The 57,671-nt window shown below is 33.3% G+C and carries 50 protein-coding genes (1 of these 50 only partly in view); 40 read left to right on the forward strand and 10 right to left on the reverse strand.

Features of this window, described 5'->3' with window-relative positions:
* The first annotated feature begins 240 nt into the window (after positions 1-240).
* From GQ596_RS04630 to GQ596_RS04655, 6 genes are all read left to right on the forward strand, one after another.
* Positions 241-756, forward strand: a complete 516-nt coding sequence (locus tag GQ596_RS04630) for a ClbS/DfsB family four-helix bundle protein (protein WP_160400516.1) — start codon at positions 241-243, stop codon at positions 754-756.
* A gap of 404 nt (positions 757-1,160) precedes the next feature.
* Positions 1,161-2,969: an extracellular solute-binding protein gene (locus tag GQ596_RS04635; protein ID WP_160400632.1), complete on the forward strand. Its 1,809-nt coding sequence runs from the start codon at positions 1,161-1,163 to the stop codon at positions 2,967-2,969.
* A gap of 1 nt (position 2,970) precedes the next feature.
* Complete coding sequence (locus GQ596_RS04640; protein WP_160400517.1) at positions 2,971-4,059, forward strand: microcin C ABC transporter permease YejB; 1,089 nt, start codon at positions 2,971-2,973, stop codon at positions 4,057-4,059.
* Complete coding sequence (locus tag GQ596_RS04645) at positions 4,059-5,090, forward strand: ABC transporter permease (RefSeq protein WP_160400518.1); 1,032 nt, start codon at positions 4,059-4,061, stop codon at positions 5,088-5,090. Before GQ596_RS04640 ends, GQ596_RS04645 begins: the two co-directional genes overlap by 1 nt.
* Entirely contained in the window at positions 5,087-6,847 is a 1,761-nt protein-coding gene (yejF, locus tag GQ596_RS04650) for a microcin C ABC transporter ATP-binding protein YejF (RefSeq protein WP_160400519.1), read from the forward strand. Before GQ596_RS04645 ends, yejF begins: the two co-directional genes overlap by 4 nt.
* A gap of 74 nt (positions 6,848-6,921) precedes the next feature.
* Positions 6,922-7,791 carry a hypothetical protein gene (locus GQ596_RS04655; protein WP_160400520.1) on the forward strand — a complete coding sequence of 290 codons (870 nt, stop codon included), beginning with the start codon at positions 6,922-6,924 and terminating at the stop codon, positions 7,789-7,791.
* Between the two features lie 82 nt (positions 7,792-7,873).
* On the opposite strand, the gene frdD is transcribed toward GQ596_RS04655, so the two are convergent.
* Together frdD and GQ596_RS04665 are read right to left on the reverse strand one after the other, a co-directional pair.
* Complete coding sequence (gene frdD, locus GQ596_RS04660) at positions 7,874-8,230, reverse strand: fumarate reductase subunit FrdD (protein WP_160400521.1); 357 nt, start codon at positions 8,228-8,230, stop codon at positions 7,874-7,876.
* A 14-nt stretch (positions 8,231-8,244) separates the two neighbouring features.
* The gene (locus GQ596_RS04665; RefSeq protein ID WP_160400522.1) at positions 8,245-8,640 is read right to left on the reverse strand and encodes a hypothetical protein; all 396 of its coding nucleotides are present in this window, start codon (positions 8,638-8,640) and stop codon (positions 8,245-8,247) included.
* A gap of 346 nt (positions 8,641-8,986) precedes the next feature.
* On the opposite strand from GQ596_RS04665, the gene tmk reads away from it, so the two are divergent.
* Genes tmk through yciH form a run of 7 tightly spaced genes read left to right on the forward strand, consistent with a single transcriptional unit; the run spans position 8,987 to position 15,654 of the window.
* On the forward strand, positions 8,987-9,613 hold the full coding sequence (tmk, locus tag GQ596_RS04670) for a dTMP kinase (RefSeq protein ID WP_160400523.1): 627 nt from the start codon (positions 8,987-8,989) through the stop codon (positions 9,611-9,613).
* Positions 9,614-9,625: 12 nt separating this feature from the next.
* Positions 9,626-10,621, forward strand: a complete 996-nt coding sequence (locus GQ596_RS04675; protein ID WP_160400524.1) for a DNA polymerase III subunit delta' C-terminal domain-containing protein — start codon at positions 9,626-9,628, stop codon at positions 10,619-10,621.
* A gap of 59 nt (positions 10,622-10,680) precedes the next feature.
* Positions 10,681-12,087 carry an MBOAT family protein gene (locus GQ596_RS04680; protein ID WP_370516484.1) on the forward strand — a complete coding sequence of 469 codons (1,407 nt, stop codon included), beginning with the start codon at positions 10,681-10,683 and terminating at the stop codon, positions 12,085-12,087.
* 15 nt (positions 12,088-12,102) lie between these two features.
* Complete coding sequence (locus tag GQ596_RS04685; protein WP_160400526.1) at positions 12,103-13,425, forward strand: SGNH/GDSL hydrolase family protein; 1,323 nt, start codon at positions 12,103-12,105, stop codon at positions 13,423-13,425.
* Entirely contained in the window at positions 13,418-14,593 is a 1,176-nt protein-coding gene (locus GQ596_RS04690; protein WP_160400527.1) for a hypothetical protein, read from the forward strand. Before GQ596_RS04685 ends, GQ596_RS04690 begins: the two co-directional genes overlap by 8 nt.
* 27 nt (positions 14,594-14,620) lie before the next feature.
* Complete coding sequence (gene pyrF / locus GQ596_RS04695) at positions 14,621-15,325, forward strand: orotidine-5'-phosphate decarboxylase (protein ID WP_160400528.1); 705 nt, start codon at positions 14,621-14,623, stop codon at positions 15,323-15,325.
* 5 nt (positions 15,326-15,330) lie between these two features.
* On the forward strand, positions 15,331-15,654 hold the full coding sequence (gene yciH, locus GQ596_RS04700; RefSeq protein WP_160400529.1) for a stress response translation initiation inhibitor YciH: 324 nt from the start codon (positions 15,331-15,333) through the stop codon (positions 15,652-15,654).
* A gap of 60 nt (positions 15,655-15,714) precedes the next feature.
* On the opposite strand, the gene tmaR is transcribed toward yciH, so the two are convergent.
* Complete coding sequence (tmaR, locus tag GQ596_RS04705) at positions 15,715-16,035, reverse strand: PTS system regulator TmaR (RefSeq protein WP_160400530.1); 321 nt, start codon at positions 16,033-16,035, stop codon at positions 15,715-15,717.
* Between the two features lie 275 nt (positions 16,036-16,310).
* Between tmaR and accD the strand changes: the two genes are divergently transcribed.
* The 21 genes from accD to GQ596_RS04810 all read left to right on the forward strand — a co-directional run bounded on the left by accD (position 16,311) and on the right by GQ596_RS04810 (position 42,018).
* Positions 16,311-17,201: an acetyl-CoA carboxylase, carboxyltransferase subunit beta gene (gene accD, locus GQ596_RS04710; RefSeq protein WP_160400531.1), complete on the forward strand. Its 891-nt coding sequence runs from the start codon at positions 16,311-16,313 to the stop codon at positions 17,199-17,201.
* 6 nt (positions 17,202-17,207) lie between these two features.
* The gene (gene folC / locus GQ596_RS04715; RefSeq protein WP_160400532.1) at positions 17,208-18,503 is read left to right on the forward strand and encodes a bifunctional tetrahydrofolate synthase/dihydrofolate synthase; all 1,296 of its coding nucleotides are present in this window, start codon (positions 17,208-17,210) and stop codon (positions 18,501-18,503) included.
* The gene (locus GQ596_RS04720) at positions 18,493-19,071 is read left to right on the forward strand and encodes an SPOR domain-containing protein (RefSeq protein WP_160400533.1); all 579 of its coding nucleotides are present in this window, start codon (positions 18,493-18,495) and stop codon (positions 19,069-19,071) included. The genes folC and GQ596_RS04720 overlap by 11 nt, the downstream gene beginning before the upstream one ends.
* 73 nt (positions 19,072-19,144) lie before the next feature.
* Complete coding sequence (locus GQ596_RS04725; protein ID WP_160400633.1) at positions 19,145-19,630, forward strand: CvpA family protein; 486 nt, start codon at positions 19,145-19,147, stop codon at positions 19,628-19,630.
* An 18-nt stretch (positions 19,631-19,648) separates the two neighbouring features.
* Positions 19,649-21,166 (forward strand): amidophosphoribosyltransferase, encoded by a 1,518-nt coding sequence (purF, locus tag GQ596_RS04730; protein ID WP_160400534.1) that lies wholly within the window; start codon positions 19,649-19,651, stop codon positions 21,164-21,166.
* 357 nt (positions 21,167-21,523) lie between these two features.
* Positions 21,524-24,199, forward strand: a complete 2,676-nt coding sequence (locus GQ596_RS04735; protein ID WP_160400535.1) for an inverse autotransporter beta domain-containing protein — start codon at positions 21,524-21,526, stop codon at positions 24,197-24,199.
* Positions 24,200-24,322: 123 nt separating this feature from the next.
* Entirely contained in the window at positions 24,323-25,393 is a 1,071-nt protein-coding gene (locus tag GQ596_RS04740; RefSeq protein WP_160400536.1) for a hypothetical protein, read from the forward strand.
* 265 nt (positions 25,394-25,658) lie between these two features.
* A complete protein-coding gene (locus GQ596_RS04745) occupies positions 25,659-25,865 on the forward strand; it encodes a YheU family protein (RefSeq protein WP_160400537.1) in 207 nt (68 codons plus the stop codon).
* A gap of 89 nt (positions 25,866-25,954) precedes the next feature.
* On the forward strand, positions 25,955-26,584 hold the full coding sequence (gene crp / locus GQ596_RS04750) for a cAMP-activated global transcriptional regulator CRP (RefSeq protein ID WP_160400538.1): 630 nt from the start codon (positions 25,955-25,957) through the stop codon (positions 26,582-26,584).
* 51 nt (positions 26,585-26,635) lie between these two features.
* Positions 26,636-27,367, forward strand: a complete 732-nt coding sequence (locus tag GQ596_RS04755) for an isoprenyl transferase (RefSeq protein ID WP_160400539.1) — start codon at positions 26,636-26,638, stop codon at positions 27,365-27,367.
* The gene (locus GQ596_RS04760) at positions 27,361-28,203 is read left to right on the forward strand and encodes a phosphatidate cytidylyltransferase (protein WP_160400540.1); all 843 of its coding nucleotides are present in this window, start codon (positions 27,361-27,363) and stop codon (positions 28,201-28,203) included. Before GQ596_RS04755 ends, GQ596_RS04760 begins: the two co-directional genes overlap by 7 nt.
* A 13-nt stretch (positions 28,204-28,216) precedes the next feature.
* Positions 28,217-29,536 (forward strand): RIP metalloprotease RseP, encoded by a 1,320-nt coding sequence (gene rseP / locus GQ596_RS04765; protein WP_160400541.1) that lies wholly within the window; start codon positions 28,217-28,219, stop codon positions 29,534-29,536.
* Positions 29,537-29,561: 25 nt separating this feature from the next.
* Positions 29,562-31,988 (forward strand): outer membrane protein assembly factor BamA, encoded by a 2,427-nt coding sequence (gene bamA / locus GQ596_RS04770; RefSeq protein WP_160400542.1) that lies wholly within the window; start codon positions 29,562-29,564, stop codon positions 31,986-31,988.
* A gap of 38 nt (positions 31,989-32,026) precedes the next feature.
* On the forward strand, positions 32,027-32,515 hold the full coding sequence (locus tag GQ596_RS04775; protein WP_160400543.1) for an OmpH family outer membrane protein: 489 nt from the start codon (positions 32,027-32,029) through the stop codon (positions 32,513-32,515).
* Positions 32,515-33,543: a UDP-3-O-(3-hydroxymyristoyl)glucosamine N-acyltransferase gene (lpxD, locus tag GQ596_RS04780; RefSeq protein ID WP_160400544.1), complete on the forward strand. Its 1,029-nt coding sequence runs from the start codon at positions 32,515-32,517 to the stop codon at positions 33,541-33,543. The genes GQ596_RS04775 and lpxD overlap by 1 nt, the downstream gene beginning before the upstream one ends.
* 106 nt (positions 33,544-33,649) lie before the next feature.
* Positions 33,650-34,951, forward strand: coding sequence for a trigger factor (gene tig, locus GQ596_RS04785; protein WP_160400545.1), 1,302 nt, complete (start codon positions 33,650-33,652; stop codon positions 34,949-34,951).
* A 93-nt stretch (positions 34,952-35,044) separates the two neighbouring features.
* Entirely contained in the window at positions 35,045-35,647 is a 603-nt protein-coding gene (gene clpP / locus GQ596_RS04790; RefSeq protein ID WP_160400546.1) for an ATP-dependent Clp endopeptidase proteolytic subunit ClpP, read from the forward strand.
* An 18-nt stretch (positions 35,648-35,665) separates the two neighbouring features.
* A complete protein-coding gene (clpX, locus tag GQ596_RS04795; RefSeq protein ID WP_160400547.1) occupies positions 35,666-36,931 on the forward strand; it encodes an ATP-dependent protease ATP-binding subunit ClpX in 1,266 nt (421 codons plus the stop codon).
* A gap of 189 nt (positions 36,932-37,120) precedes the next feature.
* Positions 37,121-39,556, forward strand: coding sequence for an endopeptidase La (gene lon / locus GQ596_RS04800; protein ID WP_160400548.1), 2,436 nt, complete (start codon positions 37,121-37,123; stop codon positions 39,554-39,556).
* Between the two features lie 134 nt (positions 39,557-39,690).
* Positions 39,691-41,553, forward strand: coding sequence for a SurA N-terminal domain-containing protein (locus GQ596_RS04805; RefSeq protein WP_160400549.1), 1,863 nt, complete (start codon positions 39,691-39,693; stop codon positions 41,551-41,553).
* A 153-nt stretch (positions 41,554-41,706) separates the two neighbouring features.
* Positions 41,707-42,018 (forward strand): helix-hairpin-helix domain-containing protein, encoded by a 312-nt coding sequence (locus tag GQ596_RS04810; RefSeq protein ID WP_160400550.1) that lies wholly within the window; start codon positions 41,707-41,709, stop codon positions 42,016-42,018.
* A 42-nt stretch (positions 42,019-42,060) separates the two neighbouring features.
* On the opposite strand, the gene priA is transcribed toward GQ596_RS04810, so the two are convergent.
* Entirely contained in the window at positions 42,061-44,229 is a 2,169-nt protein-coding gene (gene priA, locus GQ596_RS04815) for a primosomal protein N' (protein WP_160400551.1), read from the reverse strand.
* 202 nt (positions 44,230-44,431) lie between these two features.
* On the opposite strand from priA, the gene moaC reads away from it, so the two are divergent.
* The 5 genes from moaC (at position 44,432) to GQ596_RS04840 (ending at position 48,391) form a co-directional block, all read left to right on the forward strand.
* Positions 44,432-44,917, forward strand: coding sequence for a cyclic pyranopterin monophosphate synthase MoaC (gene moaC / locus GQ596_RS04820; protein ID WP_160400552.1), 486 nt, complete (start codon positions 44,432-44,434; stop codon positions 44,915-44,917).
* Between the two features lie 10 nt (positions 44,918-44,927).
* A complete protein-coding gene (moaD, locus tag GQ596_RS04825) occupies positions 44,928-45,173 on the forward strand; it encodes a molybdopterin synthase sulfur carrier subunit (RefSeq protein WP_160400553.1) in 246 nt (81 codons plus the stop codon).
* Positions 45,174-45,177: 4 nt separating this feature from the next.
* Entirely contained in the window at positions 45,178-45,621 is a 444-nt protein-coding gene (gene moaE / locus GQ596_RS04830) for a molybdopterin synthase catalytic subunit MoaE (protein WP_160400554.1), read from the forward strand.
* 59 nt (positions 45,622-45,680) lie between these two features.
* Positions 45,681-46,379: a Bax inhibitor-1/YccA family protein gene (locus tag GQ596_RS04835; protein ID WP_160400555.1), complete on the forward strand. Its 699-nt coding sequence runs from the start codon at positions 45,681-45,683 to the stop codon at positions 46,377-46,379.
* Between the two features lie 167 nt (positions 46,380-46,546).
* Positions 46,547-48,391 (forward strand): sulfatase-like hydrolase/transferase, encoded by a 1,845-nt coding sequence (locus GQ596_RS04840; RefSeq protein ID WP_160400556.1) that lies wholly within the window; start codon positions 46,547-46,549, stop codon positions 48,389-48,391.
* A 60-nt stretch (positions 48,392-48,451) separates the two neighbouring features.
* Here GQ596_RS04840 and sppA read toward each other — a convergent pair whose 3' ends face one another.
* The 6 genes from sppA to pcnB all read right to left on the reverse strand — a co-directional run bounded on the left by sppA (position 48,452) and on the right by pcnB (position 57,103).
* Positions 48,452-50,284, reverse strand: coding sequence for a signal peptide peptidase SppA (gene sppA / locus GQ596_RS04845; protein WP_160400557.1), 1,833 nt, complete (start codon positions 50,282-50,284; stop codon positions 48,452-48,454).
* Positions 50,285-50,311: 27 nt separating this feature from the next.
* Positions 50,312-51,130, reverse strand: a complete 819-nt coding sequence (gene apaH, locus GQ596_RS04850) for a bis(5'-nucleosyl)-tetraphosphatase (symmetrical) ApaH (RefSeq protein WP_160400558.1) — start codon at positions 51,128-51,130, stop codon at positions 50,312-50,314.
* A 4-nt stretch (positions 51,131-51,134) separates the two neighbouring features.
* Positions 51,135-51,932 (reverse strand): 16S rRNA (adenine(1518)-N(6)/adenine(1519)-N(6))-dimethyltransferase RsmA, encoded by a 798-nt coding sequence (rsmA, locus tag GQ596_RS04855; protein WP_160400559.1) that lies wholly within the window; start codon positions 51,930-51,932, stop codon positions 51,135-51,137.
* Entirely contained in the window at positions 51,925-53,238 is a 1,314-nt protein-coding gene (gene surA, locus GQ596_RS04860; protein WP_160400560.1) for a peptidylprolyl isomerase SurA, read from the reverse strand. Before surA ends, rsmA begins: the two co-directional genes overlap by 8 nt.
* A 79-nt stretch (positions 53,239-53,317) precedes the next feature.
* A complete protein-coding gene (lptD, locus tag GQ596_RS04865) occupies positions 53,318-55,684 on the reverse strand; it encodes an LPS assembly protein LptD (RefSeq protein WP_160400561.1) in 2,367 nt (788 codons plus the stop codon).
* Between the two features lie 75 nt (positions 55,685-55,759).
* Positions 55,760-57,103, reverse strand: a complete 1,344-nt coding sequence (pcnB, locus tag GQ596_RS04870; protein ID WP_160400634.1) for a polynucleotide adenylyltransferase PcnB — start codon at positions 57,101-57,103, stop codon at positions 55,760-55,762.
* Positions 57,104-57,527: 424 nt separating this feature from the next.
* On the opposite strand from pcnB, the gene oxyR reads away from it, so the two are divergent.
* On the forward strand, positions 57,528-57,671 hold the start of the coding sequence (gene oxyR, locus GQ596_RS04875; protein WP_160400562.1) for a DNA-binding transcriptional regulator OxyR. The gene runs 783 nt beyond the window's last position; only the first 144 of its 927 coding nucleotides appear in the window; its start codon is at positions 57,528-57,530; its stop codon lies off the right edge, out of view.

The raw sequence follows: 57,671 nt of genomic DNA on the forward strand, positions 1-57,671 counted from the left end.
TACATTGATTGAACTGTTTGTCCTAAAAATAGGACATAAAATCAAGGGAATCCCCTAAAATACCATTTCAAAAAACTTCAATAAAATCAATACCTTTTCTGACCGATTTTTGTCAGTGTTTTTTATTAGGCTGATTTTTAAAATCGCAAAGGTTGTTTGCCTTTTTTTATACATGGTTTATAGTATCTTGATTATTTATTGATAAGGGATAATAGGTTACAAAATCTAGGAGGATTCAAAATGGCTTATGTAAGTAAACAGCAGTTATTGGACGAGATAAACAAGACAGCTAAGTTATTTATTGATGAATTTGCGGTGTTGTCTGAATCACAAAAAGACACTTTGGTGGAGGGTGTTGATCGTACGCCTGCTCAGATGATTGCTTATCAATTAGGTTGGCTTAATTTGGTTAAGTCTTGGGATGATGATGAGCTTGCAGGCCAGACGCCTGAATTACCTGCGTCGGGTTATAAATGGAATCGGTTGGGTGATTTATACCAACATTTTTATGAGACTTATCAGGATTTATCATTGCAAGCGCTTATCCATTCATTTAAGCAACAAATTGAAATTTGGAATAAGTGGATCGCGTCATTAAGTGAAGATACGCTCTTTATCAAAGATACTCGCAATTGGACAACGCCGTATCCTGAAGCATGGACTGTTGCGCGCTTTATCCATATCAATTCTGTCGCGCCTTTTAAGTCGTTTAGAACCAAGATTAGAAAGTGGAAGAAGCTAAGCGCATTGGCTTAAAATCAATGTGACTCATTTTTTATCAAATGGGTCTTTTTAGTGAGTAGTCTCATTTTATTTTTATCTTATTAATTAGGTTTTGCTCATTTAGTTGAAGTTTGGCAAAATAGGCAACTTAATTGAGGCTTGTGTTTGCCTTGAATGACTGATTTGTTAATAATCAATAAGAAGTGACATAAATATGCTATTATCAATATGTTATTGTTAAATGGAGCAGGAATGGAATTGGGATGATTGGTCGAATTAAACAACCTATAACAGTATTATTTATCTTGAGTTGCTTAAGCGGTATGGTCGTTTGTTCTGCGCCTGTTTTTGCTGATCCTGTTTTTGCTGATGAAGAACAAACCGTGTCGCCACAGACCGAGCGCCAAATCGAGGAGGAAGTTGATGTTAATCCTCCAATGCCATTACCTGAAAATCAGCAAGTTGAGCTTGTGGGGCCACGCCAGCCACACGAGGTGATTTATCATAAGACGATCTATTCCCTGTCAGGTAAACCCAAGTATCCCGATGATTTTAAGCACCTTGATTATGTCAATCCTAATGCACCTAAAGGTGGCGTAATTAAACTGGCTGAAATTGGTTCTTTTGATAATTTAAATCGCTTTGCTAGCCGTGGCGCACCTGAACGTAATTCTGGGGCGCTGTATGATAGTCTTTTTACTAATACTGAGGATGATATTACCAGTTTTTATCCCCTTATTGCGACGTCAATTACCTATTCTAATCAATATCGCTGGGCGGAAGTGGCAATAAATCCTCGTGCTCGTTTTCAAGATGATAAGCCTATTACTGCTTATGATGTTGAATTTACCTTTCATAAATTTATGACCGAAGGCGTGCCTCAATACCATGTTTATAATAAAGGTGTTACCGTTAAAGCGATAGATAATTACCATGTGCGAGTTGATATCCCTGAGTCGGATCGTGAAAAGCTTCTTTCGTTTGTGGGTAGTATGCAAGTTATTCCCCAACATTTTTGGCAACATCATGATTTTTCAGAGCCATTAAACATCCCGCCAGTGGGTAGTGGTCCTTACTATATTAGTGATTATAAAATGGGGCAATATGTTGTTTATCGACGTAATCCGAATTATTGGGCGCGTGATTTGCCGATTAATAAAGGTCTAGATAATTTTGACGAAAAACGTATTGATTATTATATGGATGATAACGTTTCACTAGAAGCCTTTAAAGCTGGTGAATATGATCTGCGAGCTGAAGATCAACCCAAAAATTGGTTTACTCAATATCAAGGTCGATATTTTGATAATAACCATATTATTAAACAAGAAAGACCGGTTAAAACCGCAACCGATACTAAGTGGCTAGCATTCAATTTACAAAAAGAACTATTTAAAGATATTAGAGTTCGTCAAGCTATCACACTGGCATTTGATTTTGAATGGCTAAATCATGCGTTTTATTATAACAGTTACAAAAGACCTTACAGCTTTTTTGAAAATACTATTTATTCGGCAAAAGGTAAGCCAACAGGGCAAGAATTAAAGTGGCTCAATCTTTATAAGCATATTATTCCTGACGCTGTTTTTGATAATGCTTATTCTATTCCTAAAAGTGATGGGCAAGGTTTTAATCGTGACAATTTATTAAAAGCGGCTGAATTACTAAAACAAGCTGGATGGGAAATTAAAGACGGCAAGTTAATTAATATCGAAACGCAGCAGCCATTTGAATTTGAACTGATCAGTTCTCTTGGTAGCGATATTAAATATGCTATTCCTTTTCAACAAAATTTGGCCCGTTTAGGGATCACCATGAAAATTACCTTGTTAGATTCCTCACAACATTTACGGCGTGTTCGTGAGCATGATTATGATATGGTTGCACGTGATTATTATGCCGTAAATTATCCCAATTCTAATTTATTGATGTTTTGGGGAAGCGAATACCTTAACTCATCGTGGAATGCTTCGGGGTTACATAATAAAGCTATCGATGGCATTATCGCTGAAATTATTAAGAATGTGGATAATCAAGAAGAACTTGTCCCATTAGGACGTGCACTTGATCGTATTTTAACGCAAGAATATCCAATGATTCCAATGTGGTATAACAGTAAAACGTATTATGCCTATTGGAACAAATTTGGGCAACCAACTATACAACCGACTTATGCAATAGGGGTTGATAGTTGGTGGTATGATGCAAATAAAGCAGCTAGCCTGCCTAAAAATCAGGAACATTAATATGCTAAATTACCTTATTCGTCGACTGTTGCTGATTATTCCAACATTGTTTGTGATTTTGACTATCAATTTTTTTATTGTACAAGTTGCACCAGGTGGACCAGTCGATCAGGCGCTTGCTATGATTGAAAATGGCCCGCAAGCAGGGCAAGGATTATTGCCGGGGAGTGGTGGTTCTTCAACATCAGTACAACAGTATAAACATGAGTCGAACTATCGAGGATCACGTGGGCTTGATCCACAAGTTGTTGCGATGATAGAAAAACAATACGGCTTTGATAAACCAATATTTGAACGTTATATCGAGACGCTAAAGAAATATATACTATTTGATTTTGGTAATAGTTTTTTTAAAAGTGAATCGGTATTAGGTTTAATTGCCAAAAGTTTACCTGTTTCAATTTCATTGGGGTTATGGAGTACTTTAATTGTTTATCTGATCTCAATCCCTTTAGGTATTCGCAAAGCGGTGAAAGATGGCTCTGCATTTGATTTTTGGTCAAGTACGTTAATTATTATTGGTTATGCTATTCCGCCTTTTTTATTGGCGGTGTTATTGATTGTGCTATTTGCGGGTGGCAGTTATTGGGATGTTTTTCCACTTCGTGGGCTTGTTTCGAATCATTTTGATCAACTTGATTTTTGGGGCAAAGTAAAAGATTACGCATGGCACATCTGTTTGCCTACTATTGCAATGGTTATTGGCGGTTTTGCTTCGCTTACTATGCTGACTAAAAACTCATTTTTAGATGAAATCCGCAAACAATATGTAATAACAGCACGTGCTAAAGGGCTAAGTGAAAGAAGAATTTTATATAAACATGTCTTTCGTAATGCAACATTGCTGATTATATCAGGCTTTCCTGCTGCTTTCGTGGGGATTTTATTTACTGGTTCGTTACTTATCGAAATTATTTTTTCGCTTAATGGGCTTGGTCTATTGGGTTATGAGGCAATTATCCAACGTGATTACCCCGTGATTTTTGGGTCACTTTACATTTTTACGTTGGTTGGGCTTGTTACTAAGCTGTTATCTGATTTGTCTTACATGATGATAGATCCACGCATTGACTTTGAGGCTCGCAACTAATGACCACTCATTATTCTATTAATCAACAACGTTGGCAACGATTTAAACATAATCGCCGTGGCTATTATTCACTTTGGTTATTTATGATCTGTTTTGTGATTAGCTTATTTGCTGATTTTATTGTTAACGATAGACCGATTTTTATTAAATATCAGGATAATTATTATTCGCCAATTTTTCATTTTTATCCCGAAACGGAATTTGGTGGGCAATTAGAAACGCAAACTAATTATCTTGATCCTGCTGTACAAAAGAAAATAGAAGCTAATGGTTGGATTTTATGGCCACCGTTTCGTTATAGTTACAATACATTAATTTACGATACATCAAGCACTTTTCCAACACCACCTTCGTCGTCACATTGGTTGGGAACCACTGATGCAGGGTTTGATGTATTAGCGAATATCTTGTATGGCTTTCGTATTTCAATGTTTTTTGCTATTTTTTTAACAGCGTTTACTTCAATTATCGGGGTAATCATTGGTGCAATTCAAGGTTATTATGGTGGAATAGTTGATCTAATAGGGCAACGATTTATTGAAATTTGGTGCGGTTTGCCAGGTTTATTTGTAATTATTTTATTGGCTAGCATTTTGCCACTTGATTTTTGGTGGTTGCTCGGCATTACTGTTTTGTTCGGTTGGATGGGATTAGCTGGAATTGTGCGTACCGAATTTTTACGAACTCGTAATTTTGATTATATCCGTGCAGCCAGAGCAATGGGGGTAAGTGATAGTAAGATTATGTTTAGTCATATCTTACCTAATGCTATGGTAGCAACATTAACCTTTTTACCTTTTATTCTTTGCGGATCAATTACTACTTTAACATCACTAGATTTTTTAGGTTTTGGTTTGCCGATTGATTCACCATCCCTTGGTCGTTTATTATTACAAGGTAAAAATAATTTACAAGCGCCTTGGCTGGGTATTAGTTCATTTTTAATTATTGCAACTTTACTGTCACTGCTTATTTTTATTGGTGAGGCGGTAAGAGATGCTTTTGATCCAAACAAAGGAACATATCAATGAGTTCTCCTTTATTATCAGTACAGGATTTAAGTATCGCATTTAAACGTGGTGCACATTTACTATCGCAAGTAGTAAGTAATATTAGTTTTGATATTAATGAGCAAGAAACACTTGCGCTAGTAGGGGAATCAGGTTCAGGAAAAAGCATTACCGCACTATCTATTTTACGATTATTACGTAAGGAACAAGTGGTATATCCAACTGGCGAGATTTTGTTTGAAGAAAAATCATTATTACACGCGCCAGACAAAGAACTTCGTAAAGTCCGTGGTAATGAAATTAGTATGATCTTCCAAGAGCCAATGGTGTCATTAAACCCTTTGCATACCGTTGAAAAACAGCTCTACGAAGTCCTTGCATTGCATCGAGGTATGAGTCGCCATAATGCACGTAGCGAGATTTTGCAATACCTTGATCGTGTGGGAATTAAAGATCCAAAAAGTGAGTTATCGGTTTATCCTCACCAACTATCAGGTGGTGAAAGGCAACGAGTAATGATTGCTATGGCGATTTTAACGCATCCTAAATTATTGATTGCCGATGAACCTACTACTGCTTTGGATGTATCAGTGCAGGCGCAAATTATTCAGTTATTAAAAGAGCTGAAGAAAGAGCTGAATATGAGCATGTTATTTATTTCACATAATCTTAGTATTGTGAAAAAACTAGCTGATAAAGTGGCTGTAATGCAACAAGGGCAAATTGTTGAATACAATAATAAGCAGCGTATTTTTTTACGCCCACAACATGAATATACTCAAACATTATTAAATTCCGAACCCACCGGGGAACCAGTACCGCTGCCTGATACTCCTGGAATTCTGCTTAATGTTAATCATCTTAATGTTGAAGTCATTGGGAAAAAACAGTTATTTCTTAACCAAAAAAAGAAGATCGTCAACAACATTGGATTTGCTGTACACCAAGGCGAAACAGTTGGGATTGTGGGGGAATCAGGATCGGGTAAAAGCACTACAGCACTAGCGATTTTGCGATTGATTAAATCGCAAGGTGATATTTTATTTGATAGTCATCCGATACAACATTTAAAGGCTAAAAAATTGTTACCGTTTCGTAGCCGAATTCAAGTGGTCTTTCAAGATCCGTTTTCATCACTTAATCCACGTTTTAATGTTGAGCAGATTATTAGTGAAGGATTGGTGACTCACAAAAAACTAAGTAGAGCGGAGCGTGAACAAGCGGTAATTGATATTATGCAAGAAGTTGGTCTTGACCCTGAAATGCGTTATCGTTATCCAACCGAATTTTCTGGCGGTCAGCGTCAACGAATAGCCATTGCTCGCGCATTAATTTTACAACCAGAACTATTGATTTTAGATGAGCCAACCTCATCGTTAGATCATACTATTCAAAAACAGATTATTTATTTACTTAAGTCGTTGCAAGAAAAGTATCAACTTAGCTATTTATTTATTAGCCATGATTTAGCGTTGGTTTATTCTATGTGTCATCAAGTGGTTGTAATGAAAGAAGGTCAAATTATTGAACAAGGTTCACGTGAAAAGATTTTCTATTCACCTGAAGATGAATATACCAAAACATTACTTTCATTTTTGGATAAATTACCGCGAAAACAAAATAAAACTTTGATTCACCTAGATAAAATTGAAAAAATAGAAACTACAGTAAAATTTACTGATAAAGATAATACTCAACAAGAAAATCAACAAAATAAAAAGCCAGACCAAGAAAAAAAGGTCAATTGGGATGATGCGCTGTTGATGCGTAAAAAATGAATATATAAAACAATAATTTAAATTATAATTAATTTTTAATAAATCAATACATTAATTTATTTAATAGGTTCATTATGCAAAAACGAATACTCACTTTTTTATTAACATCTTGTTTGTCGTTCATGTCGATAAAAGTGATGGCGCTAACTTGTGGTGATAATCTTACTAAAAATACTGTTGAATCAAATAATTATATCTTTCAGATTCTTGATTATATTGACTCACCAATAAAAGGTATTAAGCAAGAGGTTAGAAATTCAACGACTAAATTAGGTAGTGATAGTGATGTAAATAGTACAACAGCTAAGCATACACTAATGTATGATTCCAATGGACTTATCACACAAAGCCATTACGATCTTTATTCAGAAAAAGATATCCGAATTTATTCTGAACACCTACAAAAAAATAAATCAGGTTGGGAAAATATTATTGAAGATGCAGAAGATAAAACCAATAGCATTATTCAATTTAGTACTGATGAACAAGGCAAAATTGTACTATCCCAACAAACCAAAAAAGCGGCTGATTTTGTTTTTGTTGAAACCGATAATTATATGTACGACACGAATAATTGCCTGATCAATAAAAATGTACAATGGCAACTAAAAGAAATTGATGAGAATGGGCAATACACAGGTACAGAACAAAAAGGGGCGTCAACCTATACGTTTGAGTATCAAAATCAACAGTTAGCTAAAGTGCTCTATCAATTTAGTAATAATATGAAAAATGAAAGTGATTTTTCGTATCAATACGATAATGAACATCATCGATTAATGTCCATCGATTCTTCTTATTTATCCGCAGGTAAAGAAGCGGCTCATTATGTCACTAAATTTTTAACTTTTAATGAAAAAAATGATTGGCTAACAGCAAGTAAAGTTAAAAATAACCAAGGTGGTAAACAAACAACGGTGACTCGAGAATTGACTTATTATTAATTTTTAGGAATACAAGAATACAAAAAACGTTATTTGGTTGATGGCATTTTTTGTATTCTATCTATTTACTAGAAAAACATTATCACATTCGAATAAACAATAGGTAAATAGCATGTAATGTCCATGCTAATGCTAAGCCAAATGTTAGTAATTTTTCACGTTTTGGGTGGATTTGATGCTCATGCAAAATAGTTAAAATTTGTTGTAATCCAAACCAGACAGGTAATGAAATTGTCAAAAATAAAAAAACTTTACCTATGTCTGTATTGGCTATTTTAAGAATATAAGATCGCGTCGCAACCTCCCCAAAGGGGAGCATAAACGCCATAATTATTAGCACAATGGGGGCAAACATAGCAGCCCATGTTCCACCAAGCATAAACAAACTTCTTATTACGCTTCCATCTTTGTTTGTTGTTTGAATTTGTTGATTTTTCATTGATTCAATACCACTCATTTCAATACAAATAAAAATAAGAAAACCGATACAGCTAGCATAACTGCCCACAGTCCTACAATCAGTAATAATCTGTTCGACTTTTTATTTAACAGTGCGCTTGGTATCGTTTTAGTCATTAAATTAAACCAAGTTATCGTATGGAAGACGCTAATAAATAACGCGATACAATTAAGCATGACAACAAAAGGGCTACGCAAGAAGAAAATAAAGCGATAAAACTCGTCTTGCCCAACAGAATTAGTGTACATACAAACTACACCATACATTAAAACCAAACTTATCCAAATCATCGAAAAAGGAACTAATTTATGCATGATAGTCATTATAAAAGAGCATTTTACATTGGTTTGAGTAGCTTCAAGGTGTTTATTATTATCTTGTTGATTCATAAATATCTCTAGAGTGTATTACGTTTTGTGCTCGTTATTGTTTGGCGGGGTTATTGTTCACTTTATTATTATAAGGATTAAATGGCTTTAATGTCATTAATTTACAGATTGCTATAATATATTTTTTTTTACGTAATGCTTCGCATAATGTGCGTCATGGTTTAATTTATGTTTTATTTGACTTTAATTTAAAAGGTGTCCTTATAATTTAGATGTTTCTGAACCATCGTACCTACTATATTTTAATAAGCTATTTTTATGATACAGGCTAAAATAATGAATAAAAATAGCGTACAATAGCGCAATATTAAATACAGGCTTATCATAAATAGATTAGGAATTTAGTATGACAGGCAAATTTATTGTCATAGAAGGGCTTGAAGGGGCGGGTAAGACAACGGCGATTAATGCCGTTGCCCACATTTTAATTCAACACAGTATTGACGATTTGCAATTTACTAGAGAGCCAGGAGGCACACCGATTGCTGAAGCGTTGCGCAATATGATTAAAAATGGTTTAGATAACGACCCTTTGACTGATAAAGCCGAATTGTTAATGCTATATGCAGCGCGTATTCAGTTGATTGATAATGTTATAAAACCGGCACTTAAAGCTGGTAAGTGGGTGATAGGTGATCGTCATGACTTATCAACGCAGGCTTATCAAGGTGGGGGGCGTCAGTTAGATCAAACTTTTATAACAACATTAAAAGAACAAGTATTAGGTGATTTTAAGCCTGATCTTACTTTATATTTAGATATTGCTCCTGAAATTGGTTTAATGCGCGCAAAAGCGAGAGGGAAACTCGATCGTATTGAGCAACAATCGTTGCCATTTTTTGAACGAGTTCGGCAACGTTATTTGGATCTTGCCAAGCAAGACAATACTATTATGATTATTGATGCAGCTGAATCAATTGACAATGTAACCAAGCAAATTGAACAAATTTTAACAAAATGGTTAACAAAATAGGTTTAATATTCAATGATCTTAAATGACTACCCATGGCTTTCGCTACCTTATCAGCAATTAGCATCAGGAATTATAAACAAGCGTGCTCATCATGCTTTGCTAATTAATTATGTTCAAGGTAGTGGTGAGAACGAATTTATTTCAAAGCTTGCAAATCGTTTATTATGCCAATGTTCACAGCAATTAGAACCGTGCTTAACCTGTCATAGCTGTCAATTGTTTTTGGCTCATCATCATCCTGATTATGATGTAATAACCAATGAGCAAGGTAAACGTTCAATCGGCATTGATCAAATTCGTAATATAGCTAGCAAAGTTTACGAAAAATCTCAGCAGGGTGGCAATAAAGTTCTTTGGATAAAACATGCGGCTTTAATGACTGAAGCCGCTGCTAATGCGTTGCTTAAAACATTAGAAGAACCACCCCAAAATACATATTTTATTTTGAGCGATGAACATAATAGCCAATTATTGCCAACAATACATAGCCGTTGTTTTTCTTATTTTTTGGCTCTTCCTAAATTGGAACAATCTATTGGATGGTTAAAAAAACAACATGATCAGCAATATAGCGATAATGAACTTGCCTCGGCGTTATTATTGAGCGAAAATGCGCCACTAAAAGCAGCGACATTATTAACACCTGAAAAGTGGCAACGACGTAAAGTTTTTTGTAACCATTTATTAGACGTTGTACCACAAAATAATTATTGGCAGTTGGCTAAAACCTTTGATAATGAAGATTTTATTGAACAAATCATTTGGTTCTGTTCATTATTAAGTGATGCGCTAAAAGCGAAGCAAAAAGTAGGGCGTTTTATTGTTAATCGTGATCAAGTCCCTTTAGTTCGATTGTTTGCAACTAAAAGTAATGAAAAACTTTCTGCACTTTATAATTTATGGTTACAGGCAAGAAACCAGTTATTAACTGTTACTGGATTGAATAAGGAACTCATTGTTTATAATGTACTTGCTCAATCCGAATTGATTAGCGAAACGGAGAGTTAAAAAATTTATAATGAAATTTGTCAAAAAATTTTAGGAAAGTATCCCGTTAAATAAAAAGGATGACAGTGAGTTATTTATCTATTGAATTTGGTTTACTCTTTATTGTTTTTTTTGCCTTGTATTGGGGATGCTACCGATCGCCCAAAATACAAAATAGCCTGCTTTTAGTAGCAAGCTATCTTGTTGTTGGTAGTTATAGCTGGCAATTTTCGCTTATCCTTTTTATTTATACCTGTGTGATTTATTTATTTTCGGTGATGATTGCCGCATCGGAACATCATGCAAAGCGATGGCTCGTTTTAGGGTTATGTGTATCAATTATTAATCTAGCCTTATTTAAATATTTTGATTTTTTCCGTTACGAGCTACAAGAATTTTTTAATTTATTGAATTTATCTGTTTTATTGCCAGCTATAACAGTATTAATTCCTATTGGTATTTCATTTTATACTTTTCATTCGGTAAGTTACTTAGTTTCAATAAAAAAGAAAGAGCTTGCTGTTGCTAAATTTTGGGATTTTGCACTATTTTTATCGTTCTTTCCTAGTATTATTGCAGGTCCGATTAACCGTGCTAAAGATTTTTTACCGCAAATCAATGTTGCCCAACCTCGCGAGATTTTAGAGCCGTTTCGTGCATTTACATTGCTTATTTTGGCTGTTATTAAGGTTTACTGTTTAGGTGGTTTAATCAGTGATCATTGGGTTAAACCAATATTTGCCAATCCATTAGAATTTAGTGTAATTGATTTGTTAGTTGGACTTTATGCTTATGCTATACAAATTTACTTAAATTTTTCGGGTTACACAGATTTAGTTACAGGTATGGCTTTATTACTAGGTTTTCGTTTACCAATTAACTTTAATTTGCCATATTTAGCGTTAAATTTAAGGGAATTTTGGTCACGCTGGCATATTAGCTTATCAAGTTGGATTCGTGACTATATTTATATTCCTCTTGGTGGTAATCGTCGAGGATTTATTCGAACTCAAATTAATGTCATTTTAGCAATGTTATTATCGGGATTATGGCATGGTGCAGGCCTTAATTTTATTATTTGGGGAGCATGTCATGGTATTGGTAGTATAGCACTTAATATTGGAGATCGTTATTTGGGTAAAAACTGGGTAACTTTACGTTCACCAATGGTTGCACGATTGTTAACATGGCACTATGTTTGTTTTACATGGCTCTTTTTTTATTGTGAAAACGTGTCTGATGCGTTGGATTATTTGGTTGCATTAGTGCATAACTTTTTGATAGAACCGCAATATGCAGAGGCTTTTGGGGTTATTAGTTTTATCTACTTTATTTATCCAATGTGTAAAAATTTTACTGAGTGGTTTATCATGCAATTAACCAAAATATCATTGGTTTTTTTACCATTGGTATTTATTTTTATTTTATGGTTGGTCATTTATATTGCGCCATCAGGTATGCCAAACTTTATTTATGCTAATTTTTAATTATAGTGCTTAGTTATGATGATATATAAAAAATCGTTTTCGATAAGTAATAAAAAATCACCATCGAATTTAAAACGGCAACATCATAAATCGCTGAATAAAAATACATTTAAAAAAGGTCATCAGAAAAATAAAAAAAATAAACCAGCTTCAGTTCTTGCCAGTAACCATTTATCTGCTGGTTATATATTGATTGTTTTGTTTGTTACTGCAGTGGCATTAATTATTCTTTATTATAAATCAATACTAATTTATTGGCAGCAGGCATATCATACCGATTTACTTAACAGTAATAATTTTATTGCTCAAGGCACACTACCAACTCAAGAATTGGAAGAAAATAACAATAATGAACCTAATATTCAACAATATTTGCCAATACGAAAATCAATATTACTTACTCCATCTATTAATATTTTTTTGCCTATTTTTGAAAATGAGAGTTCAGAGTTAAATGCGTCTTATCCTGAAGATGAAAAACAACATAATAAAATCGAACTTGTAACAAAAGTGGATTTAAAAAGAGATCAATTAGTCAATATTCAAGATAGTAAAATAAGTTCAAATTTGGATACACATTCAGATACTATCGAACTGAATAAAGCAAAACTAGAGCCTGTATTGCAAGATGAACCTAAAAATCTAAACGTAGAGATTGAATTAACTAATAAATCACTACCTATTGTATTAACAAGTAATGATAAAGTATTTTTTGCAGGGGATTCTTTAATGCAAGGTGTTGCACCATATGTTAAAAAAATGCTATTTAAACAGTATAAAATAGAAAGTCTTGATTTGAGCAAACAAAGTACAGGTCTTGCTTATCCAAGAGCTTTTGATTGGTCAAAAACAATTAACGATCATTTAATTGCTGATCCTTCTATTAAATTACTTGTTGTTTTTCTTGGTGCTAATGACCCTTGGGATTTCCCTGTTAAGGGGTATATCAAATATGCTAAATTCAAATCTGAATTGTGGGAAGATCAATACCGTTTACGTATTAAATCTATCTTAAATAGTGCCATAGAGCATAATGTTCAAGTACTTTGGCTTGCGGCGCCTTGTATGCGTAAGGCAAAATTAAATGATGGTATGGTTTACTTAAACAGCTTATATAAATCTGAAATAGAAAAAGCTCGACAACATTTTTTAACAACCAATGAATTATTAGGATGTACATACGAAAAATTCAGCAATTTTGTAGAAATAGATAAAGCAAAAATCAAAGTAAGGGTTGACGATGGCGTTCATTTTACTCCAACAGGCCAAAAAATTCTGGCAAAAGAAATTATGGAAAAAATAACTTATAAAGAATTAGAGGGCCTCCATAATGATTAAATTTTTAAAATATATTACAGCGGTAATTGTAATAACTATTACCGTTGGATGTAGCGTAGCAGAAAGTAAAACTTCTACTGCATCTGCCATTATTGATTTTGGCGATCCTAATACTAAACAATTTACCAGAAGTTTAAAGTTATTAGCTAATAACAAAAAAACTAATAAAGTCATTAACATCACTCAATTTGGCGATTCTCATTCGGCAGCTGACTTTTTTACAGGTGAATTTAGAACATTAATGCAAAAAAAGTATGGTAATGCAGGTGTTGGTTGGATAACTCCAGTCGCTATAAAGGGACAAAATCATACTGCTGTTACATGGAAATTTAATCATTGGGATGTGTTAAGTAGCCGTACTTTAAGTAATTTAGATTTCCCTATGGGCGGTTTTATTGCTAAATCAAATAAGGATTCTGCTACTATACATGTAGCGCCTAAAACATTAAATAATAAACTTTGGCAAGTTAAACTAACATTTAAGACACTTAAAAATAATCTAAATTCACTTACGCTTTATGATGCAGATAATAAAAAAATTGATTTAAATTATATGCCTAAAGCTAATGTTTGGCAAACTGTGACAGTTGTTTCTAAATTGCCTTTAATTATAAATGGACAGAAAGATGTTGAGCTAGGTGGAATTTGGTTAACTTGCTATCAACAACCGGGAGTTGTTGTTTCATCAATTGCGACTAATGGAGCCAAACAAAATATTTGGCAAAAGTGGGGAAAAAATTGGTTTAAGGAACTGAGTGTATCAAAAAGTGATTTAGTCATTCTTGAGTATGGAACAAATGAAAGTTTTGATGAAACATTGGATGTTGATCAATATCGAACTAATTTGGTTAATAATATAAGACTGATCCGTAAAACATTACCTAATGCAGCAATTTTAATAATGACGCCTCCCGATACAATGGTAAATGAAACAAGTATACCTCAGTCTTTTGTTAAAATAGTGAATATTCAAAAACAAGTTGCTAAATCTGAAAAAACGTTATTTTGGAATTGGCAAATGGCCATGGGCGGTAAATCTGTTATTAAACAGTGGCGTAAACAAGGGTTAGCTCGTCCAGATTTAGTCCATCAGACTTTGCAAGGTTATCAAAAAAGTGCCAGCATATTTTATGCTGACTTAAATGAATTTGTTAGAAAAAACCGCTAAGTTTTTATTAAAAGGAATAAATACGTTATGTTATCACCAATTATAGTTGCAGTTGATTTTGCGGATCTAAAATCAGCGTGGAATTTTATTGATCGAGTAGATCCTAAAGATTGTCGACTCAAAGTCGGTAAAGAGCTTTTTACTCATGCTGGACCTGATTTTATTAAGAAAATTATGCAAAAAGGTTTTGATGTCTTTTTAGACCTTAAATTTCATGATATTCCTAATACTGTCGCAAAAGCAATTGCAGCCACTGCTGATCTGGGGGTTTGGATGACCAATGTTCATGCTAGCGGAGGTTCGCGCATGATGACAGCTGCAAAGGATGCGCTTTATTCATATGGTAAAGATGCACCAATTTTGATCGCAGTAACGGTATTAACCAGTATGGAGTCAACCGATCTTCAAGAAATTGGTATCAATGTATCACCTCTAGAACAAGCGACTAGATTGGCAACACTTGCTAAAAACTGTGGGCTTGATGGAGTGGTCTGTTCAGCTAAAGAAGTTCAAAGTTTTAGAACACGATTAGGTAGTGATTTTAAGTTAGTTACACCAGGTATAAGACCCGCAGGTAGCGATCCCGATGATCAACGTCGGATTATGACGCCTCAGCGAGCTCAAGCTGCCGGTTCTGATTATTTAGTGATTGGTCGTCCAATAACTCAAGCAGATGATCCTGCTCAAGCGTTAAAAACAATTTTAGCAACACTTGAACCAACTAAGAGCTAAACAAAATGACGTCAGAAAATCTACTTGTTTACTCGACCGATAAAGGTCGAATTAAACCAACTGAAACAGTGATCTCTCGGCCTAAGGGGGATGGCATTATTCGAATCCAACGACAAACGTCAGGTCGTAAAGGTAAAGGTGTTTGTGTTATTACGGGATTTGATATGAGTGATGCACAATTATTACAGTTAGCAGCAGAATTAAAAAAACGTTGTGGTTGTGGTGGTTCGGTTAAAGATGGCATTATTGAAATTCAAGGGGATAAACGAGATTTATTAAAATCATTGTTAGAAGATAAAGGATTTAAAGTCAAATTGGCTGGAGGCTGATTTAGTTATATAAAAAATAGCGTCCACAATGCAAGGGACGCTATTTATAAAATAGTATGCTTAGTTAGAACGATAACTGCGCATTTTTTTACTGATTTCGCGACGCTCTTTTGATATTTCAGCATTTTTAATAATGTAATCGTCTACGCGATCATCATAATCGCTTTTCATGTTAGCAATGATTGCTTGAAGTTCTTCGTAAGTCATATCTGGTTTAATATATTCACTTAAGTTTTCAAGTAATAATACTCGTTTTTGGTTGTCACGAATCTTTTTTTCGTTATCTGAAATTTCGCGTTTTAATTTATTTAAACGACGAGATAAACGAATATATTCAAGTACACCTTGAAACGATGGTGCGGTTGATTTTTCCTTGTCCATCTATAACCCCTTATTTCAAAAAATGGAAAAATAAAACTTTGCTAATTATATACCAATAATTTTTTAAGGTCATATTAAATCTATTTTTATATATAAATGGTGTTTTCTTAGTGGTTATTTGAATTGTTAGTGTTTTAATTTTTTTTTAATGTCATATTTTGAGAGAAATTCTATTTACCAAATAAGATAAAAATAAAAACAACTATTAAGAATTAGCACAAAGTATTGTACAATAGCTCCAAATTTGTAAAGAGTGCCAGAATGAGAGAATCATAATGAGCTGGATTGAAAAAATTCTTAGTAAAAATAATATATCGTCAGATCATAAAAAAGCAAATATCCCTGGTGGGGTTTGGACTAAATGTAGTAATTGTGAACAAGTTATCTATCAAGCTGAACTTGATCTTAATTTAGAAGTTTGTCCAAAATGTGACCACCACATGCATATTCCTGCCCGTGTGCGTTTATACCGTTTTTTAGATGAAGGTTCGGATATCGAGATCGGTACAGAGCTTATGCCTAAAGATATTTTAAAATTCAAAGATACGAAAAAATATAAAGATCGTTTAACCGCAGCGCAAAAGGATACCCACGAAAAGGAAGCAATGGTTGTAATGAAAGGTACATTACTAGGTATTCCAGTCGTTGTGGCTTGTTTTGAATTTGCGTTTATAGGTGGATCAATGTCTTCTGTTGTTGGTGCATTATTCACACGAGCTGCAGAGCAAGCTATTGAGGATAAATGCCCTTTAATTTGTTTTTCAACAAGTGGTGGTGCTCGAATGCAAGAAGCCTTGTTTTCGTTAATGCAAATGGCAAAAACTAGTGCGATTCTTGCTAAAATGCAAGATGAAGGTTTACCTTATATTTCTGTAATGACCGATCCTACCATGGGTGGTGTATCTGCAAGTTTAGCGATGCTAGGTGATATTAACATTGCAGAACCTAAAGCGCTAATAGGTTTTGCTGGACCGCGAGTAATTCAACAAACTGTTCGTGAAACGTTACCAGAAGGGTTTCAACGCAGTGAGTTTTTACTTGAAAAAGGCGCAATTGATATGATCATTCATCGTAAAGATATGCGTCCTAAAATTGCTAGTTTAATAGCTAAATTAATGAGATTACCTGATCCGTTTAATAATATTACTCTTACCGAGACAGTTTGATTGAGTATGCAAATTAAACAACCGAATGCCATGTCAGATCTAAATACATGGCTTTGTTATTTAGAGCAATTACATCCAACAACTATTGATTTGGGTTTAGAACGAGTAAAGACAGTCGCTCAACGTCTTAATTTAGTGCAACCAGCACCTTACATTTTTACTGTTGCTGGCACCAATGGCAAAGGAACCACTTGCCGAACACTTGAAATGATATTGCTTGAGGCTGGTTTGCACGTTGGTGTGTATAGCTCCCCTCATTTATTACGATTTACTGAGCGCGTACGTATTAATAACCAAGAGTCAAGTGAACAAGAAACCGTAAAAGCTTTTGTCGAAATAGAAAAAGCCAGAGCCGATATATCTCTTACCTATTTTGAATATGCAACACTTGCTGCGCTCTATCAATTCAAACATGCAAAATTAGATGTGGTTATATTAGAAGTTGGCCTTGGTGGGCGGTTAGACGCAACCAATATTGTTGATGCAGACGTGGCTGTCATCACAACTATTGATATTGATCATATTGATTATTTAGGTGATACCCGTGAAAGTATCGGGCGTGAAAAAGCAGGTATTTTTAAATCTAAAAGTATTGCTGTTGTTGGTGAGCCAGATATGCCTACATCTATTTTAAATGTTGCAAAATTAGTTAACTGCCCGATCTATTCGGTAAATTGTGATTGGTATTTTAGACAAGTTAATAACAATTCATGGGCATTTCAGTCATCTATAAAACAATATGAAAATTTACCTATTGCTAATGTTCCTTTAGCTAACGCAGCAACTGCAGTTGCTGCTTTAAGCTATTCATCGCTTAAAATAACACGACACGAAATAGTTAATGGATTAAAAAATTCTAATTTAACGGGACGCTTTCAAATTATCAAAACATCACCATTGGTGATCCTTGATGTAGCTCATAACCCCCATGCTGCAACTTATTTAACACAACAATTAGAAAAATTAAAAGAGAAATATTTGGGGCTTGGAAAACTACGATTTGTCATTGGCATGCTTAAAGACAAAGATATTAAAAGCACCCTATCTATTTTAACTGGCGATGCATGGTATTGTGCCTCACTTTATGGTGAGCGAGGTTGTAGTGCAGAAGTATTAAAACAACACTTATTGAATAAAGGTGAATTTAATGTATCAACATTTGATACGGTTTCTAAAGCTTATCGAAAAGCAATGCAGGATGCTGAACAGACTGATATTATCGTGATATGTGGTTCATTTCATACCGTATCTGATGTTTTAGCTGAAACTCCTTATTTAAGTGGAATTAATTATGACGGATAATCAACAAATTAATCCAAAAAATCACAAGAAAATAAGAAATCGTCTTGTAGGGTTTGCTACATTATTGTTTGTTTTTGCAGCAATCACTCCATGGGTAATAACCGATAAGTCTAACTTGCCAATTTCAACAACACCTATTTTGCAACCAGACGTTATTACTCATCAAAATCAGGCTATAGCATCAACCAACGATGATGATTTTACCAATAATATACCTGATATTTCTTATATACCTGATTCAGAACAAAGTCCTAGTTCTGTCGTTTCGCCTGATATTGTTGATAATGTAGACACTTCAACGACGACAACTAAGCATTCAGTATCACAACAAGAGCCTAAACCTTACATAATTCAGCTTGCGGCTTTGAAAAATAGGCAAAAAATAGAAGAATTAGTTGCATTATTAAGGCTAAATAATTATAGCGTTAAAACAATACCCCAAAAACCTGAACCAAATCAGCTAATTAAATTACAAGTTGGTCCTTATGCTAAAAAAGAACAAGCGGAACAAGTGATTATTAACTTAAATAATTTAACAAAATTAAAGGGTATTATTGTTGCTAATTAGTTATTGTTCTGTTTTGTATTGTAAATAACAATTAAGATAAAATATTATTAATATAAAATTGTGAGTTATTATGATGAACTGGGTTGATTTTTCGATTATTGGTGTAATTACCTTTTCTGCATTAATTAGCATTGTGCGGGGGTTTGTTCGAGAAGCTTTATCTCTTATTAGCTGGGTTTTAGCTTTCTTTGTTTCTAGCCGATTTTATATCTATATTACCGATTATTTAACTTATTTTGATAGTGATGTTATACGCATTGCAACAGCCATTGTTATCTTATTTATTGCTACGCTATTGGTTTGCTCAATTGTATCTTATCTTATTGGTCAATTAGTCCAAAAAACAGGATTATCTGGCACTGATCGTGTATTAGGTATTTGTTTTGGCGTATTACGGGGTATTTTGGTTGTTGCGGCAGTTCTCTTTTTGGTTGATACCTTTACTTCGTTATCTCAATCTTCGTATTGGGCTCAATCACAATTAATTCCACATTTTCATTTTATTATTCGTTGGTTTTTTGATTTTATACAACAGTCTTCTTCGTTTTTAGTGCAATAAATTTGAGGTAATCATAGTATGTGCGGTGTTGTTGGTATTGTAGGGTGTAGTACTGTTAATCAATCTATTTATGATGCATTGACTGTTTTGCAACATCGAGGTCAAGATGCAGCTGGTATTGTGACCATTGATAATCAAAATCGCTTTCGTTTGCGTAAAGCGAATGGTTTAGTTAAAGATGTGTTTCAAGAGCATCATATGCAGCGATTGCAAGGTAATTTGGGAATAGGGCATGTTCGTTATCCTACTGCAGGTAGTTCAAGTCCGTCCGAGGCGCAACCTTTTTATGTCAATTCACCTTATGGTATTGCGCTTGCTCATAATGGAAATTTAACCAATACCGATGAGCTTAGAAATAAAGTATTTGAACTCGCAAAACGTCATGTTAATACAAATTCCGATTCTGAAGTTTTACTCAATATTTTTGCCAATGAATTAGATAAGTTTCCTACTTTTCCATTGACTGCCGATAATATCTTTAACGCAATACATAATGTTCACAGTATTATTAAAGGCGCATATGCTTGCGTAGCAATGATTATTGGTCATGGTCTTGTTGCCTTTCGTGATCCTTATGGAATCCGCCCTTTAGTAATTGGTAAACGAGTCCTTGAAAATAAAAAAATTGAATATATGGTTGCATCCGAAAGCGTTGCTCTAGATATACTTGATTTTGAATTTATGCGTGATGTCGAGCCAGGAGAAGCTATCTATATTTCTCAAGATGGACAGTTATATTCTAAGCAATGTTCTGATAATCCGCAATATTATCCATGTATTTTTGAATATGTTTATTTTGCAAGACCGGATTCGTTAATTAATGGGGTATCTGTTTATCAATCACGTATTGAAATGGGAAAAAAGCTGGGAGAAAAAATAGCTAGAGAGTGGAAGGATATTGATATTGATGTAGTCATTCCTATTCCTGAGACCTCTTGTGATGCTGCTCTTGAAATTGCACGTATTTTAAATAAGCCTTATCGACAAGGGTTTGTTAAAAATCGCTATGTTGGTCGTACATTTATTATGCCAGGGCAAAGTGCTCGTAGGTTATCTGTAAGAAGAAAGCTCAATGCTAATCGCATTGAATTTGAAGGTAAAAATGTACTTTTAGTTGATGATTCCATTGTCAGAGGTACAACTTCAAAAGAAATTGTTGAAATGGTGCGTTCAGTTGGTGCAAAAAAAGTTTATTTAGCGTCTGCGGCACCAGAAATTAGACATCCAAACGTTTATGGCATTGATATGCCTGTTGCTAATGAACTGATTGCTTATAACCGAACAGTTGATGAAATTTCTGAAGCTATTGGGGCAGATAAACTTATTTTTCAAGATTTATCTGATTTAATTAATTCAATCACAGAACAAAATCCGAATATTCGCCATTTAGAGTGTTCTGTTTTTGATGGAATATACGTTACTGGAGGAATTGATGATAATTATTTATCATTGCTAGAACAAAAAAGAGGTGAAAGTAAAAAAATTTTGATGTCGAAAGAGTCAGAAAACCTAGAAATTTATAATGAAGGTCAATAAATAATAATTGTAGAAAATAAAAATATTATAGAAGGATATAAAATTACAATTTTATAATTTTTGTCTATTATTTTTATTTAAAGTATTAAAAATAATGGCATTTTCCTTGGTGGTTAACTATTTGTATATTATAATTATAAAATAGAATTTACAAAATAAATCAAAAAAAATTAAAAAAAAAACATAAATTATTTGGATAAATGACTTTTTTGTAATAAACTGTAAAAGTTAAATCTTTTTGTAAAGAAACGTAAAATTTGTAAATAAGAGTAAATAAATGTCATGCTATTGTTTTATAAGGTAAGTTGACTTTGTTATAGGTTTTACGTTATGCATAGAAAAATAAGGAATATTAAGATGAGAAGAAAACTTAATTTGACAATTGTTTCAGCATTTGTCATTGCTACATTAAGCTGGCAACCGGCTTTTGCTACTGATTCTAAGTTATCTCAAGATTCTGTAGATAGCAATAAAATAATTAAGTTAAAGGATGGAACAAAAGCTCGCGAGCTGATTAACAATCAACAGCGTAGCCTTTATCAAATAGCTCTTTTAAGTGGTATTTCTGTTTCAGAATTACGCGCAATGAATGCGGGGCGTTTTGATAAAAAGGATGTTGTTGACGTCGGTGAAAATATCGTCTTGCCTGAAAACTCTCCATTGTTACCAGCAATTACATCAAAAGATAATAAAAAAGATAAGCATGCTAACCTTCCACATTTAGGTTCAGATGATAACTATGATGTAAAAAAAGATAAAGATGCATTTTCAACACAAGTTGCCTCAACATTACAAACTTTAGCTAGCCAAGATTGGAAACAACTAACTTCGTCAGATAATGGTGGTATATCTGGGCATTTGAAAAACAAAGGTAAAGATTATGCCGAAAATTATGTACGTAACAATGTTAAAAACCAAGTGGTTGATCCAGCTCGTAGTGCCGTACAGGATTTTTTAGGCCGGTTTGGTACCGCTCAATTACAATTTGATTTGAGTGATAAAGGGGAATTTAATAATGTCAATCTGAAGTTGTTTAGCCCATGGTATGACACTGAAGATACATTAATATTTAGCCAAGTATCATTTCAAGAATATGAACATAATCGTCGAATTGGTAACCTAGGTGTTGGTCAACGTTGGGATGTAGCTGATAAAAAATGGTTACTTGGTTATAACGTGTTTCTTGATCATGACTTTCAACGTTCACACAATCGTTTAGGTGTTGGTGCTGAAGCGTGGACTGATTATGCTAAGTTTACAGCTAACTATTATCATCCTTTATCTGATTGGAAAGATTCTAAAGACTTTGATGATTATTTAGAACGAGCTGCAAGAGGTTTTGACATTAGATTCCAAGGCTATTTACCACAATATCCACATTTAGGTGGTTCACTTATGTATGAACAATACTATGGTGATAAAGTTGCCCTGTTTGGTAAAGATAATCTACAAAAAGATCCAAGAGCTGTTACAGTAGGTCTTGATTATACTCCAGTTCCTCTTTTCACAATTAAAGCTGATCATAAACGAGGTCAAGATAACAAGAAAGCTACTAAAGCTGAATTGACCATGAACTATCGTATTGGTACCCCACTAAAAGACCAATTGGATCCAGATATGGTTCAATCAGCTCGTTCTTTGAAGGGTAGCCGTTATGATTTAGTCGATCGTAATAATTATATTGTTCTTGAATATAAAGAAAAGAAAATGTCTGTCGATTTGGGGCTTGATCAAACTCAGCTAATTGAAGGGCAAACCTATGCATTGAATGTTAGCGTTCATAATGCTAAAAAATTAACAAATTTAGTATGGGCAGGTAACATGCTAGATATTGATGCAGGTGGTGGTTTTTTATGTATGACGACAGGAGCATGTACATCTTCTTCATGGCTTAATCCTCCAATTGATACAAATAACTGGAAAATTGTTGCTCCTAGTTATGTTAGTGCAGATGGTCAGCGATTACCTGTTAGTACAAATGGAAAATATTCTTTGTCTTTATCCGTCTCAGATAGTCGCGGTAAATCTGCAACATCTAATACAGTGAGTTTTGAGGTATTGCCAGATCCAGTGATGCGTAAAGTTGGGGTATGGGCTGTTGATACTTCAGGGAATAAAACAGTAATGACCTCTCAAATGGCAGATGGTTTAAGTAGTTTAACTGTGTTGGCTACTCTTGTTAAACCTAGAGTATATAATGGCGCAATCAATACGTTTCAAGATGTCGATGGGTTTAGTGATGAAAATGTAACAAATAGTATTCCTGTAACATTTAGCGAATTTTCGAAACTATGGACAGCAACTAGCAATGGTAGACAAATTGCTTTAATTGACGGTACTTCAGGTAATGTTAATCAATGTCCAGGTCAAGTTCCTTGTGTTATTGTAAAATCATTTGAAAAAATAGCAAAAGATCAAAATGTATCATCTCGTGCTTCAACTGCAGCAGGTTTACAAATGGTTGGTGATAGTTATGCGTTAGATGTTGCTTCGAATATTTCTGGAGCGGTTGATTTCTCAATTTCACTAGAAGAGTATGGTTTGGGTAAATCATTTAATCATGCAACTGTCAATTTCACTGGTGGTCTTCCTGGCGTAATTCAAATTTGGAGCAGAAATGTGTTAGTTTCTGAGTCAAATGGTGGAGCTCCACTTGTATTTTCACCATCAGGTCCAAATCAATATCTAGTTGGCGAAGACTATAGTGTCAAAGCATTTGCAGCAGATGGTACTCTAATGGCTTCTCCTTTCGTTATTTGGTCATTAGTTGATTCAAATTCAAATGCTTGCCCAGGTGTAGCAACAACATTACCAAATGCAACTAGTAATCCTAATGGGCCGTGGTTTAACGTAGCAATGGGGAACGATGCTCATTATACAATACAGGGTAGAAACACTAGTTATGCCACATCAGGTACTAGTATTCCTGCTATTGCTGGCGCGCCAAATAATCTAGATTTAAGAACAGTGAGTTCTAGTCCTCTTGCATGTGCTGGAGACCAAGGATTTAAATTGCAAGTAACAGTTTTATAATAAAGTAGTAAATAAAGGTTTTAATTACCGACTGGTGTCGGTAATCAAAAGGGTTCCCCTCCCTCTAAAGGGGGATTAGTATAAATACAAAGTATTAATTTATAGAAAAATAGGAAGTTAAAAATGAAAAATCTTACAATTAAAAAAGTTGCACTAGGGCTTTTTTTAGCTGGCTACGCCGCAAGTAGTGCGTTTGCAGTAGCACCGGTGCAAACTGTTAATACCATCGAAGGTACTAAACCTGTTTTAAATAGCCGTGGCGCTAACCCTATCGCTAACACCGTGACTGTTGATATATTCCATGCTAACGGCACTCCATATACTGCTGGTGATTCGATTTATGTAGGTGATAAAGTTCGTGTTACATATAGATTGACTGATGCCGATGGTGATAGTGATAACGCTGCTGCTGCTAAGGTAAAAGATTCATTTAAAGTTTTTACAAAAGCATCATCGGGCTCCACTTGGTCTCCAGTTACAGTTCAAGCAACAGCAAGTTATGATACTGCAGATACAGAGTTAGGTACAATTGAATTCGAATTAACTAGTGATTTCATTGGTAAGTCTAAAATTGGTTTCGTCATTCAACCAAGAACTGAATTCGGTGCGCCTTCAGAAGGTGATTGGGTAGCAATTGGTGATATCTTTGGTGGTGGTACCCCTGGTGTTGGTGGTAATGGTAGTAACCCAGGAAACAGTGGTGGTCCTGGTGGTGGTGGTAACTCTAGTGGTGGTAATACTGGTGGTGGTAATACTGGTAATGGTACAAACCCTGGTCCGATTGTCTCTCAAACTAGTCAGTTAGGTATTTTCTTAATTGATAATACGGGTGTTATTCAAAATAATGAAAGCTATACTAAGTCGGGTACTACTTTAGTACCTAAATATGGCGAAAGATATGCTGCTATAGTATGGGAAGACACAAATAGTGACAAAGTTCTAGATGCAGGTGAAAATGAACTCGCTGGATTTAGCTTTGAATGGCATGTAGTAGGTAATGGTATTGCTGAAAATGGTAACATAACTGCTGAAACTGGTACACTTAACAGTGATGGAAACCGAAGTAATGGAAATACAGATGATACTATCTTCTTAGGTTCTAAGAATCTTGCTAGAACTAAACATAATGGTATGTATAGTTTTACAACTCATAAAGCAGGTATTCAAGGTTACCAACTTCAAGTTAAAATGTAATTTAACTTATAATATTATAACCCCCTTTATGGGGGTTTTTTTATGTAAACTTATCATTTAAGTATCAGATTTATTTAGAGGTTACTTATTTAATTCTGTATGCTTTGTAATATATATAATAGTTATTTAAAATGAACCATTAAACCACTTCTATTTTAGTTCTAATATAACAACAGCTAGTAAAACAATAATAATTAAATTCATACTTCTTATTATTAAATTAATAAATTAAAATAGTAATAATGTTAAATTAATATAACTTACAATGAACATAGCTTGGCAAGATTTAGAACCTGAAACGTTAAATAATCTTATAGAATACTTCGTATTGCGTGAAGGTACTGACTACGGGTTGCAAGAAAAATCACTACAAGAAAAAGTTAATGATGTTAAACTTCAGTTAGTAAATGGCTCTGCGGTTATATTTTGGTCTCAATTACATGAAACAATTGATATTAAACTAATTAAATGATGATTAAAATGATTGTGTGTTAATATATGATTTATTGTGTAACTTTGTTATAGTGTCATCGTTGTAAATAAAATGGAGAGGTAGGAGTAATGATTGGTAAACAACAATCGGATACAACGTTAGAATGGTTTTTATCTCATTGCCATATTCATAAATATCCCGCTAAAAGTACCCTTATACATCAAGGCGAAAAAGCAGAAACTCTCTATTATATTTTAAAAGGTTCTGTTGCAGTTTTGATTAAAGACGACGAAGGTAATGAAATGATTTTGTCATATTTAAATCAAAATCAATTTTTGGGGGAATTAGGACTTTTTGAAGAAGGTACCGAGCGAAGTGCTTGGGTTAAAGCAAAAACAAGTTGTGAAGTAGCTGAAATTTCATACAAAAAGTTTAAACAACTAATTCAAGTCAACCCTGATATTTTAATGCGTCTTGCTAGCCAAATGGCAAGTCGATTACAAGTAACATCTGAAAAGGTGAGTAATTTAGCATTTTTAGATGTAGCTGGGCGCATTGCTCAAACACTTTTAAATCTTGCAAAACAACCTGATGCAATGACTCATCCTGATGGCATGCAAATTAAAATTACACGGCAAGAAATAGGACAAATAGTTGGTTGTTCACGAGAAACAGTTGGCAGAATTTTAAAAATGCTTGAAGATCAGCATTTGATTTCTGCACATGGTAAAACGATTGTCGTTTATGGTACACGTTAATTGGTCAAAATTATAAATTAATAAAATGATTGATACAATACGAGATATTGCATGACTCAAGAAAGAACTATTCCAAGTCATGTGGCTATAATTATGGATGGAAATGGACGCTGGGCACAGCAACGTAACCAATTACGTGCTATGGGACATCGAGCTGGTTTAAAAGCCGTGCGAAAAATTGTTGCTTATGCAGCAAGTTTGAGAGTAAAAGTCCTTACTCTATATGCGTTTAGTAGTGAAAACTGGAAGCGTCCTCCTAATGAAGTTTCAGCGCTGATTTCTCTTTTTATTTATGCATTAAATCGAGAAATCAAAAATTTACATAAAAATAATGTTCGTTTAAATATTATTGGTGATATCAGTCGTTTTAGTGAACATTTGCAAAATATGATTATTGAAGCACAAAATTTAACTAAAAATAATTCTGGTCTAGTGCTGAATATTGCTGCCAACTATGGTGGTCGATGGGATATTTTACAATCTGTTAAAAAAATGGCTATGCAAATAAAAAATAGAGAAATAACTTTAGAACAAGTGACAGAAGATCGTTTTGCTTCAACCATGTGTATGGGGGAGTTTCCCGAAGTAGATTTAGTTATTCGTACTGGTGGTGAATATAGAGTCAGTAACTTTTTGCTATGGCAAATTGCTTATTCTGAGCTTTACTTTACTGATACTTTATGGCCTGATTTTAACCCGAATTTATTTGATGAAGCAATTAATGCATTCAATGCCAGAGAGCGGCGTTTTGGAGGCATTCATAATAAGGAACAATCATGTTAATTCATCGTATACTTGCTGCAATTGTACTTATTCCGCTTGTTATAGCGGTTCTTTTTTTTGTTCCGTTGTCAGTGTTTTCTTTAGCTATTATTTTGGTTTGTGGGCTAGCTGCGTGGGAATGGGCTCAGTTTCTTCATATTTCTAACAAATATTTAAGGTTCATTTTTGCTATTTTAATCGTTATTTTGTTAAGCATACTTTATTTGATCCCCAATTCCTGTGAATTAAAAATAAGATTATTTACTATTATTTTATCTTTATCGATTATGTGGTGGTTAATTGCCTTATGCTTGGTGCTTACTTATCCTGATACAACTAAATATTGGTGTAATTCAATTATTATAAAATTGTTATTTGCTTTTTTTACACTAGTACCATTTTTTATTAGTATGATTGAATTACGATCCATTAACTATAATTCTAATTCTTATACCGGTGCAATTTGGTTGCTTTATGTCTTTGTGCTAGTATGGGCAACAGATACTGGAGCTTATTTTGTAGGCCGAACATTTGGTAAGAGAAAGTTAGCTGCAAAAGTATCACCAGGTAAGACTATAGAGGGCCTCATTGGTGGTGTTAGTGTGGCAATCATTATTAGTCTAATTATTTATTTATTTAATGTGTTTGATATAGCGTTTAGCGTATTTTTTATTAGCTCATTGTTAGCAATTTTAGTTTCAGTATTAGGTGACTTAACTGAAAGCATGTTTAAACGTGAAGCTGGTATTAAAGATAGCGGTCATTTAATTCCTGGGCATGGGGGGATTTTAGATCGTATTGATAGTTTAACTGCTGCTGTTCCTGTTTTTACTGCATTATCTTTTTGTTTACTATAAAAGGTGATTGATTTTGCTGTGGTCACTCTTATTATTTGTTATTACTATTAGTATATTAGTTACTATTCATGAGTTTGGACATTTTTGTATCGCTCGCTTATGTAAGGTTAAAGTCGAATGTTTTTCAATTGGTTTTGGTAAAAAACTGTGGTCACATAAATTTTCAAGTGGAACCGAATTGGTAATTGCTATGATTCCACTTGGCGGTTATGTTAAAATGCTTGACGGAAGAGTAACAACTTTATCAAGCAGTAACGAAAAATTTGCATTTGATAAAAAAAAGATTTGGCAGCGTGTTGCAATTATTTTTGCAGGTCCCTTGGCTAATTTTGCATTGGCGTTGATTATTTATTGGATTATTTTTTTGATAGGGGTAGTGAATTATCCAGTTAAAATAAAAAATGTAATACCTAACACTCCAGCTGCCTCGGTAGCAATTCCATTAGGATCTGAACTGATGAGCATTGATAATGTTAAAGTTGAAACATGGAATGATGTCAATTTAGCCTTAATTGCAGCAATGGGTAAATCAAATATAACTTTATCTTATGTTGATAGTACTGATAATAGTCAAAAAAAAGAAGTTAAAAAAAGTGTAGATATTAACAATTGGTATTTTGATATAGAAAAAGACTCAGCTATTATGGCGTTTGGTTTTATACCTAAAGAGTTGGAAATTTATCCAATTGTGAGTAAAATTGTTCCTGATTCAGCTGCTGAGCGAGCAGGTTTATGTATTGGCGATAAAATTATCAGTTATAATGGCCAATCGTATATAAATTGGAGTGACTTTTCCAATACAATTAAAAAGGCTCAAGCTATTAACTTAAAGGTTAATCGAGGGGATAAAGATATTTATCTTAAACTGGTACCAACCATTCAAGAGAATGGGGAAGGTGTTGCAGGCTTATATCCTACATCTGATGCAATGGTTGTTCAGTATGGTTTTTTAGATGGATTTAATAAAGGTATTGCGCAGACATTGTTAACTACAAAGTTAACAATTCGTTCGCTTTACCAATTAGTAACAGGTGTTATTGGTCTAAAACATTTATCAGGACCAATAACAATAGCAAAAAGCGCAGGGCAAACAGCAAGTTATGGTTTTACTCCTTACTTATATTTTCTAGCCTTTATTAGTATAAGTTTGGGGGTTATCAATCTTGTTCCATTACCTATGTTAGATGGTGGGCATCTTATCTTTTTATTTTTTGAAAAGATAAGAGGAAAAGCTTTATCAAATAAAGCGCAAGAACGTTTTTTTCTTATTGGCTTTATTTTATTAGCAGTAATAATGGGAATTGCACTATTCAATGATATTTTACGATTGTGATGGAATGAGGTTATAAACATTTACGATGAAAATAAATAAATTACTTATAGCATCTTTGCTGTTTAGTACTACAACAGCATTATATAGTTCCAATGCATTTTGTGTTGATGATTTTGTGGTAAAAGATATTAAATTCGAAGGTTTGCAACGTGTAACTGTTGGAGCTGCATTGCTTGAGATGCCAGTTCAGGTCGGTGACTATGTTAATGAATCTGACTTAGGTCGTATTGTCAAATCGCTTTATTCTAGTGGTAACTTTGATAATATTACCATTTCTCGTGATGGTGATCAGTTAATTATTCATGTTGAAGAACGTCCTACTATTGCTAGCATCACTTTTTCTGGTAATAAGTCAGTTAAAGATGACATGCTTAAGAAAAATCTAGATAGTTCTGGTATTCGTGAAGGTGAAGCATTAGATCGCACCATGCTTTCAGGTATAGAAAAGGGGTTAGAAGATTTCTATTATAGTGTTGGTAAATATAATGCTCAAATTAAAGCGGTTGTAACTCCTCTATCGCGTAACCGTGTTGATTTAAAATTAGTTGTGGCGGAAGGAAAATCAGCGTTAATTGATCAAATTAATATCGTTGGAGCTAAAGCTTTTTCATCAGAAGAACTTATTTCGCGTTTTACTTTACGTGATGACGTTCCTTGGTGGAATATGCTTGGCGATCGTAAATATCAAAAGCAAAAATTAGCTTCGGATTTAGATGAATTGCAGAGTTTTTACTTAAATCGAGGTTATGCTCGTTTTAATATAGAGTCCACACAGGTTAGTTTGACACCAGATAAAAAAGGTATTTACGTTACAATTAATATCCATGAAGGTGAACAGTATAAGTTATCTGAACTTGAATTTATGGGTAATTTTGCAAATCATAAAGATTCGGTTGCCAAGATTGCTAACGAAAAAGTAGCAATTGGCGAGCTTTATAATGGTAAAAAAATTACTGAAATTGAAGATAACGTTAAGCGTTTGCTAGCTAATTTTGGCTATGCATACCCTAGAGTATCAATTCAACCAGAAATGAACGATGATGCGCATACGGTTAAATTGATCGTTTTCGTTGATGTCGGTCAACGTTTCTATGTTCGTAATATTAAAATAGTAGGTAATACCGTAACAAGTGAAAGCGTAGTTCGTCGTGAACTTCGACAAATGGAGGGTGCTTGGTTAAGTAATGGATTAGTAGAACTAGGTAAACAACGTTTAAATCGACTTGGTTTTTTTGATACTGTTGAGGTAAATACAGAACAGGTTCCAGGTGTGGATGATCAAGTTGATATTATTTATAAAGTTGCTGAACGTAATACCGGTAGTATTAAATTTGGTGTTGGTGTTGGTTCTGATAGCGGTGTTAGTTTTAATGCAGGTATTTCTCAAGACAACTGGTTAGGCACTGGTAATAGTGTTTCATTTGATGTTAACACTACTGATACTGATAAAACAGCATCCATTTCTATTGTTGATCCTTATTTTACCGTTGATGGAGTAAGCTTAGGTGGTAGTGTTTATTATAATACCTATAAAAATGACGATAAAGATGACGAATCAGAATATTCAAGTAAAACATGGGGAGCATCAGCAAATTTAGGTTTTCCTATTAGTGAAAATAATTTTGTTCGATTTGGTTCAGAATTTGCTAACCATAGTTTATCTGATATGCAAGCTCAATATAGTATGTGGCGTTATTTTGATTCCATGGGCAAAAATATGAAAGATAAGCAATCATTTACTTACGATACAAATGATTTGTTGTTGAATGCTTACTGGACATATAATTCTCTAGATCGAGGATTTTTCCCAACTAACGGGCTAAAAATGACGGTGAGTGGTAAAATTACTGCGCCTGTATTTGATAATCGATTCTATAAACTGGTTTCAGATGCATCTTATTATTACCCAATTGATGATGATCATAATTGGATTTTCTTAAGTCGAGCACGATTTGGTTATGGTGGTGGTTTAGGTGGTAAAGAGTTACCATTTTATGAAAATTTCTATGCTGGAGGTGCTACAGTATTGCGGGGCTTTAAATCAAATACTGTTGGTCCTAAAGCAGTATATCTTAATAAAAATGGTACCTGTGATAGTTTGGATAATACATCTGGATGTACGAGATCAAAAGATGCAACAGGTGGTAACGCTATAGCTTTTGTTAGTACAGAGTTGATTGTTCCGACTCCTTTTGCTGGTGAAAAATATGCTGATAATCTAAGAACTTCTTTATTTTTTGATGCTGGTACTGTATGGGATACTGAGTGGAATTTAAAGGGACGAGATATTCCTGACTATAGCTCTCCATCGGATGTTAGAATGTCCGCTGGTCTCGCTGTTCAGTGGATGTCGCCATTAGGTCCTTTGGTCTTTTCATATGCTCATCCATTAAAGAAATATGATGGAGATTCATCTCAGCAGTTCCAGTTTAATATAGGTTCAACGTGGTAATTCCATGTTATAAATAAAAAAACACATAGGTGGTTAAAGTGAAAAAAATTATATCTATTCTTGCAGTTAGTATTACATTACTTGTTGCTGGTTTTGCAAATGCTGAAGTTAAAATTGGAGTGGTTGATGTTATGGCAGTATTGCAGCGTATGCCTCAACGTGAAACAGTTGGTAAAGCTCTAGATAGTGAATTTGAAGCAAGAGCTAAATCATTACAAGAAGAAGAAAAGAAAGCGGGTGAAGCTGCTGCACGCTTAAAGAAGGATGGTTTAACATTGTCTTCTTCTGAAAAATCTAAATTAAATAAAATGATTTCTGATTTTGAAAATAAAGCTAAAGCGTTTTCTGCAGACTATCGCAAACGTGAAGGTGAAGAAGCAGGCAAATTACTAACTAAAATCCAAGAAGCGGTTAAAGATATTGTCGAAACAGAAAAATACGACATTATTTTAAAGGCTGAAGCTACATTATCTGCTTCGAATGCAGTTGATATTTCAGATAAAGTATTGGAAAAGGTTAAAAAATAATGTTGGCTTGTCGTTTAGAGCAACTAGCTAAGCATCTTGATGCAAAATTACATGGTGACGGTGATTTAACTATCACCGGTATAGCATCAATGAAAAATGCTGTATCTGGACAGATTACTTTTTTGTCTGATAAAAAATTACAAAATCATTTATTAGAATGCAAAGCTTCTGCTGTAGTGATGACAGAAGATACTCTTAAAGATTGGCATGGTGCGGCGCTTATTGTAAAAGATCCATATCTTGCATACGCAAAATTGGCCAAACTTCTTGATACTACTCCAGAACCGGCCAAAGGCATTAGTACATCAGCAGTGATTGATTCTACTGTACTGTTAGGCTGTAATGTATCTATTGGTGCTAATGCAGTGATTGAAAGTGGTGTAGTATTAGGCGATAATTGTATTATTGGTGCTGGCTGTTTTGTTGGTAAAAATACAAAAATTGGTGCTAGTACAAAATTATGGGCTAATGTTTCTATTTACCATAATTGTATTATTGGTGAAAATTGCTTAATCCAATCTGGAACTGTAATTGGGGCAGATGGGTTCGGTTATGCTAATGATAAAGGTAAGTGGGTCAAAATTCCTCAGTTAGGTCGTGTTGTTATTGGAGATAATGTTGAAATTGGTGCATCAACAACAATCGATCGCGGTGCTCTTGATGATACTATTATTGGAAATGGCGTTATTATTGATAATCAATGTCAGATTGCTCATAACGATATTATTGGGGATCATACAGCTGTTGCTGGTGGTGTTATTATGGCTGGGAGTTTGACTATTGGTCGTCATTGTTTGATTGGTGGTGCTAGTGTTATTAATGGACATATGGAGATATGTGATAAAGTTACTGTAACCGGTATGGGAATGGTTATGCGTCCAATTACACAACCAGGTGTTTATTCATCAGGTATTCCATTACAAGAAAATAAGGTATGGAGAAAAACAGCTTCATTGGTTTTACATATTGATGAAATGAATAAGCGTTTGAAAGCGCTTGAGAAGAAACAATTAAATGTCTCGACGTAGACGATTGCGGTCGGTATAATGCATGCCTATTTTTTAATTTTCTAGCTCAGTTATCGTTTTTATATAATTATGGGCAGATGATATTCAATAATTTCGAGGTATAAAGATGCAAGTTTCGGTAGAAACAACACAAGGGTTAGGTCGACGTTTATCAATTACAATTAAAGCAGAAGATATCACAAAAGCGGTTGATAAAGAACTTATTAATACAGCCAAAAAAGTGCGTATTGATGGTTTTCGCAAAGGGAAAGTTCCTTTAAAAATTGTTGAGCAACGTTATGGAGCTTCTATTTTGCAAGATGCATTAAGTGATTTAATGCAACGAAATTTTGTTGAAGCAATTATTCAAGAAAAATTAAATCCGGCAGGCGTCCCAACTTATACTCCAAAAGAATATAAAAATGGTGAAGATTATACTTTCACTGTTGAATTTGAAGTCTATCCAGAAATCAAAGTTGAAAATTTAGATAAAATTGAAGTTGAAAAACCTGTTGCAGAAGTTGCAGATGCTGATGTTGAAACAATGATCGAGACTTTACGTAAACAACAAGGTACTTGGAAAATAGTTGATGAAGTAGCGAAAGAGCAGAATCGTGTAACGTTAGATTTTTTAGGTAAAGTTGATGGTGTTGAATTCGAAGGTGGTAAGGCGGATGATTTTGCATTAGTGTTAGGACAAGGTCGAATGATTCCTGGATTTGAAGATGCCATTATCGGTCATAAAACAGGTGATCAGTTTGATATCAATGTGACTTTCCCTGAAGACTATCATGCTGAAAATTTAAAAGGTAAACCAGCCATATTTGCGGCAACACTAAAAAAAGTTGAAGAACTTGAATTACCAGAACTTACTGAAAAAGTTATTAAACGCTTTGGTATTGTTGATGGTAGTATTGAAAGTCTACGAGCAGAAGTTCGTAAGAATATGACTAGAGAACTAAATACGACAATCCGTAATAAAATTAAAGTACAAGCTATTGATGGTTTAGTTAAAAATAATGAAATTGATATACCTAGCGCATTAGTTGACCGTGAAGTTGACGTATTACGCCAACAAGCAGTATCTCGTTTTGGCGGTAATGTAAAACAAAATATAGAGTTACCGAAAGAATTATTTGAAGCTGAGGCTAAAAAACGAGTTGCTACCGGTTTACTGTTTAGTGAGATAATTGAAAGTAATAAATTAACTGCAGATGAATCTCGTGTTCAGGCATTAATTGACGAAATTGCAACTGCATATGAAGATCCGAAAGAAGTTTTAGAATATTATCGTAAAGATAAAAAAGCAATGGATAATATTCGATCTGTAGCACTAGAGGATCAAGTTGTTGATCTATTATTAGCTAGCGCAAAAGTAACAGAAAAGAATTATTCATTTTCTGAATTAATGAATCAGCAAATAGCCTAATTCATTTGCTATTTAATTTAATTTTAAAAAATTGCTTTAAAGCCCAAATAAGGATTGTCTGTTTGGGCTATTTTATTTAATTAGGAGATAAAAATGCCTTTAGAATCATGTATGGGTGTTATTCCAATGGTTGTTGAGCAAAGCTCTCGCGGTGAACGAGCTTATGATATTTACTCACGATTATTAAAAGAACGAGTTATATTTTTGACTGGGCAGGTCGAAGATAATATGGCAAATCTTATTATTGCTCAAATGCTATTTCTAGAAGCTGAAAATCCTGATAAAGATATCTATTTATATATTAATTCACCTGGCGGTGTTGTGACAGCAGGTATGGCTATTTATGACACAATGCAATTTATAAAACCAGATGTTAGTACAATTTGTTTAGGGCAAGCGTGTTCAATGGGATCACTGCTTTTAACAGCGGGAACTAAAGGCAAACGTTATTGTTTACCTAATGCTCGAGTAATGATTCATCAGCCTTTAGGTGGTTTTCAAGGACAAGCGTCTGATATTCAAATACATGCACAAGAAATTTTACAGGTAAAACATCGATTAAATAATATTTTAGCAATACACACAGGTCAAGATATTAGTGTGATTGAAAAAGATACAGATCGTGATAATTTCATGTCTGCGGATAAAGCTGTTGAATATGGTTTAGTTGATGCCATATATAGCAAAAGATCTTAATATTAGGTAGGTAAAAAAGTGAATAAAGAAAATTCAGAAAAATTACTCTATTGTACTTTTTGTGGTAAAAGTGAGCATGAAGTTCGTAAACTTATTGCTGGGCCATCATCTATTTATATTTGTAATGAGTGTATAGGATTGTGTAATGATATCTTAAAAGAAGAAACGAAAAGTTTTCTTTCTCATGAAGAGTTTATCAATAAACCATTACCAACACCGCATGAAATTAGAGAACATCTCGATGAATATGTAATTGGTCAAGATCGTGCAAAAAAAGTTTTATCTGTTGCTGTTTATAATCATTATAAACGGTTACGCAATTACGCAAGTCACGGTGATGTTGAATTAGGGAAAAGTAATATTTTACTTATAGGTCCTACAGGTAGTGGTAAAACGTTATTAGCCGAAACTTTAGCTCGTTTTTTAGATGTTCCTTTTGCAATGGCCGATGCAACAACATTAACTGAGGCAGGTTATGTTGGTGAAGATGTAGAAAATATTATTCAAAAACTATTACAAAATTGTGATTATGATGTTGAAAAAGCACAACGGGGTATTATTTACGTTGATGAAATTGATAAAATTTCACGAAAATCTGATAATCCATCTATCACTAGAGATGTATCAGGCGAGGGAGTTCAACAGGCTTTATTGAAAATTGTAGAAGGAACTATTGCTTCGGTTCCACCGAAAGGGGGACGGAAACATCCTCAGCAAGAGTTTTTACAAGTTGATACTTCAAAAATTTTGTTTATTTGTGGTGGTGCATTTAGTGGACTAGATAAAGTTATTGAAAATCGCGTGTCAACTAACACTGGAATAGGTTTTGGTGCTGATGTAAAAAGTATTAAAAATAAAATGTCTGAATCCGAATTATTAGCACAAATTGAAGCTGAAGATTTAGTTAAGTTTGGATTAATTCCTGAGTTTATTGGAAGATTACCTGTTATTGGTACATTATCTGAGCTTGATAAAAATGCTTTAATTAATATTCTAACTCAACCTAAAAATGCTTTAACTAAACAGTTCCAAACTCTGATTGAGTTGGATGGTGTTGAACTTGAATTTACTAAAGAAGCACTGGATGCTATTGCTATAAAAGCTATGCAACGTAAAACAGGAGCTAGAGGATTACGTTCAATTGTGGAAAATCTATTATTAGATACAATGTATGATTTGCCATCAATGAAATCTATTAAGAAAGTTATTGTTGAAAAAGAAACAGTCGAACGTTCTCAAGAACCAAAATTAGTGTTTGGTGAGAATTCTGAATTATCTGCTTGAAATATAAACTTGCCACCATAAATATGGTGGCAAAAACTTTGACCTCAAATTAATACTGAAATAAAGTTCCTGTTAATACAGTCAAGATGCTCCAAAATTAATGTATATTTAAATCAAAGAAGATAGGATTGAATATCTAAAAACGATCCCAATATTTACTTAATGGGTTGTACTACTAGAGAAAATAAAATGAATATAAAACGAACTAAACACATGATTATGCCTATTTTACCATTACGTGATGTTATTATATTTCCACATATGGTAATTCCTCTCTTTGTTGGTCGAAGTAAATCAATAAGTTGTCTAGAAAGTGCAATGGATATGAATAAGCAAGTTTTTCTTTTAACTCAAAAAGATCCTTCTTTAGATGATCCTGATATAGATGATTTATATGAAGTCGGAACTGTGGCAAATGTTTTGCAGTTACTTCAATTGCCGGACGGAACAGTAAAAGTTCTTGTTGAAGGTGTTCAACGGGCAAAAATGATTGATGTTTCTGTGCAGGAGAAAAATGAAATTTTTATTGCAAAAGTTAAACCATTAAGCGAAGTTAAAAAAGCTGAAGATATAAGTGAGGCTATGATTCGTTTAACTTTATCTAACTTTGATGAATATGCAAAACTTAATAAAAAGGTAACTCAAGAGGTTGTTGATTCTATTCGTTTAGTAAAGGAACCCTCCCGTTTGGCAGACTCTATTGCTGCTACGCTCTTTTTAAGGGTTGAACAGAAACAAGAAATTTTAGTAGAAGCTAATCTTGTAAAACGTTTTGAATTGCTTATTTCGCTGATGGAATCAGAAATTGACTTATTACAAGTTGAAAAAAATATTAGACAAAGAGTTAAACAGCAAATGGAAAAAGCTCAAAAAGAGTATTACCTTAATGAGCAAATTAAAGCTATTCATAAAGAGTTAGGAGATACAGATAATAAACTCGATGAATATGAAGAGTTAAAGGAAAAAATTATTAAAGCGAAAATGCCTAAAGATGTTGCAGATAAAGCATTAGCTGAGCTAAATAAGCTAAAAATGATGCCAGCAATGTCAGCTGAAGCTACTGTTGTTCGAAGTTATATCGATTGGATGATTCAGGTTCCTTGGTATAAGCATAGTAAAGTTAAAAAAGATATTGAGAGTGCACAAAAAGTTTTAGATAAAGATCATTATGGACTTGACCGTGTAAAAGATAGAATTTTAGAGTATTTAGCTGTTCAAGGGCGTGTTAACAAAGTTAAAGGGCCTATTTTATGTTTAGTTGGGCCTCCTGGAGTAGGTAAAACTTCATTAGGTCAATCAATAGCTAAAGCAACAGGACGTCAGTATACTCGAATGGCTTTAGGTGGTGTACGCGATGAGGCTGAAATTCGTGGACATAGGCGTACTTACATTGGTTCAATGCCAGGAAAACTAATTCAGCGGATGGCAAAAGTAGGTGTTAAAAATCCATTATTTCTATTAGATGAAATTGATAAGATGTCATCTGATATGCGTGGAGATCCCGCATCAGCATTATTAGAAGTACTTGATCCAGAACAAAACAATGCTTTTAGTGATCATTATTTAGAAGTTGACTATGATTTATCAGATGTTATGTTTGTTGCAACGGCCAATTCTATGAATATTCCAGCACCACTGTTAGATAGAATGGAAGTTATTCGTCTTTCTGGTTACACAGAAGATGAAAAATTGAATATAGCTAAGCAACACTTGATTACTAAGCAAATAGAAAATAATGGTTTGAAACTAAAGGAAATTAGTATTGATGATTCAGCTATTATCGGTATTATTCGCTATTATACTCGTGAAGCTGGTGTTCGAGGTTTAGAAAGAGAAATTGCAAAAATTTGTCGTAAAGTTGTTAAAAATCTAGCATTAGATAGCAAATTGAAAAAAGTAACAGTAACACAAGATAACCTAAAAGATTTCCTGGGGATACAACGTTTTGATTATGGTAAAGCGGATAACGAAAACCGTATCGGACAGGTAATCGGTCTTGCGTGGACAGAAGTGGGGGGAGATTTGCTTACTATTGAATCTGTAAGTGTACTAGGAAAAGGGAAACTAACCTATACAGGTTCATTAGGTGATGTTATGCAAGAGTCGATTCAAACTGCATTGACAGTTGTTCGATCTCGCGCAGAAAAATTGGGTATTAATAGTGATTTTTACGAAAAACGTGATATTCATGTGCATGTACCAGATGGTGCAACTCCTAAAGATGGCCCAAGTGCAGGTATTGCAATGTGTACTTCATTGATATCAACATTAACGGGTAATCCTGTTCGTTCAGATGTCGCTATGACCGGTGAAATAACATTACGTGGCGAAGTTTTACCTATTGGCGGACTAAAAGAAAAATTATTAGCAGCACATCGAGGCGGAATTAAAACTGTATTAATTCCAATGGATAATGTTAAAGATTTAGAAGACATCCCTGATAATGTGAAGTCTGAAATCGATGTATATCCAGTAAAATGGATTGACGAAGTGCTGACCATTGCTTTACAAAATAATCCATTTGGTATTGAACCTATGGCTAAAAAAACAAAATTAAATCAACCTGCTAAAAAGTCTATTAAAAAATTAAAAAGTAGCGTTAGGAACACTGCAAACCTAAATTAATTGTTTTTTTATTGGAAAAAAGATCAACTTAATGTTGATCTTTTTTTTAGACTTAATATTCTGACAATAGCCAATTTGGTTAAATATGCTATACTTCCAAAATTAAACATTGGGTATACGGAGAATCGTAAGAAATGATGGAAGCGATCCGAACAGCAGCAAATAGTATTGTTGTTAAGATTATTTTTACAATAATTATTTTATGTTTTATTTTCACTGGCGTTGGATTTTTAGGTTTTGGTAATAGCAATAATAGTGCAAGTGATGAGCAACGATATATTGCTAAAGTTGATGGTGAAGGTATTAGTCGAGCTGGATTTGAAGCTCAAGCTAGAATGGTAACAGGTAAAGAAGGCGGTGATAGTTCTTTTATCAAGCAATTACGTCGTAACGTATTATCTTACCAAATAGATAGTTATTTAGCGTATAAATTTTCACAGCAGACTGGTGTAGCCATTAGTAGTGAACAAATTAAAAAATTTATTATAAAACAAAAAGAATTTTTCAAGAATGGTACTTTTGATGATCAAAAGTATTTAAGTCTTCTTACTGAAAATGGCTTTACTCAAGATAGTTATGCAGAAGCTATAAAAGCAGTATTATTGAAACAACAAGTTGTTGATGCGCTAATTAATAGCACTTTTGTTTTACCTATTGATTCAGAAATATCTTCACTAAAAAAACAAACAAGAAATATATATGCCACTTCAGTCAATACTTCTGTAAGCGATATTGATGAAGCAAGTATAACTATAGAAGATGAACAAAAATATTATAACGAACATTTAAAAGACTTTTTTAAAAATGAACGAGTAAAAGTTAAATATATCTTTACTTCTGAAGATATAATAAGAGAAACACTTGATCTTACTGATGATGAGCTTAGACATGAGTATAATAAAAATATTAAAAATTATTCATATCCAGCCAAGAAAGCTTATAGTGTAATTTTTGTCACTGATAAGGAAAAAGCCAATAATATTTATAAACAGCTTTCATCTGGAGCTGATTTTGAAGATATTGCTAAAACTGTTAGCCAGAATAATGATGTTTCTCCATATGGAAGAAATGGTTCATTGGGTTGGTTTGCTGATGATGATTCTTTACCTCAGGTTTTTAAGGATGCTAATTTGAAACGAGTTGGTAAATTTTCATCACCAATTACTGTTGATGGTGGGTATGCGATAGTTAGATTGGATAATATTCAACCTAAAAAAGTTATGGATTTTGAATTTGCGGCATATGAGATTAATTCAAAACTCTCTAAGAAAAAAATAAAAGAAGCTTTGGAAGCTGAAGAAAATAAAATTAGAACTGCACTGAGTACTTCTCCGGTTACTATTGAGGATCTTGCCAGTAAAGTTGGGCTTGAAGTGAAGGTTTCAGATTGGATGCCTTTCAATGATAAGTTTTCAATTGTTTACCATCCTGAAGTTAGAGATGTAGTTTTTGGTGAAGACATGATAGTTGATGGTAAAGCTACAAATAAAATTTCTGATTTAATCTATGCTGATAGAAATTATGGAAAGTATGATTTTGTTGTACAAACTATCGATTATCGCCCTGAAGGTATAGCTCCATTTGATGAAGTTAGAGATGAAGTTCATAAAAGAATCTTTAATGAAATGGCGCAAAACCAATTTAAATCAACTATTGATAATGCACTTACTCAATTAAATGAAACTGGACAGGCTAAAAATGTGCAGTTTTCAAAAAAATATAATCTAACTCGAGACTCAAAAGAATTAGATCAGAAGGTTGTTAATATGGTGTTTAATTTGTCCACTCCTGTAGCAGGAAAGCGCATTTATGGTGCAGAGTTTTTAGATGATAAAAGTGCTACTATTGTTGTGTTAACTAAAGTTGATACACCAAAAGAATATGAAGATATTTCTTCTGAGTTGTTACCTTTATTTGTTAATAATACCCATTATTATTTTACTGAAGATATTCGTTCTAAGGCAAAAATTGAAATTATGCCTGATTCTAATTTGTGATTTGTTTCTCAAAATAGTAGCAATAATTGAAAAAAAGAAAAGTCACTTGGGTGACTTTTCTCGTTTTTATAATTCATAAAATTTTTTTATTTGGTTAAGTGAGATAGTTATTACGCAAATTTACTTGCGTAACTATTTTTAGAGGTTAATTAAATGAAAATATTTTCACTATTACTTATTTTATTATCAAGCTCCATTTTTTCAAACATGAGTTTTGCTGATTCGACAGCTATAACATCCCCATCAGTTAAAAAGGAACAAAAGCAAATTGCTCAGGTAAATATTAATACTGCAACAGCAGAAGAATTATCAAAAGTATTGACAGGAATTGGGGCAAATAAAGCCCAAAAAATTATCGAATATCGGGAAAAATTTGGACCTTTTGTTTCTGTTGAGCAGTTAAAAGAAGTTTCAGGGATTGGTCAAGCAACACTAGATAAAAATGCCGGTAAAATAATTTTATAATTTATTATTTCCACCAATTAATATTGGTGGAAATATACTATCCTAATTATCAATAGGATCTACATCAATACTCCATTTCACTTTTGATGTTTCAGTCCATTTATTTATTTCCATTAATAGTTGATCTAATATTTTCTGTAATTGTGGTCTATTTGTATGTTGAAGCAGTAATTGCCAACGATAGTATCCTGCTTTTTTGGGATGATTTTCTGGCATTGGTCCAAGTTGCCATAGTGTATGGTCATAATGTAGTTTTAACCAATCATAAATATGTTGTAAAAAAGCTGGAGCATAATGATTATTGCGATCTGCTGCACGAATTAATGTTTGGTAACTAAATGGTGGTAGTTGGGTATGTTGTCTTTCTTGTAATGTTAGTTTGGCAAATTTTTGATAGCCTTCAGTTAGTAAAACATTAAGTAAAGGGTGATTTGGATGGTATGTTTGTAAAATAACTTGCCCTGTTTTAGTTTCACGGCCTGCTCTTCCTGATACCTGTGTATAAATTTGAGCAAATCGCTCAGTTGCTCGAAAGTCACTTGAAAATAAAGCACCATCAACATCGATAATTCCAACTAAAGTGACATCAGGAAAGTGGTGCCCTTTAGCTAAAATTTGGGTACCAACTAAAATGTGTGCACCACCTTGTTGGATACTTTGTAAATAGTTATCTAATGCACCTTTTTTACTCACTGTATCTCGATCAATGCGACTAATCTTGATATTAGGAAAAAGGATCCCAAGCTGTTGTTCAAGTTGTTCTGTTCCAAATCCAATTGGTATTAAATGGGTGGAACCACATTTTGGACATTGATTGGGAACTGTTCTTGGTGTATCACAATAATGGCATATAAGTTTGTTTTGTTTTTGATGTAATGTATAGGGTTTATCACAACGAGGGCATTCAGCAATCCAACCACAATCATGGCATATTAATAATGGTGAAAACCCTCTACGATTTAAAAATAACATGACCTGATTATTATTAGATAAATGCTTTTTTATTTTCTCAATCAACGGTTGAGATAAACCAGCAGTAAGTACTAACCCACGTAGATCTAAAATCGACTGTTTTGCAAGCGTTGCATTACCCGCTCTTTCAGTTAATTGTAATAAATGGTACTTGTGTTTTTGTGCATTATTGAGTGTCTCAATCGATGGGGTTGCAGAGCCTAAAACAATTGGAATATTATTAAATTTAGCTTGAATAATTGCTAAATCTCGAGCGTGATAGCGCCAACCTTCTTGTTGTTTATAGGAGCTATCGTGTTCCTCATCAATAATAATCATACCTAAGTCTTTAAATGGAGTAAAAAGTGATGAGCGAGTACCGACAACTATAGCATTTTCTCCATTTTTACTTCTTAGCCAAACTGCTAGTCTTTGTTTATCCGTTAATCCTGAATGTAAAATATCAATTGGCGCATTGAACCGTTGTTTAAAACGTTTAATAGTTTGTGGTGTTAATCCAATTTCTGGAACTAGTACTAATGCTTGTTTACCTGTAGCTAATATATTAGATAGTATATTTAGATATACTTCTGTTTTACCCGAGCCAGTCACTCCTTCTAATAAAAATACTTCAAATTGATGGTTTTTTTTGTTGATTGTTTCTATAGCATAGGCCTGTTCTTTATTTAGCTGAATTGAACTAGTATTTGTTGAAAAATTGGTTTGCCATTGAATATTATCTAATTGGCAGCTTACTTGTTCTATCAGATCTTTTTTCTGTAATTCTTTATAAATAGTGTTACTTACGTCATTTTCTGAAAGAGTACTATTTCTGAATGATGATAATAATAATTTTTGTTTCGGAGTCCGTGATAACGATTCTAGATCAATATTTTTTCCCAGTTTAGTTAATTGCCATTGTTTTATTTCTTCCTTGATTGCTTTTTTTCCTTGTCGTAATAAAACAGGTATAGAATGGAATAGAACTTCGCCAATAGGATAATGGTAATAACTAGCAGCCCAGTTTAATAACCGCCAAATAGAAGGTGTAAAAACTGGTTCAGTATCAATGACACCTGTAATCGTTTTTAAGCTTTTAATATCAAATTCGGTTTTTTCGTCAATATTAACAATAATTCCTATTGCGTCACGTTTACCGAAAGGAACTTTAACCCGCATTCCAACTTGAGCAGGTTTAGTTAATTGATAATCAAATATTTGGTAAAGTGGTACAGGTAAGGCTATATGAGCGATAAGCATTAAAAAATCACAGATATTATAATTTATATAAAACTATATTGTACGCAGTTTTTACATAACCCGCAAAAGTTATAAAAACAATCTAGTTTTTATTCATCTATATTTATTACATTAATAGCCTAAAAAGGATTAGTAGTAACTATTAATAAAATTTGCTATCTTGGTAAAAATTGATGATGAATAAAATGTTAAGGATTAAAGGATGAGTGAATCATTTTCGCACATTAATCAGCGAGGTGAAGCCTATATGGTTGATGTCTCAGAAAAACTAATAACAACACGAGAAGCAAGAGCTGAGTCATTAGTTTTAATGAATGCTGGAACACTGAAGATGATTATTGATGGTAAACATCATAAAGGCGATGTTTTTGCAACGGCAAGGATTGCTGGGATTCAAGCAGCTAAAAAGACTTGGGAGCTTATTCCGCTTTGTCATCCTCTTTTTTTAAGTAAAATTGAAATTAACATTGAAGTAGATAAAATAAAAAATTGTGTTCAAGTCCAATCATTTTGTCGCTTGAATGGACAAACTGGTGTTGAAATGGAGGCAATGGTTGCTGCATCTGTTGCAGCCTTGACTATTTATGATATGTGTAAAGCTGTTCAAAGAGATATAGTGATCTCACAAGTAAGATTGTTGACGAAAAGTGGTGGTAAGTCAGGTGACTTTATTGCCCAAAAGGTTTAATAGATAGAAGATGAATAAAATTATTTTTTTTGCTCAAATTAGAGAATTAGTTGGGGCTGAGTGTGTTATGTTAGATGCTAATCAACTTTCCGTTTCTTGCCTTATTGAACAGTTAAGTAAACGTGGTGATCAATGGTTATTAGCGTTCAAAGAAAGTTCAGTTCTATGTGCTATAAATCAAACATTGGTTGATTTTAATTATATTGTGCAAGAAGGTGATGAGATTGCATTCTTTCCTCCTGTAACTGGTGGATAACATTATGGATTTTATTAAAGTTAGTGAGCAGTCGATTGATATTAATAAGCTAAATGATTGGCTTTCACAATTGCCACAAGATGGTGCCGTTGTTACTTTTGTGGGGAAAGTTCGTAGTATTGAAAATCAAACAATAAACCTGTTTTTAGAACATTATGCAGGAATGACTGAAAAAGTTTTAGCCAAGATTGCCGATCAAGCTAGAGAAAGATGGCAATTAAGTCGAATTGCAATAATTCATCGAATAGGCGAAATTAATACAAATGAACAGATTGTCTTTGTAGGAGTAAGCAGTGCACATCGTTCAGATGCGTTTGCAGCAGCAGAGTTCATAATGGATATATTAAAGAGCGAGGCACCTTTTTGGAAGAAAGAACAAACGATACAAGGAGAAAGGTGGGTTGAAGCAAAAAAAACAGATAAAGAAGCATTGAAAAAATGGTATTAGTATTTATTTAAGATATAATGATATAAAGTTATATCATTCTTTTTAATGAGAGGTAATTAATGAAAAATTATTCACCTAATGGTTCAGTCATTGAACAATCAGGTAGTCGTATTCAAACATATATGAGTCATGTTTATGGGTGGATGACTGTTGGTTTACTATTAACCGCTTTAGTTGCATGGTATGCATCTACTAATGTAAAACTTTTGCAATTATTATACCAAGGTATGTGGGTATTATTGATTGCTGAACTAGGATTAGTTTTTGTTATTTCAGGATTCATCAATCGTTTATCTGGAGCTGCTGCAACAACATTGTTTATGCTGTATTCAGTTTTAAATGGTTGTACGTTTTCAATCTACTTTATTGTTTATACATCTTCTTCTATTGCAAGTGTATTTTTTATCACAGCAGGGATGTTTGCTGCGATGGCATTTTACGGATATACAACAAAACGTGATTTATCAGGGTTTGGCCGTTTCTTGTTTATGGGATTAATTGGTATAGTAATAGCCTCTTTAGTTAATATCTTTATGAAAAGCGAACCGTTAATGTGGGGGATAACTTATATTGGTGTGTTCATTTTTGCTGGATTAACTGCCTATGATACACAGAAACTAAAAGATTTTGGAGAACAATTATCATACGATGATCCTAATATGTTTAGACGCTTTGTTATTTTAGGTGCATTAACACTTTATCTTGATTTTATTAACTTATTTATTATGCTTTTAAGAATTTTTGCAGATCGTCGTTAATTTCATTTTAATCAGATAAAAGGGCTCTAAATTGAGTCCTTTTTTTTAATTTATTAGAATTGTATTTTTTAAGTACTAGTTTGTTAAAAAATTTTAGCGGAACAGATGTTTTAATATAAAATACAGTATAATTCTTATTATAACGAATCAATAATCTACTGAAAACTATGAAAAAATTATACTATTTTGTCTTAATTAATCTATTTATTTCATCAATACTAGCAATTCGATTCTTTGTTGTTCCAGGGGTATCGTTTAATTGGCCCAGTGTTGTCTTTTCTGTTTTTGCTGTATTGGGACATTTTTTCTCGGCTTATCTATTACTTTTGATTATTTGTATACCTTTTCTTTGGTTCAAACAGTCTATTCGTAATATTATTCTCGCTATAATATTTAGCTTTATTCAAATTGGGTTATATGTCGATACGATTGTATTTCAACAGTACCGGTTTCATGTAAACCAGTCTGTTTTATCGATGGTCCTATCTGGTCAGGTTGTCGATTTTTCGATAATTACCTATTTTTTAATGTTCATGCTTATTGTTATTGTATTTTGTGTGGAGTATTTTATTCTCTATTACCTTAACAATAAATTAACTGCATTGCATAAAAAGTCAAGAATTGTTTTATTTTCTACAATATTTCTTTTTGGATCATTTTTAATTAGCCATGTTGTGCATATGATTGCTTTTTATTACGCTTATTCGCCAATTATGGTTGTAAAAGAATATATACCTCTTTACCGACCATTTACGTCAAAAAAAATCATGGGTTTTTTTGATGAAAAAGGGCAACGAAAAGTTGTGTATAACAAGGATAATAGCAATGCTAATGTAGATTACCCCAAAAAACAGCTAGAGATCAATCCAGAAAATAAAAAAACTAAGAATATTATGTTTATTGTTTTGGATTCTTGGAGATATGATACGTTTAGTGAAGAAATTTCACCGAATACATTTCGTTTTGTGAAACAAAATAATGGTGTGATTTTTGATAATCATTATTCAACAGGTAATGCAACACGAACAGGTATTTTTGGGTTATTTTATGGTATTCCTGGCACATATTGGGATTCATTTTTACGAAATAGTATTCCTTCACTATTTATCACAACATTACAGCAAGAAAACTATAATATTGGCATTTTTACCTCAGCAAAAGTTACTGCTCCAGAATTTGATAGGACTGCGTTTGTTACTATCAAAAATTTAAGAATTAGTAGTAAAAACGGCTCTGCATCTAGTAGAGATAAACAAATTACTGATGATTGGCTTGAATGGTATAAGTTACGCGATGCTTCTAGACCGACATTTTCTTTTTTATTTTATGATGCTCCTCATGCTTATGACTTTCCTGATGATTTTTCAGTGAAATTTAAACCTATTGGTGATCTTAATTATATGACTTTAAATAATGATACCGATCCGTTACCAATCTTTAATCGTTACAAGCAAAGTGTTTATTATGATGATTATCTATTGCAAAATATTTACGATGAACTTGTAAAAACAGGAACATTAGATGATACATTGATAATTATTACCGGTGATCATTCACAAGAAATGAATGACAATAAACTCGGTTTTTGGGGGCATAATGGTAATTATACTGATGCACAAACAAAGGTACCTTTTATTATTATTGGCGGAAAAGAGTTAGAGAATCTTAAAAATAATCGTACTAAAATGACTAGTCATGAAGATGTTGTTCCTACCTTAATGAAACATTATTTGTATGTAAAAAATGATATAAGCGATTATTCAACAGGTTATGATTTATTTGAACCAATAACTAATCGTAACTGGCTTTTAATGTCTAATTATAGCTCTTATGCAGTGAAAACAAATGATAATATTTATCTTGTGAATAGATTAGGAATTAGTCATTATATGGATTTGCATAATCGTGAAATTAATGAAACTCCGAATTATCAATATATTCAAGAAGCGTTAGAGCATATGCGCTATTTTTTCCAATCAGGAAAAAATAGTTTAAAAGATAGAAACAATTAGTTATAAATTTAAGAAAAAAATCATTATCTACCACCAGGAATGGTAGATAATGATTGTTTATTAATGGACATCTGCACAATTTAGGCAGTAAATATAGCGATTTTGTGGATCGTGAAACTGATGCCATAAAGAAACATGTTGTTGAAGCTGTTTTGCTTCTGGAAGCTGTTCAAAAAATATTTCTGCTGTTGATTTAGGTAACGCTGCTAACATATCTAAATAAAATGCATTAAACCAATTTCCTTGTGGTTTTTGCCAGTCAATTTCATAGTCAGTTAAATTAGCTAATGTTGCCGCAGTTTCGATAGCGTCATCAAAATCCCCTAGTTTGTCAACAAGTCCAATTTTACTTGCTTCAGAACCTAGCCAGACTTGACCTTGTCCAATTTTATCAACTTGCTCTGTTGTCATATTTCTTGCTTCTGCTACTAACGAAATAAAAGTTTGATAACCGTTATCAATATTCATTTGAATTAGTTGACTCATTTCGTCAGGTAGATTTTTTGTCGAGGTATTACCAGCTAACGGTGAGGTTGTTACCCCATCACTATAAACTCCTATATGAGATAAAGAGTTTTCAAATGTTGGAATAATACCGAAGATACCGATAGAGCCAGTAATCGTATCTGGGCTTGCAACTATATAGTCTGATGCGGTTGATATCCAGTATCCACCCGACGCAGCCATCCCTCCCATAGAAATTACAACGGGAATTTGATAACTGCGTAATGCTTCTAGTTCACTACGAATTGCTTCAGAGGCATCAACGCTTCCTCCTGGACTATTTACTCGTAAAACAACTGCTTGAATGTTGTGTTTGTTTAAGTTTTTACGAATATTTCTTAATTGTTCAACAATGTCTTGGCTACCAGCAATGTTACTATTATTTTCACCATTAGTAATGGTACCATTGACGAAAACAACTGCGATAAGCGGTTTTTGACCGTTGTCTTTACCAACAGTTTTTTTATTTTTTGATTTAAGTTGATAATCATAGATACTGACTTCATGTTTATTATTAAATTCTAATTCATATTGGTAATTAGATGCAATAGCGTCGACTAGTCCATTCGAAATAGCGTATTGAGCCATGTTACCATTAGCTGCTTTTAAATTTTCTAACATAATATTTGGTGCTGGAACTAATTGTGTAGCATCCTTTTTTCTTTGTGTAGAAATATCATTAAGATAATCATTCCACATAAGTGTTAACCAGCGTGTCGTATTACTTTTAGCTGCTTCAGACATGTCATTGCGAATAAAAGGTTCAATAGCTGATTTATAAGTTCCTACCCTGAAAACATGCGTATTAATTTTTAAATTATCTAGTAAGGATTTATAGTATAGGTTATTAGCAGCTAGCCCATATACACCAACAGAACCAAGTGGGGTTAAATATATTTTATTAGCATAACTGGCTAGATAATATTGGCTTTGATTAAAATTTGAACCGAAAGCATAAATGGGTTTATTTGCTTCGCTAAATTTTTTCAAATATTTGCCGATATATTGTAGTGAACTCATATCTGCGCCAGTAAAATTATCTAATTTTAGAACGATGCTTGTAATATTCGGATCTGTTGTTGCTTGGGCTATTTTTTGCGTTAATTCAAATAAATTGTTTTCGCGAGAGGTATTTACTTTCTTGCCATAAATCTTATTTTGTAAGGCATAGATTTCATCACTGTAAAGTGTATTATCAACAATAGTCCCTTCAATATCTAAAACTAATGCTCCATATTGTGGAATAATTTCTTGTTTTTGTGCTTCTTTGATTAAAGATACGCAGCTGAAGATTAAGATGATAGTAATGAGAAAAATTAAGTTAAGAAATATTTCTCTAATAAAATTAATAACTTTCCATATTGATTTAATAACAGATAGAATAGACATAATAAATGACCTTTTCATAGTGGTATTCTAGTTTTTTATTTCGATAAGTTTCTTTTTAAAATATTTTTTATCTTCAAATCGTAAGCATGTTAGTTTTCCTCCCCAGCAACATCCTGTATCAAGTGCATAAATGTTTTTGGGGGTACCTTTTCCATTTAGTGCGGCCCAATGTCCAAAAGCGATACTATATTCGCTTGGGATTTTGCTCGGTAACAGAAACCAAGGTTTCAGTTTTGATGGTGCATGCTCAGGTGATTTTTTATAATAGAAATCTAACCGACCGTCCTCATAGCAAAAACGCATACGAGTTAATGCATTAGCAATATAACGTAGTCTATCTAACCCTTGTAATTCTGGTTGCCATTCATCTGGAAAATTACCATACATTTTATCAAGGAATAGGACATAAGAGTCACTAGATAAAATAACGTTTAAATCATGAGAACATTTTTTCAATGTTTTAAGATCCCATTGCGGTGAAATACCCGCATGAGTCATAATTAGCTTTAATGATTCGTCGATTTGAATCAAAGGTTGCTTACGTAACCAATTTATTAATTCATCAAAATCTGGTGCATGAATGATGTCTTCAAGATTATCTTTTTTTTTCGCAGGTGTTACATTGGCGTAAATAGATAATAAATGTAGGTCATGATTACCCAATACCAATCGAATTTGGTCGTTATTATGTTTGACAAATCTTAGAACTTCTAGTGATTTTGGTCCTCTAGCAACGAGATCCCCTGTTAGCCATAAAGTGTCCGATGACGAAAATTTAGCCTTTTCAAGCAATCGCATAAATTCATCATAACATCCATGAATATCACCAATGAGAAAATTTGCCATAGTTTTATTTCCATGCGTTTGCTAGTTGACAGTATTGTTGTACTGATAGGTTTTCTGCACGTAAATTTGGATCTATATTTAATTCGGTTAATTGTTCTATAGTAAACATATTACTTAGACTATTGCGAATAGTTTTTCGTCTTTGATTAAATGCTTCTGTAGTTAATCGAGAAAGAATTTTTATATCCTTAACTAGATAAGGTTTCTCTTTATATGGTATTAATTTAACTACCGCAGAATCTACCTTTGGTGCAGGCTTAAAAGACGTAGGAGGAACTTCCAATACAGGAATAATTTGACAATAATATTGTGCCATAACACTAAGTCTGCCATAGTTTTTGCTATTAGGAGCCGCTACTAGCCGCGTAACTACTTCCTTTTGTAGCATAAAATGCATATCTGAAATAATATTTGCATGCTCAAATAAATGGAACATCAAAGGTGTTGAGATATTATAGGGTAAGTTACCAAATACTCTCAGTGGCTTTCTTAATTGAACTGCCAATTGATTAAAGTCAAAAGTTAGAGCATCTTGTTTTAAAACAGTTAGTTTATTACGTAAAATTGGATTTTCAATTAATCTACCCGCTAGATCTCTATCGATTTCTATAACTGTCAAATGATCAACATATTTACTTATAGGTACTGTTAATGCTGCAAGCCCTGGACCAATTTCAACTAGAGCTTGGTCCTTTTTAGGCTGTATTGCTGCAACAATACTTTCGATAATGTAATCATCATGTAAAAAGTTTTGTCCAAATCTTTTACGAGCAAAGTGTCCTTGATGTACACGATTATTCATGTTTATCTTCACCCGTAATTTTGATATATGCGTCACCTTTTATTTCTTGAATCCATGCTTGGGCTTCTTCAGAAAACTTACGATTAAAAATAAGTCGATAAGCTTGATCCTTTTTCATTGCATTTGTTCCATCTGTTTGTCTTGTATCGATTAATTGAATTAAATGCCAACCATAAGATGATTTTACAGGTTGACTAATTTGACCTTTTTTTAGCTGAGCTAAGCCATTTCTAAATCCATTATCATAAATCTCAGGTCGATTCCAACCCAAATTACCGCCTTTTTCGGCTGTTCCTCTATCTTCAGAATTTACTTTAGCCGCAGCTTCAAAAGTTGTTACACCACTAGTAATTGATTTACGAATATCGTTTAGTTTTTGTTGTGCAATTTTGTCTGTAACTAGGACGTTTGTTTTAACCAAAATATGGCGTGCATTAACTTCTTGAATTGTGACGGTTTTTGGCGCTTCTGAACGAGTATCATCAACTTTTATAATGTGTAAACCAACGCCAGAACGGATTGGGCCAATAATACTACCTTTTGGGGCGCGAATTAAACGCTCTTCGAAGAGTGTAGGTAATTCATTAAGTTTATGCCAGCCCATACTACCACCTTTTAAAGCAAGATCATCGTTTGAATATGAAGTGGCTAATTTAGCAAAATTTTCACCTTTTTGAGCTCGATTGATAATATCTTGAGCTTTATTTAGAGCGCTATCAATTTGTTGTTTAGATGCTTTCTCCGGAATGGAAATCAAAATATGACTAATTTTAACATCAATATTGTTAGTTGGTTGGCGAGCAATATTTTTTGCTAAATTTTCTACTTCTTTTTCTGAAACTTTGATTCTCGGTTTTACTTCGTGCATTCGAGTTTCTTCAATTAACATGTCATTGTGGATTCTTTCGCGATAGGAGCTATAACTGATTCCCATTGTCGACAGTTTGCTTCGAAGTTGATCGATGGTCATACCATTTTCTGCTGCAATTCTATCAATGGCATTGGTTACTTCATCATCACTAACCGTAATTTTAGCTTTAGCTGCTTTCTGTAAAATTAGATTTTCAATAATTAAACGATCAATAATTTGTTTTCTAAGCACTTTATCATCAGGTAGGTTTTTAGAATCGGTGCTTGCTTTAATTGTTTTTAGCATATCATTAACATCACTCTCTAAAATGACATTATTATTAACAATTGCTGCAACTTTTTCGACAATCTTGGGTGCTGCATTAGCAGATAATGGAGTCATAATTCCCAAACTGAAACTTAGACTTAACGCGATAAATAGTTTTAATAATTTCATATTGATTCAACTCATTTTATTGTTGCAGCATTGATAGTCTGCAATAAATTTATCGATAATTTATATTTAAAGAAATATTTTACTCAAATGCTGTTGTGTATGGTAATTTACCAAAATTCAGCATTTTAGCTTTAGTATCTCGATTATTACCTAACCCTTTTAGTTCAAAATTAACAGACAGTTTATTTTCATATTTACTTTTTCGAGAAATATTGTCCCAATCGGTTAGCTTTCTACCATATTGAACCGTCATTCCCCAACAACAATCACTATAGTGTAAACCAACAAAGCTATCTGTGGTTTGCTCTAATTTAACGTCATAATAATATGAGCCAACAGCACTAACGGTTTGCGATAATGGCCAAGTAGTCATTATTCCTGCTTGTGAAATATCTTGCTTATAGCCTCTATAAGAAGGATTTTTATCAACAGTGCCAATATAGTTACGGTTTGCATAGCGATAAGATAATTGCATTAATTTATCGCCTGATGGGCGATATTCAAATATTGTGTTAGCTAACGAAATTGTATCAATTCTGGTATCATATTGGACGCCACTTCGGAAGATTATATCATCACTTATACGCCAAAAATTATCAGATGCCCAAGTGATGCTACCTGTATCAGAGTTTTCGTCTAAATCGTTATTATGTTCACTCGTTTTTGATTTAGTAAAATAAGTAATTTGCCCGATTGATAAGTTAAATTTTTCAATCTTATTTTCATTATAGAATCGAGTGGTTAACCCTGTGGATATTTTATTGGTTGAGGCAATCCTATCTAAACCACTATAGGGCTGATCTCTAAATAGACCAATATAATCGGATTGTAATATAGTGGAGTCATAGTTGCTAATATTAGACTGGTTTCGATATGGAATATATATGTATTTTATTCGAGGTTCTAAGGTTTGTGTATAACCATCGATAAAAGGTATGTCACGCTCAAAGATGACTTTACCATCAATACTAAATTTGGGTAAAAAACGATTTACGCTTTTGTTTAAATATTTATATTGTTCAATTTCTTTCTTAATATTATCTTGATTGTAATGGGTTGCCATAAACCCTACTTCTGAAGTTAACGATGACCAAGAATTGGTTAAGGTATAATTTAGCGTTGGTTCAATATGAGTCCGCCATGCCTTAGGTTTATTTTCTCCAGAAGTCAAAAAGCGAGATATTTGAGAAAATGTTCTAAATTTGAATGGTCCCAAATCATTATTGTAATAACTCACATCCAGTTGTGGTTCAGTTTGATAAAGAGAGTTTTTTAGCCCCGAATGAAATGGTTGAAAATGTCTATAGCCTAAAGTAACATCCCAACTTTCGTCATTATAAGCCATTTTATAAAACTGTGTTAAATATCCTGCAGTTTGGGATGCGTATTTAGAATTTAGGTTTGTTAGATACTGATTGTCACTAACTCGAGTTGTATCAGCATAGAAACGCCAATTATAATTAATTAATTCTTCATTTTTCCAATGGAATAACCAACGGTGGCTATTGTTATCATAATTGTTACCATTGGTATGATTATTTCTATCCTCACTATATTTACTATCGTGTTGTAGCCAGTCAAATGCAAGTGTTCCTAAGCCTAATTCATTTAAATAGCGAAATTCTGTTTGTAATTGAACTCCACGTTTTTGCAAGACTCTAGGCGTAAATGTTGCATCGTAATTGGGGGCAATGTTCCAATAAACTGGTATTGAAAAATCAATACCATCAATACTATCATAGCTAAAATTAGGCATTAATAGTCCTGAACGACGTTTATCTCCAGTTGGTAATTGTAAATAAGGTGAATATAGAACAGGGACTTTGCCAATACTAAATATGGCATTCCATACTTCTAATAATTGTTCTTCATTATCATGAATGACAGTTGTTCCCTTGATGTTCCAAGTACTATCATTGACAGGGCAAGATGTATAGTTGCCATTTTTTAAAATAATATATCGATTTTTTTCGAATTTCATTTGATCGGCATTACCGCGACCAAGTCTATTGACAAGTTGATATTGACTTGGGCTCATATTGGCATCATTATTATTTAGATTCATTGATGCAACATCGCCTTTCATTTGTATTAAATTATCTTGATAAGTAATATCGCCTTCTAACTTTACTATTCTATTATTGTTATCTTGGGTATCGATTGTTACTTTATCTGCTTGAACTGTACGGTTACCTTGTTCTATTAATACTTCGCCGTTGTATATGGCAATACTGGGATAGAATGCTTTTAATTGGTTAGCTTCAACATTTACAGGTAAGGTGTTTATATCTCCATTGACTAAAGGGCGATCAAACCTAGGAACGTCTATAAGACATTGAGGATTATTGCTAATAGAATTTTTAGGTAAACCTATTGCATAACTAGAGTTGTTATATAAGGAAATAGTAATAACTATTGCAATAAGAGAAGGCGCTAATTTTTTCATCAATGATCTAAACGTTATTATGATTATTTTAATTGCTGCATTATAGCTGTTATTTATAAAAGTGCGAATTAAAAATTAACGTCTGCTCTTGCGTTTATTCATTTTACTTAACTGCTTTACCATCACTATTCTTTTTTCAATCGAAGTAAATTGAAACTCGTCCCACCATTTTGCTAATTCTAATAGTTCGCCTTTTTCAATTGAAGCTCGTATTTCTAAAAGATCATAAGCAGCTCTAAATTTAGGGTGCTCCAAAATAGCAAATGCACGTTTACCATCTCGTTTCTTCATACGCAACTGTAAACGCCAAATGTCACCCATTACAGTAGTTAATCGTCTAGGTATAGCAATAATTTTACATTGTTCGCTTAGCACTTCGTTAATTGCCATTGAAAATGAATCATAAAACGGCAGCCCACTTTCGGCACTCATTGCTTGAGCTTGTTCAATAATAGGGTACCAAAAAAAAGTTGCAAATAAAAATGCAGGATTGACTCGTTTGTTATTAGCAATACGATAATCAGTATTTTTTAAGGCTTGTTCGATGATTTGTTCTAAACGACTGTTAGTGTTATTGGTAAATAAACGCGTAATAATGGGAAATAGTTGTTCAAACAGATGATATTCTCTTAATAACTTATAAGTTTTGTAGCCATTTCCTGTTTGTAACAGTTTAAGGGTTTCATCAAAAAGCCGAGCTGATGGAATATTTTTTAATAATGATGCCAAGTATTTGATTGGCTCAGCTGTGGTTGGCTCAATTTGCATATTAAGTTTTGCTGCAAAACGGACTGTTCTTAGCATCCTAACAGGATCTTCTTGATAACGTGTTTGTGGATCGCCAATTAATCGAATAATGCCTTTTTGTAAATCTTTTAACCCTCCGCAATAATCACGCAATGTAAAGTCTTTTACATTGTAATAAAGTGCATTCATAGTAAAATCTCGACGAATTGCATCTTGCTCAATGGTTCCGTAAACATTATCACGGATTAACATTCCTGATTGAGAACGTTTAGCAACATTGTTTTGCCCATCTTGGTTGTTATGATCACCTCGAAAGGTAGCTACTTCAATAATTTCTTTACCGAACATAATATGGGCAAGACGGAATCGTCTTCCTACCAAGCGACAATTACGGAATATTTTTTGAATTTGTTCTGGTGTCGCATTAGTTGTGATATCAAAGTCCTTCGGTATTTTACCTAACATGAGATCTCTGATACATCCCCCAACTAAATAAGCTTCGTATCCTTGCTTGTTTAATCGATGGAGGACCTTTAATGCATTCGCACTAATATCGTTACGGGATATATTATGTTCATTACGTGAAATGGACACATAGCCAATTTTTTGTTGTTTTTTGTTTTTTTCATGGCGAAAAATTTTTTGATAAAAACGTGATACTTGTTTAAAAATAGTGCACCTCAAAAAGTGTTTTTGGCTTAATTCTAGTGTAGCGTGCGATTATATCGTAATTGCCAATAATTTTCCATGTTTCTTGAAAACGGCGTTTATTGATTTAATAAAATTATAAATTTATTAAATGGATCAAATATTATATTTGATTTTTTTAATATAATTATCAACAATAGTCATATTAGCAGTATTTAATTAAAAGCGAAAAATTTTGTTTTGCTCTAGTTAAAGTATTTTAATTAACTGATTAAAATTAAATAAACTCATACTCAAAACTTTTATTTATTTGTTTTTGTTTCACAGAATGTACTTTATAACGTATTATAATTTAAGAAATTTTTTGTATTTCTTAAATACTATTTGTTATATTACACTGAAAGTTATATGAGTATATACTATTAACTAATAACCTATTGGGGATGTTATGAATATTCGTGATTTGGAATATTTTGTTTCGTTAGCTGAATTTCGTCATTTTCGCAAAGCTGCAGATGCGTGCAATGTGAGTCAGCCAACTCTTAGTGGTCAAATTAGAAAGTTAGAAGATGAATTAGGCGTAATGTTATTA

The organism is Gilliamella sp. Pra-s60 (assembly GCF_009795755.1).
Lineage (GTDB): Bacteria > Pseudomonadota > Gammaproteobacteria > Enterobacterales > Orbaceae > Gilliamella.

Excerpts from the sequence above, each read along its gene's own strand:
- GQ596_RS04630 (WP_160400516.1), top strand. The coding sequence starts at position 241 with ATGGCTTATGTAAGTAAACAGCAGTTATTGGACGAGATAAACAAGACA.
- GQ596_RS04635 (WP_160400632.1), top strand. The coding sequence starts at position 1,161 with ATGCCATTACCTGAAAATCAGCAAGTTGAGCTTGTGGGGCCACGCCAG.
- GQ596_RS04640 (WP_160400517.1), top strand. The coding sequence starts at position 2,971 with ATGCTAAATTACCTTATTCGTCGACTGTTGCTGATTATTCCAACATTG.
- GQ596_RS04645 (WP_160400518.1), top strand. The coding sequence starts at position 4,059 with ATGACCACTCATTATTCTATTAATCAACAACGTTGGCAACGATTTAAA.
- yejF (WP_160400519.1), top strand. The coding sequence starts at position 5,087 with ATGAGTTCTCCTTTATTATCAGTACAGGATTTAAGTATCGCATTTAAA.
- GQ596_RS04655 (WP_160400520.1), top strand. The coding sequence starts at position 6,922 with ATGCAAAAACGAATACTCACTTTTTTATTAACATCTTGTTTGTCGTTC.
- frdD (WP_160400521.1), bottom strand. The coding sequence starts at position 8,230 with ATGAAAAATCAACAAATTCAAACAACAAACAAAGATGGAAGCGTAATA.
- GQ596_RS04665 (WP_160400522.1), bottom strand. The coding sequence starts at position 8,640 with ATGAATCAACAAGATAATAATAAACACCTTGAAGCTACTCAAACCAAT.
- tmk (WP_160400523.1), top strand. The coding sequence starts at position 8,987 with ATGACAGGCAAATTTATTGTCATAGAAGGGCTTGAAGGGGCGGGTAAG.
- GQ596_RS04675 (WP_160400524.1), top strand. The coding sequence starts at position 9,626 with ATGATCTTAAATGACTACCCATGGCTTTCGCTACCTTATCAGCAATTA.
- GQ596_RS04680 (WP_370516484.1), top strand. The coding sequence starts at position 10,681 with ATGACAGTGAGTTATTTATCTATTGAATTTGGTTTACTCTTTATTGTT.
- GQ596_RS04685 (WP_160400526.1), top strand. The coding sequence starts at position 12,103 with ATGATGATATATAAAAAATCGTTTTCGATAAGTAATAAAAAATCACCA.
- GQ596_RS04690 (WP_160400527.1), top strand. The coding sequence starts at position 13,418 with ATGATTAAATTTTTAAAATATATTACAGCGGTAATTGTAATAACTATT.
- pyrF (WP_160400528.1), top strand. The coding sequence starts at position 14,621 with ATGTTATCACCAATTATAGTTGCAGTTGATTTTGCGGATCTAAAATCA.
- yciH (WP_160400529.1), top strand. The coding sequence starts at position 15,331 with ATGACGTCAGAAAATCTACTTGTTTACTCGACCGATAAAGGTCGAATT.
- tmaR (WP_160400530.1), bottom strand. The coding sequence starts at position 16,035 with ATGGACAAGGAAAAATCAACCGCACCATCGTTTCAAGGTGTACTTGAA.
- accD (WP_160400531.1), top strand. The coding sequence starts at position 16,311 with ATGAGCTGGATTGAAAAAATTCTTAGTAAAAATAATATATCGTCAGAT.
- folC (WP_160400532.1), top strand. The coding sequence starts at position 17,208 with ATGCAAATTAAACAACCGAATGCCATGTCAGATCTAAATACATGGCTT.
- GQ596_RS04720 (WP_160400533.1), top strand. The coding sequence starts at position 18,493 with ATGACGGATAATCAACAAATTAATCCAAAAAATCACAAGAAAATAAGA.
- GQ596_RS04725 (WP_160400633.1), top strand. The coding sequence starts at position 19,145 with ATGAACTGGGTTGATTTTTCGATTATTGGTGTAATTACCTTTTCTGCA.
- purF (WP_160400534.1), top strand. The coding sequence starts at position 19,649 with ATGTGCGGTGTTGTTGGTATTGTAGGGTGTAGTACTGTTAATCAATCT.
- GQ596_RS04735 (WP_160400535.1), top strand. The coding sequence starts at position 21,524 with ATGAGAAGAAAACTTAATTTGACAATTGTTTCAGCATTTGTCATTGCT.
- GQ596_RS04740 (WP_160400536.1), top strand. The coding sequence starts at position 24,323 with ATGAAAAATCTTACAATTAAAAAAGTTGCACTAGGGCTTTTTTTAGCT.
- GQ596_RS04745 (WP_160400537.1), top strand. The coding sequence starts at position 25,659 with ATGAACATAGCTTGGCAAGATTTAGAACCTGAAACGTTAAATAATCTT.
- crp (WP_160400538.1), top strand. The coding sequence starts at position 25,955 with ATGATTGGTAAACAACAATCGGATACAACGTTAGAATGGTTTTTATCT.
- GQ596_RS04755 (WP_160400539.1), top strand. The coding sequence starts at position 26,636 with ATGACTCAAGAAAGAACTATTCCAAGTCATGTGGCTATAATTATGGAT.
- GQ596_RS04760 (WP_160400540.1), top strand. The coding sequence starts at position 27,361 with ATGTTAATTCATCGTATACTTGCTGCAATTGTACTTATTCCGCTTGTT.
- bamA (WP_160400542.1), top strand. The coding sequence starts at position 29,562 with ATGAAAATAAATAAATTACTTATAGCATCTTTGCTGTTTAGTACTACA.
- lpxD (WP_160400544.1), top strand. The coding sequence starts at position 32,515 with ATGTTGGCTTGTCGTTTAGAGCAACTAGCTAAGCATCTTGATGCAAAA.
- tig (WP_160400545.1), top strand. The coding sequence starts at position 33,650 with ATGCAAGTTTCGGTAGAAACAACACAAGGGTTAGGTCGACGTTTATCA.
- clpP (WP_160400546.1), top strand. The coding sequence starts at position 35,045 with ATGCCTTTAGAATCATGTATGGGTGTTATTCCAATGGTTGTTGAGCAA.
- lon (WP_160400548.1), top strand. The coding sequence starts at position 37,121 with ATGAATATAAAACGAACTAAACACATGATTATGCCTATTTTACCATTA.
- GQ596_RS04805 (WP_160400549.1), top strand. The coding sequence starts at position 39,691 with ATGATGGAAGCGATCCGAACAGCAGCAAATAGTATTGTTGTTAAGATT.
- GQ596_RS04810 (WP_160400550.1), top strand. The coding sequence starts at position 41,707 with ATGAAAATATTTTCACTATTACTTATTTTATTATCAAGCTCCATTTTT.
- priA (WP_160400551.1), bottom strand. The coding sequence starts at position 44,229 with ATGCTTATCGCTCATATAGCCTTACCTGTACCACTTTACCAAATATTT.
- moaC (WP_160400552.1), top strand. The coding sequence starts at position 44,432 with ATGAGTGAATCATTTTCGCACATTAATCAGCGAGGTGAAGCCTATATG.
- moaD (WP_160400553.1), top strand. The coding sequence starts at position 44,928 with ATGAATAAAATTATTTTTTTTGCTCAAATTAGAGAATTAGTTGGGGCT.
- moaE (WP_160400554.1), top strand. The coding sequence starts at position 45,178 with ATGGATTTTATTAAAGTTAGTGAGCAGTCGATTGATATTAATAAGCTA.
- GQ596_RS04835 (WP_160400555.1), top strand. The coding sequence starts at position 45,681 with ATGAAAAATTATTCACCTAATGGTTCAGTCATTGAACAATCAGGTAGT.
- GQ596_RS04840 (WP_160400556.1), top strand. The coding sequence starts at position 46,547 with ATGAAAAAATTATACTATTTTGTCTTAATTAATCTATTTATTTCATCA.
- sppA (WP_160400557.1), bottom strand. The coding sequence starts at position 50,284 with ATGTCTATTCTATCTGTTATTAAATCAATATGGAAAGTTATTAATTTT.
- apaH (WP_160400558.1), bottom strand. The coding sequence starts at position 51,130 with ATGGCAAATTTTCTCATTGGTGATATTCATGGATGTTATGATGAATTT.
- rsmA (WP_160400559.1), bottom strand. The coding sequence starts at position 51,932 with ATGAATAATCGTGTACATCAAGGACACTTTGCTCGTAAAAGATTTGGA.
- surA (WP_160400560.1), bottom strand. The coding sequence starts at position 53,238 with ATGAAATTATTAAAACTATTTATCGCGTTAAGTCTAAGTTTCAGTTTG.
- lptD (WP_160400561.1), bottom strand. The coding sequence starts at position 55,684 with ATGAAAAAATTAGCGCCTTCTCTTATTGCAATAGTTATTACTATTTCC.